The sequence below is a fragment of the Hyphomonas pacifica genome (genome assembly GCF_000682675.1).
Classification (GTDB): Bacteria; Pseudomonadota; Alphaproteobacteria; order Caulobacterales; family Hyphomonadaceae; genus Hyphomonas; species Hyphomonas pacifica.
The window spans coordinates 1-55,891 of the sequence record NZ_AWFA01000014.1; the positions used below are offsets into that span (position 1 = coordinate 1).

Genomic DNA, 55,891 nt, shown 5'->3' on the forward strand with positions numbered 1-55,891 from the left:
AACGGAGTGGATTGCGCCCGCCACATTGGTAAGAATGGCTTCGCAGATATTTCGCTCCATCAGGGGCACATGTTTCAGTGCGGCGGCATGGATGACGACATCGGGCTGGGCGCGGCTGAAGACATCGCGGACGCGGTATATATCCCGTACATCACCCAGGCGGGCGTGATGGCGTCCCTTGGGCAGCATGTCGGACAGTTCCATGTCGATGGAGTAGAGATTGTATTCCGACGCATCGAATACGGTCAGCGAGGCGGGGGAGAGACGGGCGATCTGACGTGTCAGTTCAGCGCCAATCGTGCCGCCACCGCCAGTGACCAGGACATTGGCATTTTCGACCAGATTGCGCACAGGCTCGATGGAAAGGTGACGCTCCGGGCGCGACAGAAGGTCTGCCGGACGTACTGGTTCCAGCACCTGCGCGGCCTCATCCCGGTTCAGCGCCATGATCTCAGCACCATGGTCGGATGCCGTCTCCAGCACTTTCAGCATGGTCGCGCGGTTGCGGGCTGCGCCGGTAACCGCGACCCAGGGAACCTGTTTGTAGCGTACGGCGATGACTTCGATAATGTCGCCGAGTTCCTCAAGAGAACCCATTATCGGAATGCCGCGAATCGCCCGTCCGGGTTCAGTGGCCTGTGTTTCGACCAGGCCAAGCAGACGAACCTTGCTGCTTTGCGGGGAAGACTGAATGCGGCGGATGACATGAAAACAGCTCTGCGAGTCGCCCACAAGTAGGACGGGCTGGCCATTCTTGGCGACAGGGCTGAAAATCTGGAACGGTTCATGCGTAGAGCGTGACAGGGCATACATGCGGCCCGCAAACAAGCCGAGGGTCCATAGCACCAACGCCACCATGAGGCTGGCCAGCGGGGTCTCCAGCAGGCCATTCAGCAACAGCATAACGGGCAGGTAGATCAAGGCGGCCAGACAGATGGCCTGAAAGATGCGTACGGCGTCTGGCCAGCCCATATGGCGCCACACCTGCTTCTGGATGCCCATGACTATAAAGGCCGCCAAAACAGATGTGCCGAAGAAGACTGTGCTCAGGCCCAGCGAGAGCAGGGGAAAGGCACCCCGTGGTTCAGAGGACCAGACAAGTACCACTGAGATAGCCATGGCAACCAAGGCCATTGTAATGTCAAATCCGAGCGTCAGCATCATGGCGCGGCGCGCAGCATGTTTGGGGGTCATGATGCTTCTTCCTTCAGAAAGGCCCACCGGATACAATTCGGCGGCTGTTGTCCATCTCCATTAGGATCGGCATAACCAGCCATAACGATTTGCTCTGGTCTTTCAACCACACCGCGACCTAAATATACGGTTCGTTCCAGACGTGCACCCTCATGGCTGGTCTTGAAACGCCAGACGGTCCCGTCATCGCAGACCAGACGAATCGCATCGCGACCCATCATCGCTGTAACCGTCGGGTGTAAGTGAAAACGTATCTCAAACCCAATGAACATACGGTCATCTGACGGGCGTTGAGAGATCGGGCGGACCAGAGAATCCTCTCCGGCGAGACGCTTTCCGTCTCCGGACATGAACAGCCGGCGACGATGCAAAAGACCGCAGGGAGACTTGTAGCCGCCATGCTGCGCATCGAGCCAGATTTCGTCAGCTTCTTCCAGGCGCTTGGCCGAAATGCCGTCCGGACCGCTTGCGGCCAGCAGGCGTGATTCTTCATTCAGGGAAAAATGCGACGAATCACGTCCTGCCAGAACAAGGGTTGAATGGGCGCCGGTGCGGCGGACGGCGGCCTGCCAGTCCACATTCACTTCTGCGCTGTAGGCGCAGGAGGTTACCAAGCGGGACGGGCCATCGGAGAGTTCAAAGCCAAGGGCGCCTGCATGGGCGAAATCCCCGAACGGCCGTGCAGGGGCTTCACCGCAATCCAGCACAAGACGCAGGCCATTCTTTTCCAGCTTCTGAAATCCTGATTTGGGCGCAAAGGTGAAGCGACGTGGCGGACTTGGTAGCAGGGCCAAGGCGGCATCCACCACTTCCGGACGGCCCTCATCCCCATCATTGAACGGGTTTAGACCGCCATCGCCGGACTGGAAGAAGGCCACCATGGCACCGACGCGTGGAATCCATTTTCCGAAAAAGTCCGGTTCCGGATGTCCGGCACGGCGGAACAGGTCCTGAAGTGTCAGCAAATGCACAAGAACATGCAGGGCGCGCGACGGACTGCGGCTGACATGGCCTCCGTCGGGCAGGATTTGCGCGGTGCATTCCGCGTCCAGCCGGGCCAGCGCATTGTCCATGCTCATGGCGCGGTCAATGCAAAGGGCACCGGCTACAATGGCGACCGAGCTGTTCCAGCGGGCTTTCGGGTCTGTTGCGGCATCTACCTGGTCTGCCAGATAGCGCAGTTGACGCACAAGGCATTCAAGCCGCGCCTGGCGGATCTCCTGCGGCCCGCTTTCAAACAGCTCCGGCCCGCACAGCATCCAGTTCCAGCAGCGCACGCTGGTGGGCCCAAGACGCCAGGAGAAGCCATTGAAGCCGCCATGGTCTTCAATCCAGTTATCTACAAAGCGCAGAGCACGGTCCGCGCCCAGTTCACCCTGAGCCAGAAGGTCTGGCAGCCAGGAAAACCGGTGCAGCCGGTCTGCAAAATGTTTGGAAGGCAGAGGGACAGACCAAGGGGGCTGGCCGGGGGCCAGGGTAAGGCGCTCCATGCCGATACGCCAGGTATCGCGCATCAGGGCCTCAGTCCGGCGGTCATCGGCCGGAACGAGACGCTTCAGATGGTGAGAAAATCTTTCCGGAATCGGCCCGGATAGTTTCAATCTCTGCAGGACACCGACCTTGGCGTCATCGCCAGCCACGCCTCTGAAACGGCGCCACAAGGCAGCGTCATCAGCGCCTGATCTGGTACGATCAGCCAGAATTTCGCTGTCTGCGCCTCCCACGTCCACCGTCCATTCTGTTGTAAACTATACTTTTATGCCGGGCCTGAGTGCCCGAATATTCTTAGCATATGCTGATGCGCCGCCCTTGAAAACGGCAGACCCCGCTACAATTGCATTAACTCCTGCAGCAATGGCCTTTGGAGCTGTTTCTGAATTCAGGCCGCCATCAATCTCCAGAATGATGTTCCGGCCTGTCTGATCGATCATTGCCCGCAATTGTTCCACTTTGCGTAGCTGGCTGTCGATAAAGGCCTGCCCGCCAAAGCCTGGATTCACGGACATGACAAGGATCAGGTCGATATCATCAAGTACAGGTTCAATAATACTGGCGGGAGTTGCCGGGTTCAGGGCAACCCCCGGGCGCATGCCTGCTGCGCGAATTGCCTGAAGTGTGCGGTGCAGGTGCGGGCCAGCTTCCGGGTGAACAGTCAGGATATTTGCGCCTGCCTTGGCAAAGGCCGCTATGAACGGGTCTACCGGGGCAATCATCAGGTGCACGTCAAATGGCTTGTCCGTGCAGGGCCGCAATTTTTCGATGATAGGCGGGCCGAATGTCAGATTCGGCACGAAGTGACCGTCCATGACGTCGATGTGAATCATGTCGGCGCCGGCTTGATCAATGGCGGTAATTTCCTCGCCCAGACGGGCGAAGTCAGCGGAGAGAATCGAAGGGGAAATAAGCACGTCTTGCATGGTGCTTCCCTATGCTGGAACAGCCGACCGCACAAGGCGGCCGACCGTCCGTTTTCAGCCATTGTCGAGTTTTAGTAGCCTGCGGGTACCAGCTTCCAGCCATCGGCGCCGGCAATGATATCAACTGGCGTACCAGGGGCGATGTAAACATCGGCGCCCTGGATGATTTCCTTCACTTCGCCATTGGAAAAGCGAACAATGTAAGCATAGCCCTGTTTTTTGCCGACAGCCTTGCCGGCTTCGTTACCGGCGATGCCGCCGATCACAGCACCACCAATGGCACCAGCGGTCTGGGCCTTGTCGCCGCCGCCAAGCTCGGAACCTGCAAGGCCGCCAAGAACAGCGCCTGTTGCGGTACCGATCAGCGAACGGTCCGACTGGATGGTCACCTGACGAACGGAGGTCACGGTACCATGATAAACGCTGGATGCTTGGCCGACGGCAGCGGGGCTTGCCGAGCTGGTGCCATAATTATTGGCACAGCCTGCAAGTGCGAGGGTCAGCGCGGCAAAGCTGCCTGCGGCGATCTTGCTGGGGGAAAAGGTCTTGGTCATATTGAAGTGCTCCCTGCACATTTGATGCAGGTTATTTGCACGGTTTTGCCTGAATAGCAGATGAATTCTTGGAGACCTTTTGATGGCGAAGCTGTTCATTGCGCAGTAACCAAAGGAAAATTTGGACGTCAGAGGCGTTTTAGGCGCGCAATGTAAAAGGCGTCATGACCGGCGCCAGGGGCAGGGAGGGTCAGAAGATCCCCTTCCGGCGTCAGGCAGGCTTCAAAGCCGGGAATTTCGGCTTCCGTAATGGCAAAACGCTCATACAGGCCGTCTAAGATGGCTCGTGCGACAATATCAAAGCCCTCTGCCTTCAGCGGTGTGCAGACACAATAGATGACCGTGCCGCCGGGCGAGACCATGTCTGCTGCCGAGACAAGCAGGCGGGCTTGCGCGGTGGGGAAGCGGTCAATCTCGGCTTCGCGCTTGATCCAGGCCCCTTCAGGGTGGCGGCGCAGTGTGCCGAGGGCAGAGCAGGGCGCATCAAGCAGAAGTTTCGAAGCACGCTCCTGTGGACGCCATTCATCTGCATTTGCGGCGATGATGTCTGCGGTGAGGCCCGTGCGCTGCAGATTTTCCCGCAGCCGCTCAAGGCGGGGTCTGGACCGGTCGACCGCCGAGACGCGGGCACCGGTTGCTGCAAGCTGCAGCGTCTTGCCGCCGGGCGCGGCGCAGAGGTCTATCACTGCGTCTCCGCTCCCGGCATTTAGCAGCTGTGCTGGCAGGGCAGCTGCAGCATCCTGTACCCACCAGTATCCGTCTTCATAGCCGGGCAGCGCTTCAATCATGGCACTTTCCAGCCGGACGGAGCCGCTGTCTGTTACCTCGCCACCGGTGGCGATAGCCACGTCTTCAGCGGAGGTTTTGGCGGAGAGGAAAATGGGGGGCTCGTTCAGCTGGTGGGCGGCAAAGGCGCGGGTGGCGTTTGCACCCAAATCTGCTTCAAATCGCGCGGCGAGCCAGTCTGGCCAGATCTCGCTTGCGGGCAGATCGTCCAGCGGTGCCGACATGTCCGCCGCACGGCGCAGAACCGCGTTCAGGAATCCGCCCCCGGAGCGGGCGTCTGGCCAGTCCTTGGCGGCCTCCACCGTTTCGGACACAGCGGCATGGGCGTGTGTTTCCAAACGCCAGAGCTGAATGGCCCCGACACGCAGCAAAGCGCGAATGGCGGGGCTGGTCGCTTCCAGCGGGCGGGAAAGAAGAGGGCTAAGGGCTGCATCAATACGGCCAAGCTCGCGCAGGGTAGCGCTGGCCATGACGCGGGCAAAGCCGCGGTCAGACCCTTCCAGCGCATTGAAGCTTTCCGACCGCACCATGGCTTCATCCAGCGTGCGCCGACTGTCCAAAGTCAGCATGAGGAGTTCGGCGGCTGCGCGCCGAGAGAGGGCTCCACTCATAAAATCAGGTACCTGTTAGCCCCACGGGCCGGCCCGTTGGCCCGGCGTGTCAGCGGTTTCGGAGGAGACGCCCATCTCTGCCGCCATACGGCGCAGGGCTTCAATCCGGTTGGCGGTGGCCGGGTGGGTCGAGAACAGATTGTCTGCGCCGCGGCCGTTAAGCGGATTGGCGATATACATGTGCGCCATGGCGGGGTTGCGCTCGGCATTCACATTGATGGAAGCGCGGGCACCGCGTTCGATCTTTTGCAGGGCAGAGGCCAGCCAGAGCGGGTTTCCGCAGATTTCGGCGCCGCGCTTGTCGGCTTCATACTCGCGCGAGCGGCTGATCGCCATCTGCACCAGCGCCGCCGCCATGGGCGCGAAGATCATGATGGCGAGCGAGCCGATCAGTCCGGCGCGCTCGCGGCCGAAGAACAGTGCGAAGTTCGCCAGCATGCCTATGGCTCCGGCAATCGTGGCGGTGACCGTCATGGTCAGCGTGTCGCGGTTTTGCACATGCGCCAGTTCATGCGCCATGACGCCGGCGACTTCCTCCCGCGAGAGGCTGCCGAGCAGGCCGGTCGTGGCGGCCACGGCAGCATTGTCTGGGTTGCGGCCTGTGGCAAACGCATTGGGCTGCGGTGTCTCAATCACATAGACGCGCGGGGCAGGCAGGCCTGCCCGTTCCGCGAGGCGTGCGACATCATTCGCGAAGGTGCGCATCATGGGGGAGGCGTGATCCGGCGTGACTTCCTTGGCGCCCTGCATGCGCAGCACGATCTTGTCAGCATTCCACCATGAGAAGATGTTCATGCCCGCGGCGACAACAAAGGCAATCGTCATGCCCAAAACGCCGCCGATCAGATAGCCGACAGCCATGAACAGCGCTGTCAGCGCCGCCAGGAGCATAAAGGTCTTTGCGGTACCCATGGGTTACTCGTCTCCAACAGTCACAGGTATGAGGATGAAATTATTTCCATAGAAGCTATATGGGGATTGTTAACGAATTGGGGAGTGCAGATGAGCACAGCCGACTTTCCTGACGAAGCCGAGATCGAGCGTCGCAAATCGCTGTCACCCGAGGCCCGCCGCGCGCTGGAAGAAGCTGATGCGCGTCGTGCGAAAGAGTTAGAAAATGCTGGAGATTTACCGGAAGACGAGCATGGCGGCCCCCGCAAGATCGAGCCCACGCGCTATGGCGACTGGGAACGCAAGGGCATCGCCTACGATTTCTGAGATTACGCATTTTTAAAGGTCCAGCACCTTCTTTGCGATGATGTTGCGCTGGATTTCGTTTGTTCCGCCATAGATGGATTGCGCGCGCCCGCCGAAATAGGCCGCGACATCCGGAGCGGCGTATGGCGGGATATCTGACGACAAGCTGCTGCCCTTGCCAAAGGCCTGAGCGTAAAAGGCCGTCATCTCCAGCATCAGTTCCGTGATCTGCTGATGCGTTGTCGTCGCCAGGATCTTCACCGTGGAGGCCGCATCACCCGGTGATCCGCCTGAGGACAGGGCAGAGAGGATACGGAAGACCGTCATTTCAAGACCATCCACGGCCATCTCTGCCTCGGTGAGTTTCCGTGCAAAGCTAGGCTCATCAATCAGGTGATGATTGCCGCCATCCGGCGCAGCGCGTGCAACGTCGCGAACATGGCGCAGCATGGCGCGCTTGCCCCCAATCCGGGCATAGGAGGTGCGTTCAAAGCCCAGAAGGTATTGCGAATAGGTCCAGCCTTTTCCTTCTTCGCCAATGCGATTGCCTTCCGGCACTTCGACATTCTCGAATAGGACTTCATTCAATACATGCTTGCCATCAATCGTGATGATCGCGCGCACGGTGACGCCGGGCGCGTCCATCGGACAGCAGATGAAACTGATGCCTTGTTGCTTTTTTTCTCCGCGCGAGGTGCGGGCCAGCAGGAAAATCCAGTCCGCATGCTGTGCAGCAGAGGTCCAGATCTTGTGACCGTTCAGAATATAGGTGCCGTCTTTCAGTTCCGCGCTGAACTGAAGGGAGGCGAGGTCTGAGCCCGCGCCCGGCTCTGAATAGCCCTGCGCCCAGCCGATGGAACCGTTACGGATTCCGGGGAGCCATCTTTTCTTCTGTTCGTCAGAGGCAAAAGTATAGATTACCGGGCCGACATAGACGACGCCCATCGGTGTGACCGTCGGCACACCCGCGCGTTCCAGTTCCTCATCGAACACATATTGCTCTTCAATGGACCAGCCGGGGCCGCCATATTCTTCCGGCCAGGCAGAGGCGAGCCAGCCCTTTGAGCCAAGCGCCATTTCCGACCTTCGGACATCTTCCGTGGTCAGAGCCTGTCCAGCACGGTTTTTCGCAATGATGTCTTGTGGAAAATCGGTTTCGAAAAACTCTCTGACCTTCAGGCGAAAGGCTTCCGTTTCCGGACTGAAATCGAGATTCATCGCGTTTTCTCCCTGCCCGAAAGCCTAGGGCAGGGAGGACCTATGACAAGCCCTGACCTAAGGTCGCTTCAGTCTTGCCGGGGAAGCGTCAAGCCTTCCGCCGTGGCGGTGACGGGCTGGATGGTGCCATCCTCATTGAAATAGAGATGTTCGGCGCGAACCGAGCGTCGGCCGATGGCGCCGTCCTCTCCGTCAATGTTGAGGGCTGCATTGTGATAGAACAGATACCAGTCGCCTTTGAACTCTACGATGCCGGGATGGATGGTGAAGCTGTTCTCGCCGGGCCCCATGAGCTTGCCGCGATAGGTCCACGGGCCGGTCACGGTGGGGGCGGTGGAGTAATAGAGCTGCTCGTTTTCATTCTCCGCTTCGTCGATCCCGGCATAGGCCATGTAGTAAAGGCTGTCACGTTTGAAGAGCCACGGGCCTTCCTCGAAATTTGTCAGGTCCACCTTCTGAATTGGCGCTGCGAAGCTTGTCATGTCCGGCGCAAGGGGCGCGTAATAGAGATTGGCATTGCCCCAATAGAGCCAGAAGGTGCCGTCATCATCTTCGAACACGGTCGGGTCGATATCATCCCATACATGCGGACCGTCCGTATTTGAATTGGCCACAAGCGCGTGGCCGAGCGCGTCGTGGAAGGGGCCTGTCGGGCTGTCTGATACGGCGACGCCGATGGCCTTGCCGACATCTGTATCATCATGCTCGACGGCAGTGTAGAGCCAGAATTTGCCGTCTCTTTCGATTGGTTCGGACGCCCAGGCGTCGCGAATGGCCCATTTGAAGTCTTTCGGTTTCATGATGGGGCCGTGATCGGTCCAGGTCTGCATGTCATCTGTCGAATAGACGCGCCATTCGGTTATGTTGAACATCTGGTCGCCAGTTGCCTCGTCATGGCCGACATAGAGATAGAGTCTCCCGTCATGCACGATGGGAGCGGGGTCTGCGGTGAAGATGTTGGTGATGATGGGATTGCTGGTTTGTGTGGTCGCAGGCGGAGGCGTGCTGGTGCAGCCGGCGAGTGCTATGATGGCAATGAGGGCGGCCAATGATCTCTGCATGATATGGTTTCTCCCCGATGATTGTTTTGTTTTGCGAAACTCTCCGGTTGGGAAGACGTGAAGTCAAGATAGCGCTAACAATATTGTGAGGGCGCGCAGAAAAAAGCCCTCCCCCGGCAGGGGGAGGGCTAATTTGTTCGTGTCAGCTTATGGCCTTAGGAGGCTTTCACTTCCTCGATCCACTGGTCGACGCGGCGTTCGAGAACCTGCAGCGGTAGCGCGCCGCCACCTAGAACGGTGTCGTGGAAGGCGCGGATGTCGAACTTGTCCCCCAACTCGCCCTCGGCTTTCTGGCGCAGTTTCTGGATCTTCATCATGCCGATCTTGTAGCTGGTCGCCTGACCCGGCATCACGATGTAACGCTGGATTTCAGAGCGGGCCTGGGTCTCTGTGATGGCGGCATTGTCCAGGAAGTATTGAACCGCTTCTTCCTCGGTCCAGCCCTTGGAGTGGATGCCGGTATCGACTACGAGGCGGATCGCACGCCAGATTTCAGAGCCAAGGCGGCCGAAATTGGAATATGGATCCTGGTAGGTGTCCGGGAATTCCTGAGCCAGCCATTCGGAATAGAGCGCCCAACCTTCGACATAGGCGGTAAAGCCCGCCTGCGTGCGGAACTGCGGCACGCCGGTCAGTTCCTGCGCGATCGAGATCTGCATGTGGTGACCCGGAATGCCCTCATGATAGGCGATAACTTCCAACTCGCGCTTCGGCATGGCGGTCATGTCGGAGAGGTGCGCGTAATAGATACCTGGGCGGGAACCATCCGGCGTGCCCGGATAATAGTGCTGGGCAGCGCCGTCCTGTTCGCGGAAGGGCTCAACGCGTTTCACAGTCAGGTCTGCCTTCGGCAGGATGCCAAAGAATTCCGGCAGGTGCACCTTGATATTGTCGATCACAGCGGTCGCGTCATCAATATAGGCCTGACGCCCCTCATCCGTATTCGGATAGTAGAAACGCTCGTCATCCTTGGAGTCACGCAGCATTTTGAAGAAGTCCTGCAGCGATCCTTCAAAACCGACCTGATCCTTGATGGATTCCATTTCGGCATGGATGCGCTCCACTTCTTCCAGACCGATTTGGTGGATCTGATCTGCCGTCATGTCGGTCGTGGTCTGCGTGCTGAGCAGGTGGTTGTAATAGGCTTCGCCATTGGGCTGCGTATTCGCGCCGACCGGGCTGTCCGGATCTGGGGAATTCGCCATGTCGTCTTCCGCAAAGGCGATAATGTTCTCATAGGCTGGCTTGAAATCGTCCAGAAGGGCGGTTTCCACGTCCTCTAGCATGGCTTCGCCGTCTTCTTCAGAGACTTCTCCGGTCTCGACCAGCGCGGCGATCTTGCCTTTTGCGTCGGCATAGATGGCGCTGTCTTCGCCTTCAGTGAAAGGTGCACCGGTGATGACCTTCTGAGACTGATCAATCACGCCTTCATAGGCAAATTTTGGCGCGTGAACACCGCGGCTGGCGGATTCCTTTGCGATGTCTATGGCCTGGTTCATGGCGCGACCAATTCCCTTGAGACGCGAGATATAGGCCTGCATGTCTTCCGCTGTGTCGACGCGATGGAAGTTTATCATGAAGGTCGGCATAAAGCCCTGAGGTCCGTTCATCTGATCAAAGACGTAGCCGTTATAGACGAACTCCTTGCCGGCAACGGCCTGGTCCGTCTGATACTTCCAGATATCATAAGAAATCTTGTCGGCCGGGGAGAGGGCGTCATAGTCGAACATCTCTTCCATCTCTTTCGTGGCCGCGACACGCCAGTCGAGCTGTTCCTGCATGCACTCGATGGTGAAGCAGTCGATCTCGTCATACTTGTCCTTACGGCCCAGAAAGGTCAGGCCCATTGGGCTGAACTGCAGGGATTCTTCGTACTTCTCGTCGAACCAGGCATTGATGCGTTCACTATTGGCGGCAATCTGCTCTGCAGTGACTGCGGGTTGTTCTATCTCAGCGGCGGTCGGGGCCTGATTGTTCTGGCCACAGGCGGTCAAGACGAACGCAAGCGCGATCGCTGATGCGGTGTGTTTGATCATGGGGATCTCCGAAGGGTATTTCTCGAATAACGATAAGTGACGCTATCTCTTGGCGCGGCGCTCTGTCAATTGGCAAAGGGCGTTTCGGGCGCTAGGGGAGGAAGATGACTGATCCACGTATATCCTCTGACGATACCCACCCTCAGGACCAGCGCAGCTTGCGCATCGGGACACGGGGCTCACCCCTTGCTCTTGTGCAGGCACGGCAGGTCGCGGCCGCCCTGGAAATCCATTCTGGCGGCGCGCTGCGCGGAGAGATTGTGACCTTCACGACCTCCGGTGACCAACTGACGACAGAGCGTCTGATAAATTCCGGCGGGAAGGGGTTGTTTACACGCGAACTGGACGCCGCGCTCAGCCGGGGTGAGGTGGATGTCACTGTGCACAGTCTGAAGGACGTCCCGTCTGTGCTGCCAGACGGACAGCACTTTGTGGCATTCCCGGAGCGTGAGGATGCGCGTGAGGGCTTCCTGTCATCTAAATATTCGTCTCTGGCAGAGCTGCCCGAAGGTGCGAAAGTCGGCACCGCATCCCTGCGGCGCGAAGCGCAGACACTGGCGCGCCGACCGGATCTTGAGATCGTCACTTTCCGGGGCAATGTCGCCACGCGCATGCGCAAACTGGAAGAGGGGTTGGCGGACGCAACCTATCTGGCCATGGCGGGACTGACGCGGCTTGGCATGTCGCATGTCGCAAATCCCATTTCGTTTGAAGAGATGCTGCCTGCCGCCGCGCAAGGCATTGTCGGCGTCGTCGCGCGCGATGATCTGCCGGAAGATGCTGCAGTGGCCTTTGACAAGATGAACTACAAGCAAAGCGAAGCGGCCGCCTACATGGAGCGCGCTTTCCTGGCTGCGCTGGATGGCAGTTGCCGCACACCGATCGCTGCGCACACATTCGACCGGGGCGAAGAATGGTTACTGTCCGGAGAAGTTCTGGCGCTGGACGGGAAAGAAAAATGGTCTGCCAGCGGATCATGTCTGAAGTCTGCGACGCATGAGCAGATGGCTGCCCTAGGCGCTGACCTTGCTGCGCAGATCCGCGAGGCCGCGGGCGGGCGCCTGCCAGCCTTTGGAGAGACATGGTAACGCCTCCCGTCATCGTGACCCGGGCCGAGCCTGGGGCATCCGAAACCGCTGAGCGGCTCGCCCGGCTGGGCTTTCAGGCAATCCTCTCCCCCATGCTGGTGCTGAAGGAGCTGGAGGGATCAGTTCCGGAGCTCTCGGATGTCAGCAATCTGATCTTTACCAGCGCCAATGGCGTGCGCTTCTTCATGCAGGCCGTTGGCGGCATGACGCCGCAAGTCGCGGGGCTGACCGCGTGGGGCGTCGGGCCCGCCACGAATGCCGCCATTCAGGAGGCGGGGTTCGGCCTGCACGTCGAAGGGGATGGCAATGCCGAAGACCTGGCGGCAATGATCCTGAAATCTGACCCGGACAGTGGCGGATTTCTTCATGTGGCGAATTCAGCTGCCGGCGGGGATCTTGTCCGCCGCCTGATGGAAGGGGGGCGCACAGCCCGGTTCCAGGCATTGTATGAAACGGCGCCGATAGGGCAGCTGGCTGTGAAAGCGCGGCAAGCCATTCTGGCTCCCGATGATTGCATGGTGCTGATCCATTCGGCGAAGGGTGCGGCGGCCTTTCTTTCCGCCGTGGACAAAATTTCACTCGAAACCAGTACTCTGGTCGCCATCTCTGAAGCGGCAGCCACGCCTCTGACAGACGCTGGGGCAAAGCGTCTGCTGCATGCCGCGCGGCCAAATGAAGATGCATTGATGGATGCGCTCGAGAAGGCGCGCCAAGAGCTTTGATTGGCGTAGAACTATGTGCCACTGTGAAGAAAATCCCGCCTGAGGGGAAAGTGTGAGTCATGACTGACGATATGTCACCGGAAGAACCGGTCGGCTCTGTCGAGCCGATTGATGCCGATTTTGAGCCAGCTCCGAAAGAGGACAGCAAGACCAGCCGTGCGCAAGGCGGTGGGCCCGGCTGGCTGGGCGCCATTGTGCTCAGCCTGTTTGCCGCGGGTCTTGGCGGCCTGATGGGCATAGCCGGTGTTCGCTATCTGCCGCCGCAATGGGATGCAGCCAATGACATGACCGGGCGTCTCGAAACGCTGGAACGTCGGCAGGGTGACAACAGTGTGGAACTGTCAAAGCTGAGCCGCGATCAGGCCCGCATGGCGACGGATCTTAAGAATGAGATGAAAGCGCTTGGCACGGGCGGTGTCCCGAATGGGCAGATCAAAAGGCTCGCTGAGGATCTCGACTTGCTTTCAGAGCGTCTTGATGAGGTTGGGGCATCCGGCGCCGGTGAAGCGGTCCGGGCGCTGGAGAAGCGCATTACCGCCTTGGAAGAGGTCGACACATCCGGCGCGGTTAGCCCGCAGGATCTGACGCGTGCCGTCGCGGGTCTGGAAACGCGGCTGGATGAAATGGAACAGGCGCTTGAAGCGCTTGACGAGCGGCCACAGGGGGTAGACCCTTCACGCTTGGCCACGGTTGAGGCCTACATGAAGGCCCTCCGGTCAGATCTGGAGGCAGCAAAGCTGGCAGGCAATCAGGATGTCGAAAAACTGACAGGGCTGGTGGAGGATATGCGGCGCGGTGAGCAGGCTGCGCGAAGCGAGGCTGAAGCGGCCAGCGAGACCGCCCGGATCGCCCGGTCCCTGTCTGCAATTGAAGCGGCGTCGCGTCGGGGCGGGGCGTTCGAATCTGAATACCGTGCCTTGCGCAGCCTGAGGCCATCTGATCCGGCCGTGCGCCAATTGGACGACATCGCGTCCATGGGGGCCCCCACCGTCTCTGCCCTGCAAGACAGCTTTGCACCGGCCCGCGCCGCGGCCCTCAAGGCCATTCCGGATGAGACCGGCGACCGCCTGTCCTGGCTGAACCGCGCATTTGGGGATGCGGTCAAAGTACGCAAGCTGGACGGCGATGATCGCGACCCTGCTGCTATTCTGGACCGCGCCGATACGGCTGTGCGTGCAGGAGATATTGATAAGGCCGCCATGCTGATTGCGGGGCTCAAGGGCCCTACGGCAGACGCGATGGCTGACTGGACCGAACAGGCAAACCGGCGCATCACTTTGGAAGCCGCGCTCGAGGCCTTGCAGACGCGCCTCATTGAAGGGGATAAGTAAGAATTCATGAACCGGATTGTCCTGTTTATCCTGATCCTGTTGCTGTTTACAGCATCGGCCGCCTTTGTCTGGTGGGCGCTGACGCTGCCGGGAGCGGTGACTGTCCCCTTCGGCGAACGTGAGATTTCCATCCAGTCAGGGCTTGCGGCTTTCCTGATGTTACTGTTTGGCGGCGTGATCGCCTTTATCTGGTGGCTGGTCAGTGGCCTGTTCATTCTGCCGGGCAAGATTGGCAAGTCGCGTCAGGCGTCGCGCACACGCAAAGCCAATTCTGCGCTGACCGAAGGTCTGCTTGCCGCGGAGGCAGGTGATCCTAATGCCGCGCTAAAGCTTGCCAAAAAAGCGGCCAGGCATGCCGAGGACGAGCGGCTGAAACTGCTGCTGGAAGCGCGCGCGGCAGAAGCCAATGATGACTGGGCGGGGGCAGAGCGTGCTTGGGGGCAGCTGAGCCGCCTGCCGGGCGGGCAATTGGCTGGCCTGCGTGGTAGTGCCGCCGCCGCCGCTGAGCGAGGCGATCAATTGACCGCAGAGGCCCGGGCGCGGGAAGCGTTGGGCATCAAGTCCTCTGCCGACTGGCCCTTCAACAATCTCTTCGACCTACAGGTTTCGAAAGGGGAGTGGACCAAGGCGCTTGAAACGCTCTCCATCGGGGAGAAGCGCGGGCTTGTCGCCGGCGACAGTCTGCGCCGCCGCCGGGCTGTGCTGCACACGGCGCGGGCTGTCGGCCTGCCGCATGAGAGCAAGCTGGAAGCACAAAAAGAACTGGCCGAGGCGATCCGGTCTGCACCGGCATTTCCACCTGCTGCCTGGCATGGCGCACGGCATCTTATGACGGATGGTAAAGCCAAGGCCGCCCAAGGCGTGTTGGAGCTTGGCTGGAAGGCCAGGCCACATCCAGCGCTGGCGCAACTCTCCCGCCGCTTGGTGCCGCAGGATACCGAAGCCAACATTGCAGGACGCCTCAAAGGCCTGATCGACATGAATCCTGGCCATCGGGAGAGCAAGATTCTCTCGGCAGAGCTCGCCATGGACAAGGCGGACTGGACCGACGCGATCAAGACACTGGCGCTACTGGTAGAAGAGAACCCGACCGCACGCCTCTGCCTGCTGATGGAGCGCGCTCTGAGAGGCTATGGTGACAAGAAGGAAGCGGACCGCTGGGGGCGTATGGCGGTCTCAGCTTCTCGGGAGCCAGACTGGTCTGACCTTGATCCGAAGGGTACTGCGTTCGACTATTCGGTGCGCGACTGGAGCCGCCTGGTCTATGCCTTTGGCGATGTCGGCGATCTGGTGCATCCGCGCTATGAATCCTTCGGGCGCGAACTGGAGGCCGGGCGTGTGATGGCTCTGCCAGCACCTGAGGACGACAAGGTCACTCCGCCCAAGGCGCCGGACGGCCCTGTAGTTCCACCGCTGGACTATGTTGCCGATGAGGATTGAGGCTGGCCTGCTGCAATGCGCAGGCGGAAAGCGACAAAAGCGTCTTGCGAAATATGGTCTCTGCCGGTATTAGGCTGGGCTCGAAACTGGATATGCCGCTATAGCTCAGCTGGTAGAGCATCGCATTCGTAATGCGGGGGTCAGGTGTTCAAGTCACCTTAGCGGCACCATTTCTCTCCCTTTATTGTGTAATTCCTACAGCAGGTCCAGCGACTTGGGATTTTACTTGTCAGTTGCGTGCTGAAGCCCCTAAAGTCTCACCCTCCAAAGATACACACCCCCCTGTGGAGAGAGGCATTTGATGATCAGGCGAGACGCAACACGCACTTCGTGGCTTTCAGTTGGGCGGCGGATCGGCATGTTCGCCAGTGCTGCGGTTATCTTGACTGGCATGGCAACAGGTGCGTGGGCGGACACGTCACGAGATAATGAAAGCGCCACCCTACCGCCGGAACTGGCCGAGCGCATTGATGCGCGTTTCCTGGCATATCAGGCCGAAGAGCATGTGCCTGGGATTGTATGGGGCATCGTCAAGGATGGGAAACTTGTCCATTTCAGGGCGTCCGGCACGGCGGATCTTGAAACAAAGGCACCGGTGACAGAAGATTCCGTGTTCTCCATCGCCTCCATGAGCAAGGCGTTCACGGCGCTGGCCATCCTGAAGCTTCGCGATGAGGGAAAGCTCAGGCTTGATGCTCTGGCAGAGGACTATGTGCCGGAGTTGCGGGATTGGACCTATCCGACGACAGACTCTCCGCGCATTCGCGTGCGCGACCTACTGGCGCATGCGGGCGGATTGGTCACCGACAATCCCTGGGGTGACCGCCAGCAGGACATGCCGGAAGAGGTCTTCACCGAAGTTCTGAAACAAGGTGTCCCATTCAACACAGTGCCGCAGACGGGCTATGAATATTCGAACTTTGGCTATGCCCTCCTTGGGCGGATCGTCACCAATGCTTCTGGCATGCCGTATGAAGAATATATCCGTACAGAGATCTTGCTGCCGCTGGGGATGGTTTCTACTGGTTATGATGCCTTCGCGCTGGATCAGAACCGCCGCGCGCTAGGGTATCGCTGGCAAGATGAAGTCTTCACTGAGCAGCCTGCGATGGAGCCTGGTGTTTTTGGTGCCATGGGCGGGATGATAAGCAATGCAAGTGACTATGAGAAATGGGTCGCCTTCCTGCTGGATGCCTGGCCGGCCCGGGATGGGGAAGAAAGCGGCCCTGTAAAACGCTCAACCGTGCGGGAAATGGCTCAGGGGCTGAACTTTGCGCGTGTCCTCACATTTAAAGGTCTGGAAGAGGGGGATGAGTGCGATGTGGCCATTACCTATGGAATGGGCTTTAATGTAAGTACCGAGTGCGAACTGGGCACAGCCTTGGCGCATTCCGGCGGGTATCCTGGATATGGATCTTATGTGATGCTGATGCCGGATGCTGGCGTGGGTATCTTCACATTTGCCAACCGGACATATGCCGCGGCGTGGCAGACCGTGCGTGAGGCGGCACTGGAGATGAAGAAGGACGGGTGGATCGAAGAGCGGGCCGTGCCGGTCAGCGATGTGCTGGCGCAGGCCTATGCTCTGGCAGGGGAGATCTATACCGAGGGGAAGCTCAGTCCGGCAGAGGGACAGCTGGCCATGAACTTCCTGCTGGATGGGTCTGTCGCTGTGCGGGAGCGCGCATTGGCGGAGCTGAAGGAGCAGGTCGGGGCCTGCGATACGGATGCGCCTATCAAGGCGAGTGGCCGACTGAGCGGCACAATCTCATGGACCTGCGAAAAGGGGGATGTGGAGGGGTTGTTGTTGCTGTCTCCGACCAATCCGCCCAAGTTCCAAGAGTTGCGACTGCGCGTTGCGCCCGCGTCCTGAGGCGAATGACAGGCATCTGATATATACAGGATAACGCGCTTATTGAAGCACGTAGTCGGCCTCGGCCACATAGCGGCTGGGGCCCTTACCCGCATGGCTTGAATAGAGGTGGAAGCCCTCTGCCCAGAACACGCCGCTGCGATAGGCATGGTGGGCTTCCACCCAGCGCCGTGTGTCTTCAAGGGCCGTGCCATGCAGATAGGCGAGCGTAACGTGTGGTGTGAACGGCCTGCGGTCTGGTTCCAGCCCCATTCGCCGGGCGATCCGTTCACACTGGGCTGACAGGGCACGCAGTTCGTCGCTCTCGCGCACACGGGCCCAGACGGCAGACGGTTCTCGCCGGCCAAACCAGCCCACACCTTCAAGAGAGAGTTCAAAGGGGCGGCAGCGAATGCTAGCCAGCAAGTCATCTAGATCTCGCGCGGTTGTATGAGTAACCTCACCAAAGAAGCGAAGCGTGATGTGAAAGTTTTCCTCGGGCCGCCAACTCGCCCCGTCCAGACCTCCCTGAAGGTCTGTCAGGCCGTCATGCAGTTCCTGCGGAATGGGTAGGGCGGCGAATAATCTGTACATGCTGAATGCGGGAAGAGCTGCCGAAAAGAAGAAACCCGGCACCAGGGCCGGGTTTCAGAACTTTCATGAATGCAGGGCCGGATCAACCGGCCAGAGCTTCAAGTTTACCGAAATGTTCAGCCAGCAGGTAATAGAAGGTGACACGGGATTTCGTTCCCCCTTCGGCGCTCATCTTTTCACAGACAGCTTTCATGGCTGCGTCGAGTTCAGATTGTGTGTGAGCCAGGCCCAGCTTGCCCCGGCACCACTTTTCCCGGATACGGTCCAGCTCACCGGAATCCGAGCAGGCCACGAGAGAGCTGTCGCGATTGCGCAGGGCGATCCCGAGATGTCCTACGATTTTCTCCGCAGCGGCTTGATTGTAACCGTTTGCATATTTCTTGATATTGTCCGCATATTGTGATGCGTCTGCCATTGTCATCCCCTTCATTGTTTGGTGCGCCCACTGTTGGAAGTTCACCAGATTTCAAAAATTAACTCCGGGTAGGTGCGAGTCAATCCTAAACTCCACCCCACTTGACCACCAAAAGTAGTATTCCGGCGCATATTTCATCTTCTTTCCTGCCCGGGAGAGGAAGTTTATTGCGTATGGCCAGTTTTATCCACAGGCTGGTCTCTCTCAGGCTGTTCGCCTGATGGGCGATAATCGCCAGCCTAGTGCGGCATCCTGCAGTCCGGTTTTTCTTGCGGAGGCGGCCTGAAATGACCATATTCCACATCAATACGGCAGACCAAGAAAAGCTGCCTTCAAGACAGAAAGGGTTCTGAACCTATGAACGACTTTAATCGTGCCTATTCGCAGCCTGTTCATGCTGGCGCAATGGACACATCCGTCAATGTCGGCCTGCGGGCCTTTATGTTGGGCGTTTATCAAAAACTTGCCCTTGGCATTGCGTTGGCCGGTGCGCTAGCTTTTGTGGTGGGAACCAATATGGTGCCTGCCTTGACGCAGCTCGTGCTGGCGTCTCCCTTCTTTTATGTCGTCCAGTTCGGTCCAATCGCCCTGATCTTGATCTCGGCGTTTGCGATGCGCAATCCGTCCCCATTGGGAACGGCCATCCTCTACTGGACAATCGTCACCCTGCTGGGCCTCAGCCTGTCCGTCTGGTTCTATATGGCCTCCGGCAGCATTGAAGGCGCAACCCGCGCAGGGGCCAGCATGAGCCCGACCTTCGTCACCATTGCCAAAGCCTTCTTCCTGACGGCGTCTGCCTTTGGTGCCTTGTCGCTCTACGGCTATACGACAAAGCGTGACCTGCGCCCGATCGGCGTGGTCGCTGTGTTCGCGCTGTGGGGCATTGTTGGCGTCTCCCTGCTAAGCTTCCTGTTCCCGCCATCCGGCTTCATGGAAGTTGCCATCACTGTCGGTGTCCTGGCGATCTCTGGCGTTCTGGTGGCCTATGACACGCAGAACCTGAAGCGCTCCTATTTTGCGATGGAAGGGGATGCCCGCAGCCTGGCTGTGATGACGAATTGGGGGGCCCTCAACTTCTTCATCCTCTTCTACAATATCTTCACGACGCTCCTGTCGCTGCTGTCCCGCGATTAGCAGCCATATCGGATATGAAGACCAAAGCCCTGCCCTTGTGGCGGGGCTTTACTTTTTGGCGCATTGCACAAAACCTTGCGCTCGGCTAACCCTCCGCCCAGTTTCTGGACCTTACCCAAAGCAAGGAGTTTAGACGGATGGCCCGCAAGAAAATTGCCCTGATCGGTTCCGGTATGATTGGTGGCACACTCGCCCATGTTGCAGCACGCGAAGAGCTGGGTGATGTCGTCCTGTTCGACATTGCTGAAGGCCTGCCGCAGGGCAAGGCGCTCGACCTCGCAGAGTCGACCCCGGTCTACAATTCCTCGGTCAGCCTGAAAGGCGCAAATGCCTATGCAGACATCGCTGGCGCAGATGTCTGCATTGTGACCGCAGGTGTACCGCGCAAGCCCGGCATGAGCCGCGATGACCTTCTGGGCATCAACCTTAAAGTCATGAAAGCCGTTGGCGAAGGCATCAAAGCGCACGCACCGAACGCCTTCGTAATCTGTATCACCAACCCGCTCGACGCCATGGTTTGGGCGCTGCAGCAATTCTCCGGCCTGCCGGCGAACAAGGTGGTCGGCATGGCTGGTGTGCTGGACAGCTCCCGCTTTGCCTACTTCCTCTCCGAAAAAACCGGCGTGTCCGTTGCCGACATTCACGCCTGGACGTTGGCTGGCCATGGCGATTCCATGGTGCCGATGGTGCGTCACTCCACGGTTGGCGGTCTGCCGCTGCCGCAGCTGGTCAAGCAAGGTTGGATGACTCAGGAAGAACTGGACGCCATTGTGGACCGTACCCGTAAAGGCGGCGGCGAGATCGTGGCCCTGCTGAAAACTGGTTCTGCCTATTACGCGCCAGCCGAGTCCGCCATCGCCATGGCGAAATCCTATCTGAAAGACCAGAAGCGCGTGCTGCCGTCCGCAGCATTCTGTCAGGGCGAGTATGGCGTGGACGGCCTGTATGTGGGCGTGCCGACCCTGATCGGGTCTGAGGGCGCAGAGAAAATCGTTGAGTTCGATTTCAACGACGACGAACAAGAGATGTTTAACACGTCTGTTGAAGCCGTTCGCGGCCTGGTCGATGCCTGTAAGGACATCGACCCCTCCCTGAAATAGGAAAGGCCATCTTGGCTATCGGTCCGACAATCGAGACGGAACGTCTGATCCTCCGCCCACCCCGGGCGGAGGATTTTGACTCATGGGTGGCTTTTCACGCCGATGAAGAGGTGATGAGGCATCTCGGCGGCACGCAAGGCCGAGAACTGACCTGGCGCTCCATGTGTACTCTGACCGGTGCCTGGACGATTGGCAGATTTTCGATGTTCTCTGTCATTGAAAAGGCATCCGGCCAGTGGATCGGACGGCTTGGGCCCTGGTGCCCGCATGGCTGGCCTGGCACCGAAGTCGGCTGGGGGCTTGTCCGCAATGCCTGGGGCAAGGGCTATGCGACCGAGGGAGCCGCTGCGACGATGGATTATGCCGTCGACATTCTAGGGTGGAGTCAAATCATTCACACCATCCTTCCTGAAAACGAGGCGTCTACACGTGTTGCAAAGCGGCTCGGCAGCCAGTTCATAAAGAAAATGGATACGCCCCCACCCTTTGAAGGCCTGACTTGGGATGTCTACGGCCAGACCGCTGATGAATGGCGCGCTCGGCGCGGCTGATCTGCCCGCCTTGGCGGCTGCGCTGCGGCCGACTGCAGAACTTTCCTCACCGGGGCTGTTCATCCGGGGCAAGTGCTGATTATCTGCCGCCAGATTGGCTGAAGGAGATACGGCATGAAACGCAACGGATTGAGAATAGGTGGCCTGGTAGCGCTGGCGGCCATGTTGACCGCGCCTGCGTTAGCCGAGACAGGCACCTCGCTGCCGCAAGACATTTCCGAGACAGCTGGAAGGCTGATGGCTGCCGCCGCATCTGATACTGTTGGCCTGAAATTCGTTGAAGATTTGACTACTGAGATCGGCCCGCGTCTTGCTGGGTCTCCTGCCGAGGCGCGTGCTCGGGTCTGGGCGGTGAACGAGTTGAAGCAGCTGGGCTTTCAGAATGTCCGCGTAGAGGATTTCTCCATTCCCTACTGGTCGCGCACTCATGAGACCGCTGAAGTGGTTGGCTCGAATGCGCAGCCCCTTGTGATCACGGCACTTGGCGGCAGCAAGGCGACACCTGAAGGCGGACTTGAGGCAGACATTGTGCGCTTTGATTCCCTCAGCGATCTGCAAGCCGCGCCTGTCGGCAGCTTGACCGGCAAAATCGCGTATATTGATGAACTGATGTACAAGACGCAGGATGGTACCGGTTACGGCCTGGCCGTTCGCAAGCGCAGTGGCTGCGCCAATGCCGCAGCAGAGAAGGGGGCCGTGGCATGCCTGATCCGATCTGTTGGCACGCAGTCGCACCGTATCCCACACACGGGCATCATGTCTCGTGACGGGGCGCTTGGCGCGCTGCCTGCTGCCGCCCTGTCCGCGCCGGATGCCGACCAGTTGACCCGTCTTCTTGAGCGTGGCGATGTTCGCGTGAAACTAGACATTGGTGTGCAGTCTGCTGAAGCGGCACCGTCCGGCAATGTGATTGGCGAGATTGAAGGGAGTGACCTGAAGGATGAGATCGTCCTGATTGGGTGCCATCTCGACAGCTGGGATCTCGGCACGGGTGCCATTGATGATGGCGCAGGCTGCGGCATCGTTGTGGGCGCCGCCAAGCTGATCGATGCGCTGCCGGGTAAACCGCGCCGTACGATCCGTGTTGTTCTGTTCGGATCTGAGGAAGTTGGTCTGCTGGGCGGTCAAGCCTATGCCCGTCAGCATGGGGATGAGCTGGACAAGCATGTCCTAGCTGCCGAGAGCGATTTCGGTGCGGGCCGGATCTGGCAATTCCAGACACGCTTTGGCGAAGGGGCAAAGCCTTATGGAGATACCATCAAGGCTATGTTGACGAAAATCGGCGTTGCGGAAGGCAATAATGAAGCCGGTGGTGGACCGGATGTCGGGCCACTGCGCCGGGGCGGTGTGCCGGTCGTGACGCCCAGCCAGGATGGTCGCGACTACTTCGATTATCACCACACGCCGGATGATACGTTCGACAAGATCGACCCGGAGGAATTTCGCCAGAACATAGCAGTGTACGCAGCGTTCAGCTACATAGCGGCCGAGACAGGCTGGGATTTCCGCAAAGCTGCAGACGCCGAAAGCGCGCAAGGGGCTGACTGATTCTGTCGGCGCAGGACAGGATACGTCCCGCCCTTCTGACGAGTCTGGAAGGGCTGAAGCTGGCGCGCCGTGAGGTGATGTTTGCCGATGAAGATCCTGAGCGCTGGCGTTGGATTGCTGTCGGGCTGGTGGCGGCGCTGAAGGCGTCGGCCATCGCAGCCTTATCCTCCTTTGAAACGGCCGCACCGGAAGATGTGCTGGACCTTGCCAATGCGGGGAGGATGGCACCTTTGGCCATGTTGCTGCGTCGGGCAAGGTCCGAGAGATATCTCGCGCCACCGGAGCGTCTGGATGTGCCGCTGTCGCATTTGGATGTTGTGCTGAGGCTGGTGGCTTACCGTAATGAGGCCGTGCATGGTGCAGATGCGCAGCGCCCGGCGACATTGCGCGCCGATAGTCACACGGCTCTCGACATGATTACGCACTTTCTTGTCACTGCACCGGCTTTTTCGGTGGCAGAGCATGGCGTCGTTTGCGCTCTGGCAAGAGATGAAATTATAGCGCTTGAGCAGCAGCTGGAGGCGCTTGGTTAATCTTGAGGTCATGACCGGTTGGCATAAGAGCGGAATGCCCTGGAAGTATCGGTCCCTCTTTGTGTCTGTTGCGGCCTTCGCCCTGACGGCGGCGGCGCCGGATACATTCTCGCGGGAAGAGCTGGACGCGCTTGAGGCAGAGCGCCGCGCTGCCGAGCAGAAACTCGCCGCGCTGGAAGCCGCAGGCGAAGAGACCCGCGTGGACCTCAAGAATATCGACTCCCAGCTCATTTCCGCGGCAATGGAATCCCAGCGCCGGGAAGAGCAGGCCTCCGAGGCGGAAAAGCAGCTGATTGATCTCGGCACACGCCGGGTTGCCGCACAGATGAGCTTGCTTGAGGATCGCCAGGCGCTGGAAGACCTGCTGGGGGCGCTCACCGCGTCAAACCGGCGCAAGCCACCTGCACTGATCGTCTCTCCCGGTAAGGCCAATACGGCGATTCGCCGGGCCATCCTGATGAGCGAGACAACGCCCCGACTCGCGACGCGCACAGAAACCCTCTCAGCAGAGATTGATCGCCTGAATGATCTGGAGCGCCGTATCCGGGGCGAGAAAGCCAAGCTGGAAGCGGCTGAAGCCACACTTGCGCTGAAACAGGTCGAGATCGAGAAACTCGCAGCTGCCAAGCGGGGCAATTTTGAAGACCTGTCCGGCGACATTGCCACCCTGAAGGCGCGGAGTGCCGAGCTGGGTGCCGAGGCTCGTACGCTAAGGGAGTTGTTGGACGCTCTTGAGTCGAGTGCCCCCTCGGCGCCGGGAACGAAACCTGCGACGCGTCCGCGCCAAGTGGCAGCTTCACCCAAGACCAATCCCTCGTCAAAGCCTGCTGTGGCGCGAATCTCTGTCGCGCGCCCCCTCGGCAAGGCTGTCCTTGGCGCGTTGAAGCCTCCGGTCGCGGGCAATTTGCTGCGCTCTTTCGGTGAAAAACTTCCAACCGGGGGCAAGGCGGAATGGGTGACCTTCACGACTCGCGCTAACGCCCAGGTGACCGCCCCTGTTGGCGGAACCGTGGAATATGCCCGGCCCTTCCGGACGTATGGATCAATGTTAATTTTGCGGACGAGTGACGGCTACCATGTTATTCTTACCGGAATGAGCCGGATCTATGTCACTGAAGGCCAAAGTGTTTCTCCGGGAGAACCGGTTGGCCGGATGCCGGATCGTACGGCTCCCGAGCCTGAATTAAATATGGAATTAAGGCTTGGCGACAAGGTGATGAATCCGGCAGACTGGCTGCCGGGCCATAGCTAAGGCCGTATGCATGACGGAGGATTGGAATATGCGTTCACTTCTGACGGGGGCTGCCCTTGGAATTGTCTTGGGTGGCGCAGCAGTCGGGGTGTCGGCCTTTGCCGCACCGGACGAAAAGCCTGAAGATCCCCGCATGGTGACCTATCAGCAGCTTGATTTGTTTGCTGAAATTTTGGCCCGGGCGCGTCAGGACTATGTCACCGAGATTGACGAGAAAGCCGCGATGAAGGCAGCCATCAATGGCATGCTGACCTCACTGGATCCACATTCCGGCTATCTCGACCCCGACGACTTCCGCTCCATGCAGGTGCAGACCAGCGGCGAATATGGTGGTCTCGGTATTGAGGTGACCATGGAAGATGGCTTTGTGAAAGTCATTTCTCCCATGGACGAAACACCTGCCAGCCGCGCCGGAATTGAGCCCGGCGATCTGATCACTGCAATTGATGGCAAGCCAATAATCGGCCTGACTCTAAACGAAGCCGTTAAGGAAATGCGCGGCGAAAAGGGCACCGACATCAACATCACCATCCTGCGGGAAGGGGAGGACCCCTTCGATGTCACGCTGACCCGCGAAGTCATCCAGCAGAAATCTGTTACCTGGAAAATGCAGGAAAACGATATCGGCTATATCCGTATCTCCACCTTCAATGACCGTACAACACTTCTTCTGGAAGAGGCGGTTGAGGGTATTGCCAAGGCGACTGGCTCGCGTCCGCGTGGTCTTATTGTTGATTTGCGCAATAATGGCGGGGGCCTGCTGGATCAGGCTGTGTCTGTGTCGGACATGTTCCTGTCTGGGGGCGAAGTTGTCTCTACTCAGGGGCGCCGCATCTCTGATATGGAGCGCTACAATGCGCACTCCGGTGAAGTATTCAAGGGCGTACCAATGGTCGTCCTGATCAATGGCGGTTCTGCTTCTGCATCTGAGATTGTTGCCGGAGCATTGCAGGATCGTCACCGCGCTACGGTGATCGGCACGACCAGTTTCGGCAAAGGCTCTGTCCAGACCGTAATTCCGCTGGGTGCCGATCGCGGCGCCGTTCGCCTAACGACGGCCCGCTATTACACTCCGGCGGGTCGGTCTATTCAGGCGCTGGGGATCGAGCCTGATATTGAGATCACCAATGCCCGCTTGACAGAAGAAGAACTCGCCAAGATCAAGCGTTGGTCTGAGGCCGATCTTCCGCATGCTTTGGCCAATGAAGATGGCGAAAAGCGTCACGAGATGACCATGCCGGATGAACAGCCCCCGGAAGACTGGGATGGCGATGACTATCAGCTGAAGCGGGCCATCGACATGCTCAACGAAGGCACTGTCACGGCAAGTGCATTGAGGCGCGCTGGTTAACGGTTTCTTTGCTACCTATTAACCATTTGGATGCAATTCTGATCGTTCAGAATTCTTCAATTTGCCTGAATGAGGTCTATCAATGGCTCACCGGAGGGATGCCGATCCGTCTCCCTTGCGCACGGGAATCGCGCATGCAGGGCTGAGCCTGCTTGTGTTTGGGGCTCTGGCTGCAAGTTTGGGAGTGGGGATTCATTTTTCCGGTAATCCGGCAGAGGCTGGCCCTCGCCAGCATTTGGCCCTGTTCGAAACAGGTCCTGAGGAAACGCCCGCCCTGAAAGCCCGGCTGAAAGGCGAAGCACCAACTCTGATGACCGCCGGAACCGTGGTCGTGGCTGATGCGGGTGAGGATGTAAGCGGTGATGAACCGAGCCTTGGCGTCGAATATGCTGACCTCTCCGCGCCTGACACGGCGGCGCAGTCTACCACACCAGCCCCCCAGCCTGATGATGGCGGTGTACGGATCAATGGCAAAATGGTGCGTCCGGGCGAGTCCTATGGGGAGGTTTCCAAAGTTGTTTCCCTGGATACTGCACCTGTTCAGGGTCTGACCGAGCGGGTGAATGGCTTGAGCCTTCCCCGTATATCGGAAAGCGGCGAAACGCCGTCAGATGTTTATGCGCGCCCTTTCAGCAATCCGGAAAGCAAACCGGTGATCGCCATCGTCGTGGGCGGGTTGGGCATCAATGCAACGCATACTCGGTCTGCGATCGAGGAGCTACCGCCCGAGGTGACGCTCTCCTTTGCTCCGGATGCGAACAATATTCAATATTGGATCAACAAGGCGCGCGACAGCGGACACGAAGTTCTGATGGAGCTTCCGATGGAAGCCTATGATTATGGCCGCATGAAAATGCACCCGCAAACCCTGCTGGCGGGCGACACAGGCGCTCGCAACTTGCCGCGCATTGAGCGCCTTCTGGCCAAGGGGCGCGGCTATTTCGGCGTGATCAATTATCAGGGGGCCAAATTCGCGGATGATCCAGGGGCTGTCGGCCCGATGATGAAAGTCATTCGTGACCGGGGGCTGGCACTGGTGGAAGATGCAAGCTTTCAGGAAAGCGAATTCGACAAGGTCGCCGCACGCAACCAGATGAAATATGTACGCGCCAATTCCACGATTGACGCCAAGTTGACCGCTGCCGAGATCGGTTCCGAACTGATGGCGCTGGAAACCCAGTCCAAGGAGCATGGCGCGGCCATGGGTGCGGGTTATGCCTTCCCGGTCACCATCCAGACGGTCAAGGAATGGACGGAAGACCTGAACAGCCGCGGCATCGTGCTGGCACCGGTTTCCGCGCTCACCTCTGTAATTCCTGCAGAAATTACCGAAGGAAAGCGCCTTCAGACTGGAAGCCTCACCCAGGCTGCGGTAAACCCTGAAGGGTGACGATCAACACCCCGGACCCTGAGCTTTATCGCCCCAATGTCGGTCTCGCCCTCTTTTCGAAGGCGGGACACGTCTTCATTGGTCGCCGCATCAATGGCCGCGGAGCCTTCCAGTGGCAGATGCCGCAAGGCGGTATCGACAAGGGCGAGACACCTTTGGTCGGCGCCCTGCGAGAGCTGGAGGAAGAAGTCGGTGTACCGGAAAAGCTGGTTGATGTTCTCGAAGAGACGTCCGACTGGCTCTATTATGATTTTCCACCAGACCTGAAGAAGCGCATGGGCGGCCCCTATATAGGCCAGCGCCAGAAATGGTTTGCCTTCCGGTTCAAGGGCTCTGACAGCGATGTCAGGCTGGACCGGCACACACCGGAATTCGACGCCTGGCGCTGGGCGAAGCTGGAAGAGGTACCCGCGCTGGTCGTGCCTTTTAAGCGCATGGTCTATTCCGACGTGGTGCAGAGATTTGAGCCATGGACCGAGCCTGTCACAGGGTACAAGGCTGCGCAGGGATAAGGTCAGGTTACAGGGGAACTGGCATGACAAAATCGCTCCTGATGATCCACGGCATTGGCTGTGATGGAAATGTCTGGGACCGGATGCGATCCGGGTTTGAAGCTTCCGGATGGCAGTGCGAAGCGCCGACCCTGTTTCCGGACAAGCGCGTCAGAGAGACCCCGCCTGCGGACCTGCCGGACTTGGGACTGGATGATTACATCGCCGCCATGGCCAAGGAGGCTGCGCGTATGACAGCTGAAACCGGCAGCGCGCCAGCGGTCATCGGCCACTCCATGGGCGGTCTGATCGCCCAATGCCTTGCCGAGAAGGGGCTGGTCAGCCAGGCCGTGTTCTTGACACCAGCCCAGCCAAAGGACTGCGCAGCTGTAACCCTGTCTGTGGCCTACACATTCCTGAACATCCTGATCGGGCGTGACCGGAGCAAGGCCTACAAGGTCTGGCGGTCCGGTTTCCGGTTCGGCGTGCTGAATAAGGTGCCGCGTCGTCGGCACGAAGAGATCTATGCCCAGGCAGTCTATGATTCCGGCAAGGTCTATGGAGACATTACAGATGGGATCGAGATTGATGAAACCCGTATCAAGTGTCCGACCCTGACAATCGCGGCCACAGCAGACCGGGCGACGCCAGCCAAGGGAGTACGCAAGGTTGGCGCGAAATATGCCAAAAGCCGGGTTGCCGGAGACTTTCTGGAATACAGGGACAATGCCCACTGGATTGTCGACGAGCCCGGTACGGACAAGGTAACAGCCGACATTCTCGATTGGCTCGAGCGCACCCGGCCCGCCGCCAAGGCAGACGACTGAGCCATTAAAAAACCCCGGCCGCCAAGACCGGGGTTTCTTTTAATCGCGGTCCGCTCTGGATCAACCGTGACCGGCCATACGCAGGAAGCGGTTGCGCAGGTCAGCATCGGATTTGAATACGCCGGTGAACTGGGTCGTGATCGTGCTGACATCCTTGTGGTGGACGCCGCGTGTGGACATGCACTCATGCACGGCATCAATCAGCACGGCCGTACCCATGGGCGCCAGGCTTTCCGTGATGGCATCACAGATCTGGGCGGTCATGGTTTCCTGTGTCTGTAGGCGCTTGGAGAAAATCTCTACAACGCGGGCCAGTTTGGAAATGCCAACAACGGCTTCAGACGGCATATAGGCGACATAGGCCTTGCCGAGGAAGGGTGCCATATGGTGTTCACAATGGCTCTCAACCTCAATATTGCGCAGCATGACGATGTCGTCATAGCCCTGCACATCTTCAAAGGTGCGGGAGAGATACTTTACCGGATCTTCCTCATAACCGGAAAACCATTCCTTGTAAGCATTCACGACACGTTTGGGCGTATCGAGCAGGCCTTCGCGGCGCGGATCGTCGCCAGCCCATGCAATAAGGGTCCGTACGGCCTCTTCGGCCTCTTCAACAGACGGACGTTTAACAGGGTCGGCGCGCGACATATCTTTTTTTGGAGTGATGGCATCCATGGCCATAATAGAAGTTTCCTTCGACTGAGGGACGGGGGTCGAGCCGAGGCTTGGTCTGGGAAAGCATCTGCTCCCCTGCCCGGACTTAACGCCCGCCCGGAGTTGATACCCTCAGGGCGATGAGCGGAACATAATGGCCGTAAAGCCCCGTTTCCAGCGATTTCTACGGTGACGCGGCGTGAATGGATCCCAATAAACTTGGCGTGATGACTGCGGAATGCTATCGAAAGGCCATGCTTGATCTGCGTTATGCCCTCTGTCCTGCCTGTTGCTGTTGCCGTTAGAGCCTCAACCGGCCATTAGGGCTGGCTATATATATGTGTGTGTAGCCAGCGATATCGCAGACTTCGAAAAACCGAGCGACCATCAGATGACAATCCGACTTTATGACACCGCTGGGCGCGAAAAGCGCGTCTTTGAACCGCAAGACCCAAAGCGGGTGACGATGTATGTCTGCGGCCCGACGGTTTATAATTATGCCCATATCGGCAATGCCCGCCCGCCTATCACATTTGATGTGCTGCGCCGCGTTTTGTCCCATGCCTATGGCAAGGACGCGGTCGTCTATGCGCGCAATATTACCGACATTGAAGACAAGATCATCAAGGCGAGTCAGGAAAGCGGCGAGCCGATTTCTGCGATCACGAAAAAGTTTGCCGATATCTATAATGCGGATGTGGCAGCCCTCAATGTGATGCCGCCCAGCATTGAGCCTTGGGCAACAGGCCATGTCGGCGAGATGATTGAAATCATCGGGAAGCTGGTCCGCAAGGGCTATGCCTATGTTGGCAAGGAAGGCGTCTGGTTCGCGGTCAAGCAGATGCCGGACTATGGCAAGCTGTCTGGGCGCAAGCTTGAAGATAATGAAGCCGGTGCCCGTGTCGCTGTGGATGAAGACAAGCGCGACCCGGCTGATTTCGCGCTCTGGAAATTCGCCAAGCCTGGTGAGCCGGAAGACGCGATCTGGGACAGCCCATGGGGCAGGGGCCGTCCTGGCTGGCATATAGAATGCTCCGCCATGGCCGCGAAACATCTCGGCAAGACGATCGACATTCATGGTGGTGGCATAGACTTGCAATTCCCGCATCATGAGAATGAGATCGCGCAATCGGAATGCGCGCATGGCCAACAGATGGCCCGCTACTGGATGCATAATGGCTTTCTCGACATGGGCGGGGAGAAGATGTCGAAATCACTCGGTAATGTCGTACTGGTGCATGAGCTGCTTGAGGCATGGCCCGGCGAAGTCTTGCGCTTTGCCATGCTGAGTGGGCATTACCGCGCGCCGCTGGACTGGACAGAAGATCTTCTGAAACAGGCCAAGACAACGCTGGACCGTATCTATGGTGCCCTGCGCCGGGTATGGGAGGCGGAAGGCGGCAAGGCCCGTGACAAGGGCGTGCTGCGCGCCCTGCAGGATGATCTCAACACGCCGGTGGCACTGGCGGAGCTTTCCCGTCTGGCAGGTGAGGCGAACACAGCTGCAGATCAGAAGGATGACGCCGCGATGGCCGAGGCCCGCGCGGACCTGCTGGCAGCCGGCGAGCTGCTGGGCCTGCTGACATTGATGCCGAAAGCCTGGGAGCAGGGCGGCGATGATGATGGCAATGCGCGAATCGATGCGCTGGTTCAGGCGCGGATTGATGCCCGTGCTGCAAAAAACTGGGCAGAAGCAGACCGCATTCGTGATGAGCTGGCAGCCGAAGGCATTGAAATCATGGACGGCGCGGGTAGATCGACTTGGCGGCGCATGTAATTCCACTGCACTTGGGCGATGACGAAAACTTCAATTGACCTTAACAGGCCGCTCCTGTGTGTTCGGGCCAAGGCCTGAGCGCCCCGTTTTCAATGCATGACAAACCTTTAGCCGCTTGCTCCGCGAGCCCCGTGGAACAAGCGGCTTTTTTTGTCGCTCTCCTGCAGTCTTGCGCGCGGCCCGACCTGACGCCATGTTTCCGGCCATGAGCGAATTGTATCACAACCGCATTCTTGAGCTGGCGGCAGGGATTCCGAATACGGGAGACCTTGATGGTGCTGAAGGCTCTGTCCTGAAGGTCTCGCGTGTATGCGGGTCAACTGTGAAGGTAGACCTGACGCTGGACGCGGCCGGCGAGAAGATCGCGGCGATTGCGGTTGATCCGAAGGCCTGCGCCTTGGGGCAGGCGGCAACGTCCATTCTGGCAGAGCATGCCGTTGGCGCGAGAGTGGAAGAGGTGATCGCCGCGCGCGACGCGCTGAAAGCCATGCTGAAAGAGGGCGGGCCGCCACCGGAAGGCCGCTTCTGGGAATTGCGACACCTGGAACCGGTTGCCGACTATCCCCCACGCCAAACCTCCACTCTGCTGGCCTTCGAAGCCGCTGTCGCTGCAATTGAAGAAGTGCTCGCAAAGCGCCGTGAAAAGCAAGAGGCGGCTGGCTGACATGGCCAGTGTGCGCCGCCGGGCCGCCTATGCATTGCTTTGGGTCTACAAGCGTGGGCCTAGCCAGATTTTCTATGCCTTTGGGGCGCGGTGCCAGCATACTCCAACCTGCAGCGAATATGGCGCGGAATGCGTCGCGAGGCATGGCTGGTGGCCGGGTTTCTGGATGACGCTCGCAAGGTTCATACGCTGCCGTCCTGGTGGCAGTCATGGCCGTGATCCGGCGCCGGAAACCCTACCGGATGTGCCTTTCTGGCAGCCTTGGCGATATGGCGAGTGGTCTGCCCGCAAGGTGATTGCCCGAATTGATCAATCCGGAAAGACGTGACATAAGCCCGCGCATGAACGCTTTTCGTTGTCTTCCGGGCCCGGCTGGGCTGACCACACGAACTCGCCGGGGTGCCTGACGCGCTGTCTGGCTGCGCTTTTGCGCGCCCGCTTCAAGCACCCATAAACAGCCCCGATAAAGTCCCGGAACAGCTCCGAAATGCCCTAACTGCATCCTCAAAGCATATGGGGTGGGAAATCTGGTGAAGTCGCGTTAAGCAATCGCCGGAATAAGGGCCTGACCGGATCCGATATTGCCGCGTCCTGAAGGCGCACCCTGCACGAAAAGATTAGACCATGATCAAAGTATCCCTGCCTGATGGCTCCGTCCGAGAATATGAAGAGGGCGCGTCGCCCTTCGATGTCGCCAAATCCATTTCCAACTCTCTCGCCAAGAAGGCGCTGGCCGCCCGTGTCGATGGGGAGCTGAGAGACCTGATGCGTCCGCTGGAGGGCGATGCGAAGGTTGAGATTGTCACGGCGAATGATGATGACGGCCTGGAACTGATCCGACACGATGCTGCCCACGTGCTGGCACAGGCGGTTCAGGATCTGTATCCCGACACGCAGGTCACGATCGGTCCGGTGATTGATGACGGCTTCTATTACGACTTCGCCCGTGAGGAGCCCTTCTCCACGGAAGATTTCGAGAAGATCGAGAAGAAAATGGCCGAGATTGTGGATGCCGACTATCCGATCGTCCGCGAGGTCTGGGACAAGGACGAGGCCATAGAGACGTTCAAGAAGATCGGCGAGGACTACAAGGCGCAGATCATCGACGACATCATCCCGCCGGGCGAGGCCATCACGGTTTATCGTCAGGGCGACTGGTTTGACCTCTGCCGCGGACCGCACCTGCCCTCGACGGGCAAGCTGCCGAAAGCGTTCAAGCTGATGAAGCTGGCCGGCGCGTATTGGCGCGGCGACTCGAAGAACGAGATGCTGCAGCGCATGTACGGCACGGCCTGGGCGAATGAGAAAGATCTGAAGGCCCATCTGACGCGCCTGGAAGAAGCCGAGAAGCGCGACCACCGGAAACTGGGCGCGCAGCTGGACCTGTTCCACCTGCAGCCTGAAGCGCAGGGATCCGTCTTCTGGCACCCGAAAGGCTTCATGATCTGGCGCCAGCTGGAAGCCTATATCCGCCGGGCGCAGGACGAGGACGGCTATGTGGAGGTGAAGACGCCGCAGCTGCTCGATTCAGTGTTCTGGGAAAAATCCGGCCACTGGGACAAGTTCCGCGAGAACATGTTCGTAGTGCCTGACTTTATCCCGAACACGGATGAGGAAGAGGTGAAGATCCCGGCCGAGACGAGCCTCATGGCGTTGAAGCCGATGAACTGCCCGGCCCACGTCCAGATCTTCAAGAACGCCCAGCGCTCCTATCGTGATCTGCCGATCCGGATGGCGGAATTTGGCTGCTGTCATCGCAATGAGGCGCATGGCGCGCTGCACGGGCTGATGCGCGTGCGCCAGATGACGCAGGATGATGCGCATATCTTCTGCCGCGAAGATCAGATCGGCGAGGAAACGCTGCGCTTTCTGAAGCTGTTCTCGCGCGTCTATGGCGACTTTGGCCTATCGGACATTTCCTACAAGTTGGCGACGCGGCCCGAAGTACGCGGTGGCACAGACGAGAACTGGGACCGCGCCGAGAAGGCTCTGGCCGATGCGCTGGACGCTGCCGGCCTGCCCTTCGACATCGCCGAAGGGGAGGGCGCGTTCTACGGTCCGAAACTGGAATTTCACCTGACAGACGCCATCGGGCGGACGTGGCAGTGCGGCACTTTCCAGCTGGACTATGTGCTGCCGGAGCGTCTCGATGCAGAATATACAGGCTCCGATGGCGCCAAGCACCGGCCGGTCATGCTGCACCGCGCCGTGTTCGGCACGTTCGAGCGCTTCATGGGTATCCTGATCGAGAACTATGCCGGCACCTTCCCGATGTGGCTTTCGCCGGTTCAGGTCGTGGTAGCCGCCATTACGGACGCTGCGAATGACTATGCCGAGGAAGCCGCTGCTGCCCTGCGCAAGGCTGGCCTGCGTGTGGAAACGGATCTTCGGAACGAGAAGATCAACTACAAGGTCCGCGAGCACTCCGTGCAGAAAGTTCCGATTATTGCGGTCGTCGGTGGCCGTGAGGCGGAAGAGCGCACGCTGGCCCTGCGTCGTCTGGGCAGCAATGCGCAACAGATGATTTCCCTTGACGATGCCTGCGTAGAGCTAGCGCAGGAAGCACTGGCGCCAGACCTGAAGCGCGACTGACACAGGAATCATCTGGTGACAGAGGCCGCAGAATACCGAAAGATGCGTGGCATGAGTTACGCACCCTTCCTTGCTGCGGCCTATCTTCTTTGGCCGGTCATGGGGCTGCTGGGCGGGCAGGGCTATGCGCCGCTGCTCGTCCTGGCGGCCATTCCCGCTCTCTTTATTACTCGGCTAGGTACCAAGCCGGCCATGTACCTGCTGGCGGCCATGGCCTTTGTGGTCTGGGCGATTCTCAGTGAGATATGGTCACCGGCCTCGCGTGGGTTTGCCTCCGGTAATCTTCTGGAAGGGGACTTTGCTGTTCGATCCGCCGGTCTGCGGGTCGCTCTGACGCTGGCTTTCAGTACAATCCTGGTTGCCGGTGCCCTCAAGATTGCACAAGGCCGCGCGCAACTGTCCAGCCGTCTGACCCTTGGCGCGTTTGCCGTGCAGGGACTTCTGGTGTTTTTGAGCGTTTTGCTCGGCAATGAGGTTCTGCCACTCATTTACGGTGATAGTCCCCTGCGGCTTGGGGAGGGCATGCAAAATATCGGGCGCAACGCGAATGCGTTGGCGCTGGTTCTACCAGTTTTGGTGGCTTATCTGATGGTGCGCCCAACCTTGGCATGGAAGGGGCTGGCGCTTTTTATCACGCTGGCGAGTGTCATTGCCTTTGCGAGCATCGAAGCCTCAGCTGCCATGATTGGGGCTGTGTTGATGCTGGCGGCATTCGCCATTGTTCGCTTCTTCCCTTGCCACGGACTGCGCGCGCTGTTTCTGGCCGTTGCGGGATATGTGGCCTTTGCACCTTTTCTGATTGGCGGCCTTATTTACGCGCTGGCCAAGGCAGGCATATCCTTGCCGGGGTCGTTCCAGTCCCGTGCGTGGTCTTGGGAGGTGGTTATCGGCAAGATCCAGCAGGCACCGCTCTTCGGCCATGGCATCGAAGCCTCAAAGACATGGCGTGAGACCTATGCCGATCATCCGGACTGGCTGGCCCTGTTGCCGGACTTCTGGGCCCAATATCCGGTCGTTCCAGGCCATCCCCATAATATGGCGCTGCAGATATGGGGCGAGACAGGGGCGGTCGGCGCGGCCTTTGCCGCCCTGACCATCGGCCTCATCGGCTGGCGTCTGCCACCCGCCACAGAGCTGCGCGGGGACATAGGCTATGCGATTGCGGGCATGCTGGCCGTTGCGACATGCCAGTTCAGCTTTTCCTACAGCGTGTGGAATGAAGCCTTCTGGGCAAGCCTTGTACTGGCCGTAGGCAGTATCATCCTGCTCGCCCGCCGAGAGAGGGAAGCCTTGTGATCATTGTGCCGACGATTACGGCAATTGTGGTGAGCTATCATACAGGTCCACGCCTGCATGAGTGCCTTTATGCTCTGAAGTCTGATCCGTCGATTGCGGAAGTGATCATCGTCGATAATGGCAATCCACCCGAGGATGAGGCTTGGCTCGACAGTTTTTCCTGTGACGTGGACAAGGTTCACATCATTCGTGATGGAACAAATCCGGGGTTTGGCGCTGCCGTAAACAAGGGTGCGGCCGGGGCACTGGGCGAATTGCTGCTGATCATCAATCCGGATGCCGTACTGCGGCGCGGTTCTTTGCCTGTCATGTATGAAGCCATGAAGGATCGTCCGCAGCCTGTTCTGGTGGGCGGCAAGATCTTTGACATTCATGGCCGGGAAGAGCGGGGCGGCCGGCGCAAGACGTTGACCTTGATGCGGGCCATCGGTATCGGCAAATGGACTTTGGAAAATGATCCGCCACCGGAAGATGCCATTGAGGTTGGCGCGGTATCGGGTGCCTTTTTCATGATGGACCGCAAGGCCTTCCGCGGCATGGGCGGTTTTGACGAAGGCTATTTCCTGCACGTCGAAGATGTAGACCTGTGTCGCCGTGTGCTTCAGCAGGGAGGTTCTGTTGTGTATGAGCCGCGCGCGGGCGTGCTGCACTATGGCTCAACATCCGATGTGCCTTCCGAGACAGTGCTGGCGCACAAGGCTGACAGTCTGACGCGTTACTTTCGCAAGTTTGCCTCAGGGCCTCTGGAGAGAGCAATGGTTGCGCTCGTTTCGCCGCTTTTCATCCGTATACTCAAGGCGCGCAGTTAGACGTTTGGTCGCCAGTCTGGCGGGGCCATTTCAAATCAGCTGAAGTCAAAGCCGGGCACCACGACGCAACTGATCAGCGTCCATGCGCCGAGGGTCTCCGCCGTTTGCCTATGATGGGCAGGCACCACCCCTTGCGGCTGCTGCCCTGCACGCAGGTCAGGGCCCAAGGTTATTTGACGCACCCTTGCCATCAGGCGCGCTCAGTGTCAGCGACAAGGCCCGCCTGCATGCCATAGCCAGATCTCGTCTGCGTCGACGCGGTGCCAGGCACATAGCTCGTCGCCTGGCAGCAGATAGTAGATCAGCGTGGCAGCCGGGCGTTCATCCTCCAGGGTGGCGGACCCGAACGTCTGCCCATAATGCCCGCCCTCCGGATGGGGCGTCAGGTTCAGGAGGCGAATGATTTCATTGGGGCCAAGGTCCCCTGAAATCGCCGGCATCAGAACTTGTCCTTGCGGCCGCGGATCTCAGCGAAGGTGGCGACGGCGTCGCCCGGATGGCCCATGGCGGCCTGGAGTTCCGGCATGTCGGCGCGCAGGAAGGGGTTCGTGGCGAGCTCCCGGTCGAGGTATGTCGGCACGGTGGGCAGACCCTTGTCGCGGCGTTCGTCGATCTGCTTTACATAATCGGCCAGCTCTGCATTGCCGGACTCTATCGTCTCGGCGAAGCGAGCGTTTGCCTGCGTGTATTCATGGGCGCAGTATATCCGCGTTTCAGGCGGCAGGGCCTTCAGCCTGGAGAGGCTCTCCCACATCATCTCCATCGTGCCCTCGAAGACGCGACCACAGCCGAGCGCAAACAGCGCGTCGCCGACAAATGCCTTGTGCTGCTCCGCGAAATGATAGGCGATATGGCCGAGCGTATGGCCCGGCACGTCCAGCACGCGGGCGGTGGCGCGGCCGAATTCCACCGTCTCGCCGCCGCACAGGCGCACATCAATGCCGGGGATCTTTTCTGCCTCGCCGGCCGGGCCGTAGATGGTGCAGCCCGTCGTTTCTTTGATCTTCAAATTACCGCCTGCATGGTCCGGGTGCCAGTGTGTGTTCAGGATGTGGGTGATGTGCCAGCCCATCCGCTTCGCCTCAGCGAGGTACTTGTCGGCGTCGGGCGTATCGATGGCCGCCGTCTCGCCAGAATAATGTTCGTGAACGAGATAGCCGTAATTATCGTTCAGACAGGGAAATTGATGTATGTCGAGGATAATCTGCGTCATCTGGGTCTCCTTGAGACTGAACTAGCATAGAGAGGGCCATGCGTCAGGATGCCGTCACCTTGCAGCGTTTTTATTCTGCTCCGCTGGGGCAGGCTGCCGCGCGTATTCTGTCTGGCAAGCTGACGGATCTGTGGGGCGATGCAAGGGGCTTGTCGCTTCTGGGGCTTGGTTATGCAGTGCCTGTGCTGGATGCCTTCGGAAAAGCACCCGCGCGCACGGTGGCGGCTGTGCCGCATGAACATGGCCAGGTCAGCTGGGACCCCTCCGGAAGGGGCAATGCGGCCGTTTCTGTCGGCGATGTGCGTTTGCCCTTTCCAGACGGCCTGTTTGACCGCGTTATCGTCCTGCACGGTCTGGAAGAAACGGGCGACCCGCGTGCCTATCTGCGTGAGATCTGGCGCATCACCGCGCCTGAGGGCCGCATCGTGCTGGCAGCCTCCAACCGGTCCGGTCTCTGGTCGCGGGCTACGCGCACGCCCTTCGGTCAGGGGCGGCCCTGGACGCGCTCGCAATTGATGAACCTTCTGTCGATCGGCCTGTTTCAGGTGACAGCGTCGGCCAGCGCACTCTATATGCCGCCTGTGGGCAATCCGGTTGTCACCTCCGCCGCAGAAGGCTGGGAGGTGATGGGGCGATTCCTCGCGCCAGGCCTTGGCGGAGTGGTGCTTGTTGAGGCAGTTAAGCGACTTTATGCCTCTCCAGGAGGCGGTGCCCCGGCGCCTGTGACTGAAAAGGTACGCATTACGCGTCCTGTGACCACCAATGGGCGTGAAAGCCATTGACGCCCTACGCTGCCCGATTACTTTTGTAGTTCTAATTTAAGATCAAAGGATTATGCGCCATGAAACTCGTGACCGCAATTTTCAAGCCGAGCCGTCTGGATGCGGTCATTGATGCGCTGTCCGAAGCAGGCGCTACTGGCCTGACCGTTTCCGAAGTTCGCGGCTATGGCCGCCAATTGGGCAAGACGGAAGTCTATCGCGGGGCCGAATATGAGGTCCGCCTGTTGCCAAAGGTAAAGGTTGAGGTCGCCTGCGCTTCCAATGCCGCCGAACGCTATGCCGAGGCAATCAGCCAGGCTGCCAATACGGGCACGATCGGCGACGGCAAGATCTTCATCTATGATCTCGACAGCATTATCCGCATCCGCACGGGTGAGCGTGACGAGCAGGCTGTCTCGGGCTAGGAAGTTGGCGGGCTCAGGACTCGCCGTTTTTCTCAAAACTTGCTTCCACCGCATCATGGTGCAGCTGAAGGTTCAGCAGCACACCCTTTGCTACGGGCAGCAGCCATAGCGAGAGACCAATCACTGTGCCGCATAGTGCCACAAAGGCCAGAACTTTTGGTATCAAGGGCAGCGGGCTCATCGGCAGGAGGAAGAGGAAGGGTGCAAGTAAAAGCAGGACGCCAAAACCGACAAAGAAAGCCGGGCCATCAGCCGTATCGGCCTTGGACATGTCGCGGCCGCAAACCGGGCAGGACTCGTTCAGTTTCAGATATGAGCTGTACAGCTTGCCTTCGCCGCACTTGCCGCACCGCTGGCGGATACCGGAGAGAATGGGGGATGCGTTGCTCATTTCTAGTCCCTTTCTGTTCGGACCTTGTGTGACTGACCCGCGCTTCAGCGTGGCTGGTGCAATCACATGTCCGGAGTGTGCCAGTTTAGTCCTGTCAGAGCTCTGACATGGTGGCGTTTTCTATTTCGCCAAGACTATATCGCCAGCGCCCTGTGTCATCTGCGGTAGATGGCTGCAGGCGGCTTGTAAGTCGCAGGCCGATGCAGGACGCGGGGCCAATTCCAGCTGCTGGCTCTTGACCTTCGCGCCTGCTTTGCCCACCAGATCGGGCGGTATTTTACAGCAGGACCATCATGACCGAACCAGTCTTCGAACAGATCGCCATCATTGGTGCAGGCCTTATCGGCGCCTCCATTGCGCGGGCAGCCATCGAGTATGGTGTCGCCGGGTCTGTCAGCCTGTATGATGCCGATGCGGATGTGCGCCGCCGGGCTGCGGCAATCGGTCTGGGGGATGTGGCGGATACGCTGAAGACTGCGGTCGAGACATCGGATTGTGTCTTTCTGTGTGTGCCGGTTGGTGCATTGTCCGCTGTAGCGGCAAACGCTGTGCCTGCCATGAAGTCCGGCGCGATCCTGACGGATGTCGGCTCCGTGAAGGGGCAGGCTTCCAGTGCGCTGGCCGCGGCGGCTGATGGAAGGGTACATATCATTCCCGGTCACCCGATTGCCGGGACGGAGCAGTCCGGACCGGAGGCCGGCTTTGCCTCTCTCTTTCGCAATGCGTGGCACATCCTGACCCCGCTGGAAGGGGGCGATGAGGCCTATGCCGCGGCTGTATCTCAGCTTGAAGCCTTCTGGTGCGGGCTTGGCGCGAAGGTGGAGACGATGGACGCCGCGCGGCATGACCGGGTTCTGGCGATTACGTCTCACCTGCCGCACCTGATCGCGTTCAACATCGTCTCCACCGCGTTCGATATGGAAACGGTGGAAGAGGGGGAGGTGGTAAAATACTCCGCTGGGGGATTCCGGGATTTCACCCGGATTGCGGCGTCTGACCCTGTGATGTGGCGCGATGTGTTCCTTACCAACAAGGATGCCGTGCTGGAATGTCTGGGGCGCTTTTCGGAAGACCTTGCGGCTCTGCAGCGGGCCATTCGCTGGGGCGATGGCGAAACCCTGTTCAAGGAGTTCAGCCGTGCGCGGTCCATCCGCAAGGCCATTATTGATGCGGGCCAGGATTCTGGCACCGTGAACTTTGGCCGGAACCAGCCCGAAGAGTCGCCGGAGGGAGATGGAGATGAAGCCGATTGATCTGTCGGATGAGCGACGTGAAGCGCTCAGGAGCCATCTGCAAACCCTGTTTGCGACAGAATTTGATGAAACCCTCAGCGAGTTTCGTGCCGACGAGATTGTAGCCCTGATGCTGAAGACACTCGGGCCGACAGTTTACAATCAGGCCGTCGCGGATGTGCGGGCCCATCTGCAGACAAAGCTGGATGATCTGGATGGTGAAGTCTGGGCTGAGGAAGACCGGTAAGATCTGCTCACGCGCTTGTGTGTAGCGCGAGAGAACCAGAGCGCTATGTTTTGCGTATGACTGGTATGAAACATCTTCTTTCAAGACGCGCGCTTCTTCTATCCGGCGGGGCTGCTTTGGGTCTTGCGGCCTGTTCCGGCAATACGGCCTCCAGTGCGGCCGAGACCGATAATGCAGGCAACGCAGACAAATATGCTGACAGCAAATGGCGCAATCTGACAAACGCTGAGTGGCGCGACCAGCTCAGCGAGCCTGCTTTCAATGTGCTGCGTCGTGAAGACACCGAGCGTGCTTTCACCTCTCCCCTGAACAAGGAGAACGGGGAAGGCACTTACCATTGTGCGGGCTGTGACCTGGCATTGTTCTCATCCGGCACGAAATTCGATTCCGGGACCGGCTGGCCAAGTTTCTGGGATGCTTTACCAGGCGCTCTTGGCACGCGGCCAGACCGCAAGCTGATATATGTGCGTACGGAATATCACTGCGCCCGATGCCTTGGGCATCAGGGGCATGTTTTTGAAGATGGCCCAGCGCCCACGGGGCTGCGCTATTGCAATAATGGTGTGGCGCTGACCTTCAAGCTGGCCTGAGGCTCAAGCCCGTCGCTTATTCGATGATTTCCATGCCTTCCGGGATGACGAAGGGCGTACTGGCGACCCCGATGCTGGGCGCTTCAATCGCTTCGCCGGGGCCGTTCTCACGGCGCTCATAGGCTTTGACGAGAGACAGATAGGGTGGAACGTGGACCCATTGGCCATTGCCGCCATTCTGCGTGATCTCAAAATGCAGATGAAATGTGGTTGGTGTGCCGCCGAAATCATTTGATACATAGCCGATATGGTCTCCGGCGTTCACCGCGTCGCCCGCTTTCACCTCCAGCTTGTTCATGTTCATGTGCATGTATTTGTAGATGCGTCCCCCCGCGCGCAAATTCACGCTATAGCTACCGACATGCGAAATGATGCCGTCTTCCACGGCGACCACTTTCTGAAATGCCCGGTCAGCGGCTGGGGTTCTGCGTATTGTATTGCAGCTTTCGGCAGACCCGACGCGAATGTCCTGCCCCTGATGAACCTTGTTCTGCGGGCAATAAGGAGAATTGCGATTAGCGCTTCTGACTTCGCAGAAATTGTCGCGCCAGGGATAGGCATAGTTCCGCGCGTCGCACTGGTCGCCGCCCGCAACGCCGCCGCCAAAGCTGAAGACTTGTGATTGCAGATAGGCAGGCGCGTCGGCAATCGGAAAGACCATGTCCGGTGCATAGACGGTCTGATCCGGTGCGCCCTGGCCAGAGCCGGGCAGCAGCGCGCCTGCTTCATAATAGCTGAAGGTCGGTTCTGCTGTATCTGTATCAGAAACGGGTTCGGGCTGGGTGGGTGTTTCCGTGTCAAGCCCAGTCTCGCCCGTGTCTTCAGGCTCAGCGTCCGGCTCTTCGCTTGTCGGAGTATCTGTTGCGTCCTCGGGCGTTTCACCGGTTCCCGTGTCTGGAACCTCCGGCGACTCTGTCTCATCCGGTGCATGTGTATCGGGCATGACGTCGTCGACAGGGTCTGCGTCGAGGTCTGTAGCAGGGTCTTCAACATCGTCTGCATCCGTCCCGTCAGAAACGGGATCAGGCGTGTCTGTATCCTCTGAAGGCGGAGCAGGCAGATCCGTATCATCCGGGGTTTCAGCGTCACCACCCAGACCGTATGGGTCTTCCACAGGTGCTGCCGGAGGCGGTGGTCCTGGCGCTCCGGGGGGTACGGCGGGGCCGGGTTCTGGTGTTTCCGGCGGCGGGCCGCCATCACCCGGAAAACGGATGAAATCACATGCCGACAGAGCGAGCAGGGCGGCACCCGAAGCGATCAGTAGTCTGGCAGATCTCATTAGCGTGTCCCCGCAATGACCAGTTTTCGGGTGACTTCGAGCGCCTCGTTTTCCGAAATGCAATCCGCCTCGCCACCTTCGATGGATTTGCACTCAAACTCGACCAGATAGTCAGCGCCATAGCGGGAGAAGGAGACTTGCGCGCCCGTCATGGTCGGTGTGTAGGTGAGGGCGGTGTCCTCGGCAGGGGGGCTGTCGCCCGGAATCTCCAGCACCTCATTCGTTCCGTTCACGATGATATCGTAGTCTATGCCCGGATAGGTGGCGAAATATCCGTCGGACATGGGCTGGAAGCGCACGCCGGACTCTGCGCCCTGCGGCACGACAATGCCGGTGGGCAGAAGAACCGGCACAGGTGGCGCGGCCGCTTCTGCCTCAACCTGAAATCCGGTCGTCTCCCGGCTGCTGCTGGGTGTAGAGGCCATGTCGCGGCGGGCCGCCTCCCAGTCGATATTTGCCGTGCTGGCGACCACGACAGACGCGTCGTCCGCGGCGGGCTGGATGCCTGCTACATCCTCTGTGGGCGGCGCGACCGTTTCGGTTTTGGCATTTGCGTCCGTGTCATCCGACTTGCGGGCAATCAGGAAGTCACAGGCGCCAAGCGCAAGGCAGCAGACGCTCGCCAAAACAAGAGTGCGGGGGGCGGTCATGAATGTCAGTCCTCTCCGGGATGGGCCACATAGTCTGGATCAGCATAGGCAACGCCCTCGATTGCCATGATCTTGTCCTTGATCGCGTTGATCGCGCCGCGGGTCGGCTCCACGCCGGGTGCCAGTCTATAGGCCAGTTTGAGTTCGCCTGAATAGCTGGCACCAACCAGTTGGAATTCCTTCAGACCTGGTAGGCGCTCTGACAATTCAGTATAGGCCTTTTCGGCGATCTCGTGGTCGCGTTTGTAATTGCGGGAAATCGTGTCGACTTCCTTATGTCCCTTGATGCGGACAATGAATGTCACCTCTGCACCCGTGATGGAGGTTGGCACAGTGACCGGCCCGGCGGGCTCAGACGCAGGGCGCGCTATGGGATCATAAGGCGCGTCCAGGTCAGCACCCGGCTGGATTGTCTGCTCCGGGGAGGGGCGAATTGCATCCGGTTCCTGCAGGTCCGGGCCAGCCGTCGGCAAAGTCTCCTTTGTCTCCACAGCGGGGCGTTCGCGGTCATCGCCTGCGACCACAACCAGACCCGCAGCGCCAGCCAGCATGGTCAGGCCAGCCAAGCCCAGCGGGCCCCCGACATGGAAGGGAATAGAGCGGCGTCCTGCCATTATTGTCCACCGCCGCCTGTTGCACGTTCCGGCACTTTGGCCAGATTTAGCAGGCCCTGACCACAGGGCCGCAGGCACATGTCCGGGCTGCCTTCGATAGGCGTTGTGCCAGGATACAGTGCGCAAGAGCCAGCACATTGCTGAGGCTCGCGCGGGTCGACAGCGGCCAGTAGCGTAGAGATCAGCGTATCGGCATTCGCGTCCGGGTCCCGTGCCTTCAGCAGGGCAAGGGCCGCTGATACATGCGGTGCCGCCATGGAGGTGCCTTGCTCATAGGCGTAGAAGCAGTTTTCAACGCCTTCGCCAGTGACGGGATCATAGCAATTGGTGGAGGCCTTGGTAGACAGCACGCCGTCCGGACGGCCATCGCCATTGTCGTCGCGTGTCAGATCTCCGCCCGGCGCGAGGATGTCGACTTCCGGGCCAAAGTTCGAATATGGTGCAATCTGGCCACGCGCGTCACCCGCTGCCACGCTGATCACATTGGCACAGCCGCCGGGCGCGTAGAATTGCGTGGCGACCCGGGCATTGCCGGCAGCTGAGACGACGATCACACCACGCTCCGTGACGGAATCAATCGCATCCTGAAGAGAGGCCGGGCAGTATTCGAACAGGCCGATGGACAGGTTGATGATGTCCGCCGGATTGTCATTCCACACCTCATTGCCTTCCTTGTCTTCCGCCGGGATCAGGCCTCCGGCCCAGCGAATGGCGTCATTGATATCCGACAGCCGACCACCGCATTTACCGAGGGCGCGCACCGGAACGATCTTCACATTCCATGCGCCGCCGGCAACGCCTGCGCCATTGTTTGTTGCGGCGGCGCCAATTGTGCCGGCCACATGGGTGCCGTGGAATGTATCCGCGGCATAAGGCACGGAAGGATCGCACAAATCACCCGGATCGTTCGGGTCACTATCGCGTCCATCGCCATCATTGCCCATACGAGGGTCTGAGACCATGTCCCAGCCGGGCGCGATGTTCGGAGAGTCCTTGATGTCCGGATGGTTCATCTGCAGGCCGGTGTCGACCACAGCCACAACAATGTCGGGCGAGCCTTCCGTTCCCTGACGGGTCCAAAAGTCCTGAAATCCTGCGCCACCGCTGGATTCACCTTCGCCGGTGCCATTGTTCTGGAAGTGCCATTGCAGCGACCAGAGCGGATCATTCGGGGTGATGTCTGTTTCAGTGATCGTGCCGCCGGTGACATCAGGGCTGGTGCCCGGCGTATCGGGGCGAGGTTTGCGGGCGAACTGGTTTTCGAAAATATAGTCCTTTTCGACATATTCGAACTGACCGGAGGCGCGCAGATCCTTAACGATGCACTCCGTTGCCATCACCGGATTGGACTGAACGGTCACCATGTCCGGATCATCCGGGCATTCAATCTTCTGGTCGATGGCGAGGAAATTTTGAAAGGCGCTCTTGGGGCCACTCTGCGTATCGAAGCGCGTCGGGCTGCCGCCATCCTCGCCAATCTGTATCACCATCTGACCTTCACGCGACATGGCGACTTCTCCGCCCACGCCATATTTTGACAGTGTGTCAAGCATGACGGAATTGGCATCGCGCTGTGCGCGGATCGCATCCTTGCTGATGACAGAGCGACGGGCGAGTTTTCTTGCCGCTTCCTTTTCCTGAACCGGGGCCGCTTCAAGTGACCGGGGAGACAGGGAGCGTGTTTTTGTTGGGGGCTCCGGTTCCAACTCGGCTGTCCGTTCGAGTTCTTCCGTGGCTTTCTCGATTTCACTGAGGCTCTTGCTGCGCGCATTGGGGTCCAGCTTCACCTTGGGCATGACACGAGCCGGCTCTACAATGGTCAGGCTGCGGCTCGTGCTCGGGGTGGGAGCAGCGACGGGCGGAGAGTCCGCACTTTCTTCTGCGGTTTCGGCCAGTGCCTCAGGATCAGCCAGGAAGACCTCATCTTCTGTCTCAACCGCCATCGTTTCTGCTGGTGGGATGTCTTTCGGCTTCGCAATGATTGAGCCAATGGCAAACATTGGCCGCTCGCTCTCGGTATCGAATGGCATGTCATTGCGCAGCGTACCGGCAATGGCGCGATCCATGACATCTGCAGTTTCCAGAGCAGGCGTTCCGTCTTGCTCCACAATCGTGCGGCCGCTGAGTTGATCCAAGGTGGCGTCTGCCAGGTCACGGGCCCGTTCGAGGCGTGTATCCTGCTGATCACAAGCGGCCAGAACCAGCAAGCTGGCCACCGCCGTCCCCACAACCAGCCGGGCTGGTTTCGATGTCAGTTTCCGCAGCATGTGAGATATCCCCGTATTTCTGCCAAGGTACTCCCAGCTCCTTAGGTTAACCCTTTAGCAAGATTATGACGAGGGTTAGGCCATTGTCCAACTTAAAGACAATTCCTGGAGGCTGGTTCTCTCATCGGTCTCGCCTAATGGGCAAGTCGACTCACGGCGGAAATCTTCTTGCTGGACATTCCGCCGGACGCAGTTGAAGACATTGTGCATGAATTCGGGAGGCTCCACACCGCCAGACATGTCGCGTCCGGATCGCCGGGGGGCATTCTTTCTCCTGTTCTTTTCCCTGATGGCCATTGGTTCCGGCAATACGATGCTGATTGCCGCTGTGTTGCCGCCCCTGACGCGGGAGATCGGCCTGCCGGACTGGATGGCGGGCGCAATCTTCGGGCTCTCGGCTTTGTGCTGGTCTCTGACCTCGCCTTTCTGGGGGGGGCGTTCCAATCGCTGGGGCCGACGGCCTGTTGCCGCGTTGGGGCTTGCGGGTTTTGGAACCTCGATGCTGCTGCTCTTTATCATGGGATGGCTCAGCCTGAACCGGGTGATGACAGGCACGATTCTCGTCTTCACCTGTCTCGCGCTCTCGCGGTGTATCTTCGGCCTGATCGGCTCCGGCACCAACCCGGCGGCGCAGGCCTATGTCGCAGACCGGACAAGCCAGGCTGAACGCCAGTCGGAAATCGCGTTCATTACATCCGGCTTCAGTGTTGGCACCGTTATCGGCCCAGCTTTCGCGGCCGCTCTTGTGGCAACGCTCGGCCTGCTCAGTCCACTTTTGTTAACGGCGCTGATTGCCTACACGATGGCCGCCATGATCTGGTTCCGTCTGCCGGAAAAACGTGAACCGGTTACAGACGCAAAACTTATCGAAGAGATTCCCGGCGCGCGAGGCTTATGGCGCTCTGGCAATGTCTTGCCCTTCCTGATCTTCGCCGTGTCCCTCTCGTTGACGACAGGTGTGCTGACGCAGGTGTTCGTCTTCTCTGTGATGGACAAGCTGAATGTCGCCGGAAAGGAAGCCGCGCAATATACGGGTCCGGCCTTCACCGTCGGGGCGCTCGCTGTACTGTTGGCGCAGCTGGTGCTTATCCCGCGCATGAAGTTGAAGAACAAGACGCTGATGTGGGGCGGATGCCTGCCCTTACTGGCGGGCGCATTGCTGATGGTCTTTGCTGCGGACTATGCGACCTTGATCCTGGCGCAATTCTGTATCGGCATCGGGCAGGGGCTTGCGCGGCCAGGCTTCTCCAGCGGCGCCTCGCTTGCTGTTTCACCTCAATTGCAGGGCAATGTGGCGGGACTGGTCATTTCGGCAAATGGGATGGGATTTATCATCACGCCCTTTTTCGGGCTGTTCATATATGAATATGTGAACCCGCATTTGCCTTTCATCTTCTGCTCAGGCCTATTGGTCTGCATGGCTCTGTTCGCCCGGTTCGTGCTCAAGGATGGCCTTGGCGAGCCGGACGAAGATGAAATTGATGTGTTCTGATCAGTTTGTGCCGGGGCTGACAGCGACACCGACAGATCCGCTTCCGGTCACCATGGCCAGCGCTTCGCGGGTCGGGTAGCCGTCTGCGACCAGCCCCTGAGACTTCTGGAAGGCCTGCAGGGCGCCTTTGGTCTTGCGACCGGGAATGCCGTCTACCACGCCCGCATCAAAGCCCTTGGCGTTCAGGGCCGCCTGTAGCGTCTTGATCTCACTGACAGTCAACGGATGCAGATGGGTTGGCCAGGCGGCCACGGGCCCCATGCGCCCGCCCATGGCATCTCCTGACAGGCCGACGGCGAAGGCGTAGGAGTCGGCATTGTTATAGGTCTTGAAAACCTTGAAATTGTTGAACAGCAGATATTTTGGGCCTTCCGCGCCCGCAGGCAGCCATAGCTCGGCGTAATTGGCACCATTGGTGTTGAAAGCGCCGCCAGCGGCAGGCACCAGGCCAGCCTGCATCCAGCTTTCCATGCGGCGCTCATTGCCATCGGCCAGGCTGTAATCGAACCCGGTAGGGGCCAGCACTTCGATGCCCCATGGCTGATGCAGGGCGTAGCCGGAGCTGGACAGGTAATTGGCGGCAGAGGCGAGGGCGTCGGCTTCGCTGTTCCAGATATCCTTCAGGCCATCGCCGTCAAAATCCTGCGCGAAGGCAATATAGGTGGAGGGCATGAACTGGGTGTGTCCCATGGCCCCGGCCCAGCCAGCCTTTAAATCATCGCGCTGGGCATCGCCCTTTTCAAGAATCTTCATCAGGGAGAGCAGTTCGCTCTCGGCCAGTCCTTTCCGGCGGCCTTCCACGGCCATATTGGCTAGCACGTTCGGGCCATCATAATTGCCCTTGATGGCCCCAAAGCTGGTTTCCATGCCCCAGATCGCGACAATAGCTTCCCGGTCGACATTGTAGGCGGCCTCCAGCGCATCAAACAGCGCAGGATTCTCCGCCAGACGCGCCTGACCTGTCGAGATTCGGCTATTGCTCATCGGAACGCGCAGATAATCCCAGATCGGTTTGGCAAACTCGGCCTGATCCTCGATTCCAGTCTGGGCGGGCTGGAACGTGCTTCCCAGCCACAGCTCCAGCGGAGAAATGCCCGTCAGTACAGATTTCACAACAGCGCGGTCATGCCCCGCGGCCAGTGCCCGAGCCGAAAAGTCTTTCCGCCAGGCATCTATGTCGGCATGGCCTGAGGATTCGTAGCTAATGGGGCCAGTTTCCGGGGAAGGGGATGTCACGGGAGGCTGAGACGGAGCAGGCGGCTGCGGGCTGTGCGCACATGAAGCCAAAAGAGCTGTCAGGCTGGCCGCAGCAATGATATGAGACCGCCGAAGCGCGAACTGTGCCATCTTTTCTGCTCCTGAAACTGCATGCTCATAACAGCATGCAACCTTGACTCTCTTCACCGGATTCATTACGCGCTCCGCTTTCCATTTCCTTATGATCCACAGGCTAGGCCCATGAAAGTCCGCTCGTCTCTCAAATCCCTCAAGTCGCGTCACCGCGATTGCAAGATCGTGCGCCGCAAGGGCCGCGTTTACGTCATCAACAAGACTGACCCTCGCTTCAAAGCAAAACAGGGCTGACGTGAACATGAACAGGCAATGAGGCGGCACTATGGCTGTCCGGATTGTCCTGTTTGATCTTGGCGGTGTGGTTCTCGATTGGGATCCCGCACGACTGTATTCGAAGATATTAGAAACGCCGCAGGAACGCGACATGTTCCTTGCGGACGTCTGTACTATGGCCTGGCATAACAGGCATGATGCCGGCGAAAGCTTTGCGGGTAATGCAAAGCCTTTGATCGCCGAATACCCACATTACGAAGACCATATTCTCGCCTGGGGGCAGCGCTGGTTCGAGATGTTCGATGGCTATGTAGACGGCACGCCGGATTTGATCGCCCGGCTGCAGGCACGACACGTGCCACTCTATGCGCTCTCCAACATGCCGGCAGACCCCTGGGAAGAGATGCTGGACGTTTTTCCTTTGCTGCGCGTTTTCCGGCACGCCGTCATCTCGGGCGAGATCGGCATGGTGAAGCCAGCCCCGGTTATCTATCACCACGCATTGGCCAAAATGGATGATCCCGATCCGGCAGAGGTTTTGTTTGTTGATGACAGGCTGGAGAATATCGAGGCCGCGGACGCATTGGGTTTTCTGACGCATCACTTTACGACGGCAGATGGCCTTGAAGCCACGCTTCGCTCTGAAGGTCTGATCTGATGGTAAGATAAGGTTGCCGCGGACCAGTTGCGCCGTAATATCCAGATAATGATACGCGTTTTTCTTCTCGCATGCCTGTTTCTGGTAGGGGTGGCTCATGCCGAACCCTCTGACGAGATGTTCGAAAAGCTGCGCAATGCCCCCAGCGATAGTGAGGCGCATGACGTCGCACTGGATATCTGGGCATCGTGGATGGAGTCTGGCTCAGCGACCGTGGATGTTATCATGCAGCGCGGCGTGGATGCGCAGACTGCTGGCGACATCGAAACGGCGCGCGCCCTGTATGACCGCGCAATTCTGATCAAGCCGGACTATTCGGAGGCGTGGAACCGCCGCGCTTCGATCTTCCTGATGGAAGAGAACTATCCCGAAGCCCTGCGAGACCTCAATGAGGTGCTACGCCTTGAACCGCGCCATTTCGGGGCCTGGTCCGGACTGGGCATGATGTTTGAAGGCATGGAAGCCCCACATCAGGCGCTGGAGGCCTATCGTGAGGCGCTCGTGATCTATCCCCGCATGCAGCAGGCTCTGGCAGCCGAGAAGCGCCTCGCCAAGCTGACTGAGGGGCAGGGCCTTTGAAGCGCATGCTGACCGCTGCTGCCCTTGGAGTTTCCGTGATCGGTACAGGCGCATGCGTCTCCAGTGCGGCCTACACCGCCCGTGTGGAAGCGACCAACCCGGCCATTGGTGAGATGGTAGAGGTGAATGGCAACAAGGTGCATGTGATCCAGCAGGGCGGGACAGGCGTGCCAGTTCTGATGATCCATGGCGCCAGCGCCAATGCACGGGAATTTACCTGGACGCTCGGTCCGCGCCTTGAGGATGAATATCGCCTCATGATGGCCGACCGGCCCGGACATGGCTATTCCGAACGCCCGGCCGATGCGGCTGAGCTTGGCGTGCAGGCCGCGCAGATGGCGGGCGTTCTGGACGCGCTGGCGCCGGGCGAGAAAGCTGTACTTGTTGGCCACTCCTTTGGCGGAGCGGTTGCCTTGCGCGTTGCGCTGGATCGGCCAGACCTTGTGAAAGGGCTCGTCCTGCTCGCCCCAGTCACGCATGACTGGGGCGGCGGCGGACAGGCTTGGTATAACAGCTTTGCTTCGCAGCCTGTGATCGGCCCAGTCTTTAGTCAGCTGGTGCCGATTGTCGGGCCGCAACAGGTAGCCAGCGGCATCAATGGTGTGTTCGACCCGGCCCCCGTTCCTGAAAATTATTTTGAGAAGTCGGCGATCGGTCTTTTGTTTCGCCCGCCGAACTTTCGTGCCAATGCGCGCGATGTTCAGGCGTTGGAAGCGGAGCTGGCCAAACAGTCGGAGCGCTATGGCGAACTCACTGTGCCCATTGTGGTTTTTTCCGGCAGTGGCGACACGGTGATCACGCCTAAGGTGCATGTCGGCCGCCTGAAGAAGCAGGTGCCGGTGGATCTGGTTATTCTGCAGGCGGAAGGTCACATGCCGCATCATGCGGAGGGTGAAGCTGTTGCCGATGCCATACGCCGTCTGGCCAGCGGTGAAATCTCCGGCTAAGACGCGCGCTCGATTTTTAATTCCTCCCCGATTCTTTCAGACAAGGAGCCTCTCATGGACGACGCCTCGATCCAGCATCTCACTGAAGCGACCCGCGAGAAACTCCGCCAGACCGTCTCAAAAATAGAGCGTCTGGAAGAAGAGAAGAAAGAGGTCGCCGAGCAGATCAAGGAAATCTACGCCGAAGCTAAGGCGTTTGGGTTTGATACCAAGGCGCTGCGCCAGGTTATAAAGCTCCGCAAGCAGGACCGCGCCGAGCGCGAAGAAGCTGAGATGGTGCTTGAAACCTATCTGATCGCGTTGGGCGAAGCCTAAGCGCGGTTTGCCTCTGACGCCGGATGCGCCATAATATTTTCCATGGGCAGGGATGTCGACGAACGCAAGAAACGGGCTGCGCTGCGCAAATTGCGTAGGGCTGCGCAGCTGGCCGAGCAGGGGCTTGGGCCCCCCCTCTCTGATTGGGAGCGCCAGTTTCTCGAAGAAGTCGAAGAGCGGATCGAGACTTATGGCTCCGCCTTTGCCGACCCGCTGAAAGGCGATGAGGGAGAGCCGCTCTCAGTATTGCAGCAGGTCAAGCTCAAGGAAATCGACAAGAAGGCGCGCGGCAAGGCGCGCAAGGGATTCGGCCAGAAGAAGGGCGGGTTCAATAAGCGTCCTGTCCCTCGTGTGCGCCAGTTGGGTGACGACATAGAGCCTGAGGAGGAGGCGCCGCAGACTTCCCCGCCCATGCCCCGCGAGCTGCCGAAACTGGTTCGCGCAGCAGACCTCAAGACAGATGAAAAACCAGAGCAGCCCGAATGCAAAGCGCCGCAAGGGCGTCCGGTTTTCCGTGTCATCAACGGCGGAAAGACAGATTAGCGAGACCCGACCAGAGCTTTCGCGCGTATAAAAAGCAGACCATCCTGACAGATAAGGATCACCGCATGAAGACCGTACTTGTAACCGGAGCCTCTACCGGAATTGGCGCCGCCGCCGCGCGACATTTGGCTAAACAGGGTTGGTGCGTTTATGCGGGAGTGCGCAAGCAAAACGACGCCGATACATTGCATGCCAATACGCCGGGAGACCTGCACCCGATTATTCTGGACGTTACAAAGCCAGATCAGATTGAAGCAGCTGTTGCGACGATTTCAGAAGGCCTGAAAGGTGCAAAGCTCAATGGACTCGTCAATAATGCCGGCATCGCAAATATGGGCCCGCTGGCTTTGCAGCCGATGGATACTTTCGAAGCACATTTTCAGGTGAATGTGATTGGCCTGATGCGTGTGTCCCAGGCTTTCATCCCCTTGCTGGGATCTGATGAAACCCGCACCGGAGATCCAGGCCGCATTGTCAATATTACCAGCGTGGGCGGGCGGCTCTCTGCGCCGTTCCTCGGCGCCTATGCGGCCACCAAACACGCGGTGGAGGCGCTGACGGATGCCCTTCGCCGAGAACTTGTCATCTATGGCATTGATGCCATTGCGATTGGTCCTGGCTCTGTGAAGACGCCAATTTGGGACAAGGCGGAAGAGGCCAATAGTGATGATCCCTATGCTTCCAGCGACTGGGCAGACTCTCTGGAGACGTTTGAGCAGGTAATGCTGAAAGGCGGCCGCACAGGCCTGCCGCCGGAGAAGATCGCCGAAGTGATCGAGACGGCGCTTGATGACCCGACGCCCAGGGCGCGATATGCTCCGGTGCCGGACAAGCTGACCAATTGGTACATCCCGACCCATTTGCCTAAACGGATGCTGGACAAGATATTCTGGAAACGCTTTGGCCTGAAATAGGTTCGCAGAGCATGGCCTTTATCTTTTCCGCGACCACTTGACGAACCACGCGGAAAGCAGGCGCATTCTTTCCCAAACGAGGGAGGAATACATCCATGGCAGATCTGTCAGGCAAGGTTGCAATAATCACCGGCGCGGCAAGTGGCATTGGCCTGGCGGGGGTCGAGACATTTGTCGCTGCAGGCGCAAGGGTCGTTGCGGGTGACATCCAGGATGAAAAGGGAAAGGCCCTGCAGCAACGCTTCGGGGATGACAAAGTCCTTTTCGTGCATTGCGATGTGACACAGATGGATCAACTGGAGGCGCTGATGGGCAGGGCCGCCGGTCATTTCGGGCAGCTGGATGTTCTGTGGAATAATGCAGGCCATGGCGGCACACCGGATGGTGTGGAAGAGCTGGATCTGGATGCCTATGATCAGACCATGACGCTGCTTCTGAAACAGGTCTTTGCCGCCACGAAATTCGCCATTCCGCATATGAAGGAAAAAGGTGGCTCGATCATCAACACGTCATCCATCAGCGCGATTACAGCGGGCTATGCGCCCTTGACCTATTCTGTTGCTAAAAAAGGCGTGGCGCATTTTTCAAAGATGGCAGCGGCGGAACTCGCCAAATACAAGATTCGCGTAAATGCCGTACTGCCGGGCTTTATCGCGACCTCGATCTTTGGCGCTTCGCTTGGCTTGCCGCGGGAGCAGGCCGATCAGATGGCCGCGATGCTGGTTGAGGCAGGGGCCTCGATGCAGCCGATTGGCCGGACAGGCAAAAGCGAGGACATTGCTGAAATGGTGGCATTCCTTGCTTCGGATGCGGCGAGCTTCATCACGGGTGGGGAGTTCGTTGTCGATGGCGGCATGACGGTCGGGCCGCGACATTCCTGGGATGAAGCTGCAGGCGGGCCACTTCTGGATGCGCTGGGCATTACGCCGGAGCAAGCGGAACAGATGCGAGCCCAGATGCAGGCAGGCTAGGGTGCCGCGCCTAATCCTGAGACAGCGCTTCCAGGCCGGGAATCAGTTCCACCTTCTTGAGGAGTGCTTTCAGGCTTCTTGCGTGGACGACAGGTCTGCCTCTTTCGTCGGCGATGCTATAGCCTAACCCTGTCTTGCTGAGGGGAAAACGGCGCCAGTGTGCTCGTGTCCGGAAAATCCAGACTTGTTGCGGTTCTCGCCCGGAGGCCGCCCATCCCGTCCACATATGATCTGCCGGCAGCTCACGCCAGAGACGGTCGATTTCGTCAATTTCGGAAGGCGTAAAATTGCCCATTCATACAAATCCTGACCACACGGAGCCTATAGACCTACTGACCCCGGAGGCACCGCGCAACATTGAGGGTGCGATATGGATGATCACTTCGGGGGCTGTTTTTACGGTATTTCTGACGCTGTCAAAGGTCCAGTCAGCCACATTTGACCCTGGTTTCCTGGCGTTCTGGCGTTCGGCCGTGGCGATGATCGTGACTCTGCCGGTCATTTTCCAGCAGGGTGTCAGCATTCTGAAAATACATCAGCCCGGCATGATCTTCCTCAGAAGTGCCTTTGGCACATTGGGTTTCATTCTGGGGTTCTATGCCGTCTCTGATGCGGTGGGTATGCCGCTGTCGGAATTCAATTCGATCAGCTTTTCCCGAGCCATGTTCATTACCGTGCTGGCGGCTTTTGTTCTTAGGGAGAAGGTGGGTGTGCACCGTTGGGGCGCGACCTTTCTCGGCTTTCTGGGTGTCATGATCATGCTGCAGCCCCAGATGGGCATCAGCCTGGGCATGATGCTGGCCTTGGCGGCAGCGTTCTGCATGGCCGGGGCGATCACGCTCGTAAAGTCCCTGACGCGTCTTCACAGACCGATGACATTGCTGATCTGGGCCAACTTCCTGTCATCAGTACTGCTCTTGCCCTTAGCCATCTGGAAATGGCCGGAGGTCGAGCCGTCCCTCATGGATTGGGGGCTGATCGTTCTGATGGGGCTATGCGGCGTGATGGGACAGTATTGCTATATCCGCGGCATGAGTATCGGAGATGTCTCTTTCCTATCACCCATGGATTATCTGCGTCTTCCCATGGCGGCGCTGGTTGATTTGAGCCTATTCCATATCCTGCCGGGCTTTTGGACGTGGGTGGGCACGGCCATCATTATCGCCGCGACGCTCTACATCACATTGCGCGAACAACGCCTCAAGAAGCGGCGCATGGGGGCGCTGGATCAGCCCGGCTGATCGGACGCCGCCCCGCGAAAGGTTGCGCCCGCCGCAACCAGGCTGAGGATCGCCATGACAGCAGAGATCACGCCATTCCAGCCCGCCATGGACAGGCCCATGATGTAGAAGGGCGCATCGGTACAGGACGGCACATGCATTGGCTCATTAAAGTCCTGGAATGCCATCGGGTCGATCGGCCCCTCTCCTGCACACCCCGTCGGCGGTGGAAAAATGCTCCACTCCACACCGGCATGGTAGAAGGCTACGACGACGCCAACGCCGAAGACCAGGCCGACCATAACGTTCAGCGCGACGAGAAAGCGCCGTTTGGGAACAATCTTCCAAAGGGCCAGTCCGGTCAGGGTCATGGCGATAAGGGCCCAATAGACATCCCGCTGCCGTAGGCAAAGCGGGCAGGGTGCCAGGCCGCCAAAAGCTTCAAAAGCGTGGGCTGCCGCCAGCATGAAGACAGACAGGCCGACCGCTATGCAGGGCCATTTCCAGTCTTTCAGCAGGGATACGAAAA

58 protein-coding genes, 1 tRNA gene and 1 pseudogene (1 of these 60 cut by a window edge) are annotated in these 55,891 nt (G+C 59.1%); 38 read left to right on the forward strand and 22 right to left on the reverse strand.

The window, feature by feature from the left end:
• The 6 genes from HY2_RS06115 to htpX all read right to left on the reverse strand — a co-directional run.
• A partial coding sequence (locus HY2_RS06115) for a polysaccharide biosynthesis protein (RefSeq protein ID WP_034825759.1) occupies nt 1–1,194 on the reverse strand: 1,194 nt, incomplete at its 3' end.
• Nucleotides 1,191–2,918, reverse strand: coding sequence for a heparinase II/III family protein (locus HY2_RS06120; RefSeq protein WP_051594788.1), 1,728 nt, complete (start codon nt 2,916–2,918; stop codon nt 1,191–1,193). The genes HY2_RS06115 and HY2_RS06120, both read right to left, overlap by 4 nt.
• Nucleotides 2,919–2,942: 24 nt before the next feature.
• On the reverse strand, nt 2,943–3,611 hold the full coding sequence (rpe, locus tag HY2_RS06125) for a ribulose-phosphate 3-epimerase (RefSeq protein WP_034825760.1): 669 nt from the start codon (nt 3,609–3,611) through the stop codon (nt 2,943–2,945).
• Between the two features lie 71 nt (nt 3,612–3,682).
• Nucleotides 3,683–4,165 carry an outer membrane lipoprotein gene (locus tag HY2_RS06130; RefSeq protein ID WP_051594779.1) on the reverse strand — a complete coding sequence of 161 codons (483 nt, stop codon included), beginning with the start codon at nt 4,163–4,165 and terminating at the stop codon, nt 3,683–3,685.
• 128 nt (nt 4,166–4,293) lie between these two features.
• Entirely contained in the window at nt 4,294–5,562 is a 1,269-nt protein-coding gene (locus HY2_RS06135; protein WP_034825762.1) for an RsmB/NOP family class I SAM-dependent RNA methyltransferase, read from the reverse strand.
• 15 nt (nt 5,563–5,577) lie between these two features.
• The gene (htpX, locus tag HY2_RS06140; RefSeq protein WP_034825764.1) at nt 5,578–6,474 is read right to left on the reverse strand and encodes a zinc metalloprotease HtpX; all 897 of its coding nucleotides are present in this window, start codon (nt 6,472–6,474) and stop codon (nt 5,578–5,580) included.
• 90 nt (nt 6,475–6,564) lie between these two features.
• Here htpX and HY2_RS06145 point away from each other — a divergent pair, with 90 nt between their 5' ends.
• Nucleotides 6,565–6,780 carry a DUF1674 domain-containing protein gene (locus HY2_RS06145; RefSeq protein WP_034825766.1) on the forward strand — a complete coding sequence of 72 codons (216 nt, stop codon included), beginning with the start codon at nt 6,565–6,567 and terminating at the stop codon, nt 6,778–6,780.
• Nucleotides 6,781–6,792: 12 nt separating this feature from the next.
• On the opposite strand, the gene HY2_RS06150 is transcribed toward HY2_RS06145, so the two are convergent.
• The 3 genes from HY2_RS06150 to HY2_RS06160 form a co-directional block, all read right to left on the reverse strand.
• A complete protein-coding gene (locus tag HY2_RS06150) occupies nt 6,793–7,977 on the reverse strand; it encodes an acyl-CoA dehydrogenase family protein (RefSeq protein WP_034825768.1) in 1,185 nt (394 codons plus the stop codon).
• A gap of 68 nt (nt 7,978–8,045) precedes the next feature.
• Nucleotides 8,046–9,038, reverse strand: a complete 993-nt coding sequence (locus HY2_RS06155) for a glycoside hydrolase family 43 protein (protein WP_034825769.1) — start codon at nt 9,036–9,038, stop codon at nt 8,046–8,048.
• A 155-nt stretch (nt 9,039–9,193) separates the two neighbouring features.
• A complete protein-coding gene (locus HY2_RS06160) occupies nt 9,194–11,074 on the reverse strand; it encodes a DUF885 domain-containing protein (protein ID WP_034825772.1) in 1,881 nt (626 codons plus the stop codon).
• Nucleotides 11,075–11,178: 104 nt separating this feature from the next.
• Between HY2_RS06160 and hemC the strand changes: the two genes are divergently transcribed.
• The 6 genes from hemC to HY2_RS06190 all read left to right on the forward strand — a co-directional run bounded on the left by hemC (nt 11,179) and on the right by HY2_RS06190 (nt 17,528).
• The gene (hemC, locus tag HY2_RS06165) at nt 11,179–12,162 is read left to right on the forward strand and encodes a hydroxymethylbilane synthase (protein WP_051594780.1); all 984 of its coding nucleotides are present in this window, start codon (nt 11,179–11,181) and stop codon (nt 12,160–12,162) included.
• Nucleotides 12,156–12,884: a uroporphyrinogen-III synthase gene (locus HY2_RS16685; RefSeq protein WP_051594781.1), complete on the forward strand. Its 729-nt coding sequence runs from the start codon at nt 12,156–12,158 to the stop codon at nt 12,882–12,884. Before hemC ends, HY2_RS16685 begins: the two co-directional genes overlap by 7 nt.
• Nucleotides 12,885–12,943: 59 nt before the next feature.
• Nucleotides 12,944–14,215, forward strand: a complete 1,272-nt coding sequence (locus HY2_RS06175; RefSeq protein WP_034825776.1) for a COG4223 family protein — start codon at nt 12,944–12,946, stop codon at nt 14,213–14,215.
• Nucleotides 14,216–14,221: 6 nt separating this feature from the next.
• Nucleotides 14,222–15,655 carry a heme biosynthesis protein HemY gene (locus HY2_RS06180; RefSeq protein WP_034825778.1) on the forward strand — a complete coding sequence of 478 codons (1,434 nt, stop codon included), beginning with the start codon at nt 14,222–14,224 and terminating at the stop codon, nt 15,653–15,655.
• A gap of 94 nt (nt 15,656–15,749) precedes the next feature.
• Nucleotides 15,750–15,825: transfer RNA gene (locus HY2_RS06185), tRNA-Thr, on the forward strand.
• Nucleotides 15,826–15,956: 131 nt separating this feature from the next.
• Nucleotides 15,957–17,528: a serine hydrolase domain-containing protein gene (locus HY2_RS06190; protein WP_112063277.1), complete on the forward strand. Its 1,572-nt coding sequence runs from the start codon at nt 15,957–15,959 to the stop codon at nt 17,526–17,528.
• Nucleotides 17,529–17,567: 39 nt separating this feature from the next.
• Here HY2_RS06190 and thpR read toward each other — a convergent pair whose 3' ends face one another.
• Nucleotides 17,568–18,101, reverse strand: a complete 534-nt coding sequence (gene thpR / locus HY2_RS06195; protein WP_034825782.1) for an RNA 2',3'-cyclic phosphodiesterase — start codon at nt 18,099–18,101, stop codon at nt 17,568–17,570.
• A gap of 82 nt (nt 18,102–18,183) precedes the next feature.
• Entirely contained in the window at nt 18,184–18,516 is a 333-nt protein-coding gene (locus HY2_RS06200) for a DUF2853 family protein (protein WP_034825784.1), read from the reverse strand.
• A 357-nt stretch (nt 18,517–18,873) separates the two neighbouring features.
• Here HY2_RS06200 and HY2_RS06210 point away from each other — a divergent pair, with 357 nt between their 5' ends.
• From HY2_RS06210 to HY2_RS06255, 10 genes are all read left to right on the forward strand, one after another.
• Nucleotides 18,874–19,650 carry a Bax inhibitor-1/YccA family protein gene (locus tag HY2_RS06210; RefSeq protein WP_034825788.1) on the forward strand — a complete coding sequence of 259 codons (777 nt, stop codon included), beginning with the start codon at nt 18,874–18,876 and terminating at the stop codon, nt 19,648–19,650.
• A 137-nt stretch (nt 19,651–19,787) separates the two neighbouring features.
• Nucleotides 19,788–20,750, forward strand: a complete 963-nt coding sequence (gene mdh, locus HY2_RS06215; protein ID WP_034825790.1) for a malate dehydrogenase — start codon at nt 19,788–19,790, stop codon at nt 20,748–20,750.
• A gap of 11 nt (nt 20,751–20,761) precedes the next feature.
• On the forward strand, nt 20,762–21,301 hold the full coding sequence (locus HY2_RS06220) for a GNAT family N-acetyltransferase (protein WP_081814957.1): 540 nt from the start codon (nt 20,762–20,764) through the stop codon (nt 21,299–21,301).
• Between the two features lie 114 nt (nt 21,302–21,415).
• The gene (locus tag HY2_RS06225; RefSeq protein ID WP_034825794.1) at nt 21,416–22,849 is read left to right on the forward strand and encodes a M28 family peptidase; all 1,434 of its coding nucleotides are present in this window, start codon (nt 21,416–21,418) and stop codon (nt 22,847–22,849) included.
• Between the two features lie 77 nt (nt 22,850–22,926).
• Nucleotides 22,927–23,382: a hypothetical protein gene (locus HY2_RS06230; RefSeq protein WP_034825797.1), complete on the forward strand. Its 456-nt coding sequence runs from the start codon at nt 22,927–22,929 to the stop codon at nt 23,380–23,382.
• Between the two features lie 10 nt (nt 23,383–23,392).
• Nucleotides 23,393–24,634 carry a murein hydrolase activator EnvC family protein gene (locus tag HY2_RS06235; protein ID WP_081814958.1) on the forward strand — a complete coding sequence of 414 codons (1,242 nt, stop codon included), beginning with the start codon at nt 23,393–23,395 and terminating at the stop codon, nt 24,632–24,634.
• Between the two features lie 28 nt (nt 24,635–24,662).
• Nucleotides 24,663–25,985: a S41 family peptidase gene (locus HY2_RS06240; RefSeq protein ID WP_034825862.1), complete on the forward strand. Its 1,323-nt coding sequence runs from the start codon at nt 24,663–24,665 to the stop codon at nt 25,983–25,985.
• 82 nt (nt 25,986–26,067) lie between these two features.
• Nucleotides 26,068–27,375 (forward strand): divergent polysaccharide deacetylase family protein, encoded by a 1,308-nt coding sequence (locus HY2_RS16690; protein WP_081814959.1) that lies wholly within the window; start codon nt 26,068–26,070, stop codon nt 27,373–27,375.
• 2 nt (nt 27,376–27,377) lie between these two features.
• Nucleotides 27,378–27,887 (forward strand): RNA pyrophosphohydrolase, encoded by a 510-nt coding sequence (locus HY2_RS06250; RefSeq protein ID WP_112061622.1) that lies wholly within the window; start codon nt 27,378–27,380, stop codon nt 27,885–27,887.
• A gap of 23 nt (nt 27,888–27,910) precedes the next feature.
• On the forward strand, nt 27,911–28,693 hold the full coding sequence (locus HY2_RS06255) for an alpha/beta hydrolase (RefSeq protein WP_034825808.1): 783 nt from the start codon (nt 27,911–27,913) through the stop codon (nt 28,691–28,693).
• 60 nt (nt 28,694–28,753) lie between these two features.
• Here the strand turns inward: HY2_RS06255 and folE are convergent, their stop codons facing one another.
• Nucleotides 28,754–29,371 carry a GTP cyclohydrolase I FolE gene (gene folE, locus HY2_RS06260; protein WP_034825865.1) on the reverse strand — a complete coding sequence of 206 codons (618 nt, stop codon included), beginning with the start codon at nt 29,369–29,371 and terminating at the stop codon, nt 28,754–28,756.
• A 370-nt stretch (nt 29,372–29,741) separates the two neighbouring features.
• Between folE and cysS the strand changes: the two genes are divergently transcribed.
• The 6 genes from cysS (at nt 29,742) to HY2_RS06290 (ending at nt 36,488) form a co-directional block, all read left to right on the forward strand.
• On the forward strand, nt 29,742–31,127 hold the full coding sequence (gene cysS / locus HY2_RS06265) for a cysteine--tRNA ligase (protein ID WP_034825810.1): 1,386 nt from the start codon (nt 29,742–29,744) through the stop codon (nt 31,125–31,127).
• A gap of 205 nt (nt 31,128–31,332) precedes the next feature.
• Nucleotides 31,333–31,791, forward strand: coding sequence for an iron-sulfur cluster assembly scaffold protein (locus HY2_RS06270; protein ID WP_034825867.1), 459 nt, complete (start codon nt 31,333–31,335; stop codon nt 31,789–31,791).
• A complete protein-coding gene (yidD, locus tag HY2_RS06275; protein ID WP_233346183.1) occupies nt 31,766–32,119 on the forward strand; it encodes a membrane protein insertion efficiency factor YidD in 354 nt (117 codons plus the stop codon). The genes HY2_RS06270 and yidD overlap by 26 nt, the downstream gene beginning before the upstream one ends.
• Nucleotides 32,120–32,415: 296 nt before the next feature.
• Nucleotides 32,416–34,383, forward strand: coding sequence for a threonine--tRNA ligase (gene thrS / locus HY2_RS06280; protein WP_034825814.1), 1,968 nt, complete (start codon nt 32,416–32,418; stop codon nt 34,381–34,383).
• Between the two features lie 51 nt (nt 34,384–34,434).
• Complete coding sequence (locus HY2_RS06285; protein ID WP_158533977.1) at nt 34,435–35,679, forward strand: O-antigen ligase family protein; 1,245 nt, start codon at nt 34,435–34,437, stop codon at nt 35,677–35,679.
• Nucleotides 35,676–36,488, forward strand: a complete 813-nt coding sequence (locus tag HY2_RS06290) for a glycosyltransferase family 2 protein (protein WP_051594783.1) — start codon at nt 35,676–35,678, stop codon at nt 36,486–36,488. Before HY2_RS06285 ends, HY2_RS06290 begins: the two co-directional genes overlap by 4 nt.
• 35 nt (nt 36,489–36,523) lie before the next feature.
• Here the strand turns inward: HY2_RS06290 and HY2_RS06295 are convergent.
• Both HY2_RS06295 and gloB read right to left on the reverse strand, forming a co-directional pair.
• Nucleotides 36,524–36,928: pseudogene (locus HY2_RS06295) on the reverse strand (cupin domain-containing protein).
• Nucleotides 36,928–37,689 carry a hydroxyacylglutathione hydrolase gene (gene gloB, locus HY2_RS06300; RefSeq protein ID WP_034825871.1) on the reverse strand — a complete coding sequence of 254 codons (762 nt, stop codon included), beginning with the start codon at nt 37,687–37,689 and terminating at the stop codon, nt 36,928–36,930. The pseudogene HY2_RS06295 and the gene gloB overlap by 1 nt, the downstream one beginning before the upstream one ends.
• 50 nt (nt 37,690–37,739) lie before the next feature.
• On the opposite strand from gloB, the gene HY2_RS06305 reads away from it, so the two are divergent.
• On the forward strand, nt 37,740–38,483 hold the full coding sequence (locus HY2_RS06305; RefSeq protein WP_034825818.1) for a class I SAM-dependent methyltransferase: 744 nt from the start codon (nt 37,740–37,742) through the stop codon (nt 38,481–38,483).
• A gap of 59 nt (nt 38,484–38,542) precedes the next feature.
• Nucleotides 38,543–38,887: a P-II family nitrogen regulator gene (locus HY2_RS06310; protein WP_034825820.1), complete on the forward strand. Its 345-nt coding sequence runs from the start codon at nt 38,543–38,545 to the stop codon at nt 38,885–38,887.
• 13 nt (nt 38,888–38,900) lie between these two features.
• Here HY2_RS06310 and HY2_RS06315 read toward each other — a convergent pair whose 3' ends face one another.
• The gene (locus HY2_RS06315; RefSeq protein WP_034825822.1) at nt 38,901–39,278 is read right to left on the reverse strand and encodes a DUF983 domain-containing protein; all 378 of its coding nucleotides are present in this window, start codon (nt 39,276–39,278) and stop codon (nt 38,901–38,903) included.
• A gap of 293 nt (nt 39,279–39,571) precedes the next feature.
• On the opposite strand from HY2_RS06315, the gene HY2_RS06320 reads away from it, so the two are divergent.
• The 3 genes from HY2_RS06320 (at nt 39,572) to msrB (ending at nt 41,347) form a co-directional block, all read left to right on the forward strand.
• Nucleotides 39,572–40,531, forward strand: coding sequence for a prephenate/arogenate dehydrogenase family protein (locus tag HY2_RS06320; protein ID WP_034825824.1), 960 nt, complete (start codon nt 39,572–39,574; stop codon nt 40,529–40,531).
• Nucleotides 40,518–40,757 (forward strand): DUF2164 domain-containing protein, encoded by a 240-nt coding sequence (locus HY2_RS06325; protein ID WP_034825873.1) that lies wholly within the window; start codon nt 40,518–40,520, stop codon nt 40,755–40,757. Before HY2_RS06320 ends, HY2_RS06325 begins: the two co-directional genes overlap by 14 nt.
• Nucleotides 40,758–40,822: 65 nt before the next feature.
• On the forward strand, nt 40,823–41,347 hold the full coding sequence (gene msrB / locus HY2_RS06330) for a peptide-methionine (R)-S-oxide reductase MsrB (RefSeq protein ID WP_206741000.1): 525 nt from the start codon (nt 40,823–40,825) through the stop codon (nt 41,345–41,347).
• A gap of 16 nt (nt 41,348–41,363) precedes the next feature.
• On the opposite strand, the gene HY2_RS16695 is transcribed toward msrB, so the two are convergent.
• The 4 genes from HY2_RS16695 to HY2_RS06350 are packed head-to-tail and all read right to left on the reverse strand — an operon-like array spanning nt 41,364 to nt 46,157.
• Nucleotides 41,364–42,626 (reverse strand): peptidoglycan DD-metalloendopeptidase family protein, encoded by a 1,263-nt coding sequence (locus tag HY2_RS16695; RefSeq protein WP_051594784.1) that lies wholly within the window; start codon nt 42,624–42,626, stop codon nt 41,364–41,366.
• Nucleotides 42,626–43,276 carry a hypothetical protein gene (locus tag HY2_RS16700; RefSeq protein ID WP_051594785.1) on the reverse strand — a complete coding sequence of 217 codons (651 nt, stop codon included), beginning with the start codon at nt 43,274–43,276 and terminating at the stop codon, nt 42,626–42,628. Before HY2_RS16700 ends, HY2_RS16695 begins: the two co-directional genes overlap by 1 nt.
• Nucleotides 43,277–43,281: 5 nt before the next feature.
• Complete coding sequence (locus tag HY2_RS06345; protein ID WP_034825827.1) at nt 43,282–43,890, reverse strand: hypothetical protein; 609 nt, start codon at nt 43,888–43,890, stop codon at nt 43,282–43,284.
• Nucleotides 43,890–46,157 carry a S8 family serine peptidase gene (locus tag HY2_RS06350; protein ID WP_051594786.1) on the reverse strand — a complete coding sequence of 756 codons (2,268 nt, stop codon included), beginning with the start codon at nt 46,155–46,157 and terminating at the stop codon, nt 43,890–43,892. Before HY2_RS06350 ends, HY2_RS06345 begins: the two co-directional genes overlap by 1 nt.
• Before the next feature lie 208 nt (nt 46,158–46,365).
• On the opposite strand from HY2_RS06350, the gene HY2_RS06355 reads away from it, so the two are divergent.
• Entirely contained in the window at nt 46,366–47,649 is a 1,284-nt protein-coding gene (locus HY2_RS06355; RefSeq protein ID WP_051594787.1) for an MFS transporter, read from the forward strand.
• Here the strand turns inward: HY2_RS06355 and HY2_RS06360 are convergent, their stop codons facing one another.
• Nucleotides 47,650–48,885 carry a lytic murein transglycosylase gene (locus HY2_RS06360; RefSeq protein ID WP_233346680.1) on the reverse strand — a complete coding sequence of 412 codons (1,236 nt, stop codon included), beginning with the start codon at nt 48,883–48,885 and terminating at the stop codon, nt 47,650–47,652. It abuts the gene before it with no gap.
• Between the two features lie 222 nt (nt 48,886–49,107).
• Here HY2_RS06360 and ykgO point away from each other — a divergent pair, with 222 nt between their 5' ends.
• The 8 genes from ykgO to HY2_RS06400 all read left to right on the forward strand — a co-directional run bounded on the left by ykgO (nt 49,108) and on the right by HY2_RS06400 (nt 54,142).
• Nucleotides 49,108–49,233: a type B 50S ribosomal protein L36 gene (ykgO, locus tag HY2_RS06365; protein ID WP_011648318.1), complete on the forward strand. Its 126-nt coding sequence runs from the start codon at nt 49,108–49,110 to the stop codon at nt 49,231–49,233.
• A gap of 31 nt (nt 49,234–49,264) precedes the next feature.
• Nucleotides 49,265–49,873: an HAD family hydrolase gene (locus tag HY2_RS06370; protein ID WP_034825831.1), complete on the forward strand. Its 609-nt coding sequence runs from the start codon at nt 49,265–49,267 to the stop codon at nt 49,871–49,873.
• A 48-nt stretch (nt 49,874–49,921) separates the two neighbouring features.
• Entirely contained in the window at nt 49,922–50,452 is a 531-nt protein-coding gene (locus HY2_RS06375) for a tetratricopeptide repeat protein (RefSeq protein ID WP_034825833.1), read from the forward strand.
• A gap of 5 nt (nt 50,453–50,457) precedes the next feature.
• Nucleotides 50,458–51,399 (forward strand): alpha/beta fold hydrolase, encoded by a 942-nt coding sequence (locus tag HY2_RS06380; protein WP_034825835.1) that lies wholly within the window; start codon nt 50,458–50,460, stop codon nt 51,397–51,399.
• Between the two features lie 54 nt (nt 51,400–51,453).
• Nucleotides 51,454–51,714, forward strand: coding sequence for a DUF2312 domain-containing protein (locus HY2_RS06385; RefSeq protein ID WP_034825837.1), 261 nt, complete (start codon nt 51,454–51,456; stop codon nt 51,712–51,714).
• Between the two features lie 42 nt (nt 51,715–51,756).
• On the forward strand, nt 51,757–52,257 hold the full coding sequence (locus HY2_RS17545) for a hypothetical protein (RefSeq protein ID WP_064773885.1): 501 nt from the start codon (nt 51,757–51,759) through the stop codon (nt 52,255–52,257).
• A gap of 65 nt (nt 52,258–52,322) precedes the next feature.
• Nucleotides 52,323–53,171, forward strand: a complete 849-nt coding sequence (locus HY2_RS06395) for an SDR family oxidoreductase (protein WP_034825841.1) — start codon at nt 52,323–52,325, stop codon at nt 53,169–53,171.
• Between the two features lie 95 nt (nt 53,172–53,266).
• Nucleotides 53,267–54,142, forward strand: coding sequence for an SDR family NAD(P)-dependent oxidoreductase (locus HY2_RS06400; protein WP_034825844.1), 876 nt, complete (start codon nt 53,267–53,269; stop codon nt 54,140–54,142).
• A gap of 10 nt (nt 54,143–54,152) precedes the next feature.
• On the opposite strand, the gene HY2_RS06405 is transcribed toward HY2_RS06400, so the two are convergent.
• Nucleotides 54,153–54,437, reverse strand: a complete 285-nt coding sequence (locus HY2_RS06405; protein ID WP_034825846.1) for a hypothetical protein — start codon at nt 54,435–54,437, stop codon at nt 54,153–54,155.
• On the opposite strand from HY2_RS06405, the gene HY2_RS06410 reads away from it, so the two are divergent.
• Nucleotides 54,430–55,383 carry a DMT family transporter gene (locus HY2_RS06410; protein ID WP_158535298.1) on the forward strand — a complete coding sequence of 318 codons (954 nt, stop codon included), beginning with the start codon at nt 54,430–54,432 and terminating at the stop codon, nt 55,381–55,383. The two genes, HY2_RS06405 and HY2_RS06410, sit on opposite strands and share 8 nt — an antisense overlap.
• On the opposite strand, the gene HY2_RS06415 is transcribed toward HY2_RS06410, so the two are convergent.
• On the reverse strand, nt 55,371–55,891 hold the 3' portion of the coding sequence (locus HY2_RS06415; RefSeq protein ID WP_034825850.1) for a disulfide bond formation protein B. Its footprint extends 7 nt past the window's final position; only the last 521 of its 528 coding nucleotides appear in the window; its start codon lies beyond the right edge, outside the window; its stop codon occupies nt 55,371–55,373. The genes HY2_RS06410 and HY2_RS06415 overlap by 13 nt on opposite strands.

Bases quoted from the DNA above. Each gene is read 5' to 3' on its own strand.
- HY2_RS06285 (WP_158533977.1), top strand. From the start codon at position 34,435: ATGAGTTACGCACCCTTCCTTGCTGCGGCCTATCTTCTTTGGCCGGTC.
- HY2_RS06180 (WP_034825778.1), top strand. From the start codon at position 14,222: ATGAACCGGATTGTCCTGTTTATCCTGATCCTGTTGCTGTTTACAGCA.
- thpR (WP_034825782.1), bottom strand. From the start codon at position 18,101: ATGTACAGATTATTCGCCGCCCTACCCATTCCGCAGGAACTGCATGAC.
- HY2_RS06150 (WP_034825768.1), bottom strand. From the start codon at position 7,977: ATGAATCTCGATTTCAGTCCGGAAACGGAAGCCTTTCGCCTGAAGGTC.
- HY2_RS06375 (WP_034825833.1), top strand. From the start codon at position 49,922: ATGATACGCGTTTTTCTTCTCGCATGCCTGTTTCTGGTAGGGGTGGCT.
- HY2_RS06240 (WP_034825862.1), top strand. From the start codon at position 24,663: ATGCGTTCACTTCTGACGGGGGCTGCCCTTGGAATTGTCTTGGGTGGC.
- HY2_RS16690 (WP_081814959.1), top strand. From the start codon at position 26,068: ATGGCTCACCGGAGGGATGCCGATCCGTCTCCCTTGCGCACGGGAATC.
- HY2_RS06270 (WP_034825867.1), top strand. From the start codon at position 31,333: ATGAGCGAATTGTATCACAACCGCATTCTTGAGCTGGCGGCAGGGATT.
- HY2_RS06315 (WP_034825822.1), bottom strand. From the start codon at position 39,278: ATGAGCAACGCATCCCCCATTCTCTCCGGTATCCGCCAGCGGTGCGGC.
- HY2_RS06210 (WP_034825788.1), top strand. From the start codon at position 18,874: ATGAACGACTTTAATCGTGCCTATTCGCAGCCTGTTCATGCTGGCGCA.
- folE (WP_034825865.1), bottom strand. From the start codon at position 29,371: ATGGATGCCATCACTCCAAAAAAAGATATGTCGCGCGCCGACCCTGTT.
- mdh (WP_034825790.1), top strand. From the start codon at position 19,788: ATGGCCCGCAAGAAAATTGCCCTGATCGGTTCCGGTATGATTGGTGGC.
- HY2_RS06320 (WP_034825824.1), top strand. From the start codon at position 39,572: ATGACCGAACCAGTCTTCGAACAGATCGCCATCATTGGTGCAGGCCTT.
- hemC (WP_051594780.1), top strand. From the start codon at position 11,179: ATGACTGATCCACGTATATCCTCTGACGATACCCACCCTCAGGACCAG.
- htpX (WP_034825764.1), bottom strand. From the start codon at position 6,474: ATGGGTACCGCAAAGACCTTTATGCTCCTGGCGGCGCTGACAGCGCTG.
- HY2_RS16700 (WP_051594785.1), bottom strand. From the start codon at position 43,276: ATGACCGCCCCCCGCACTCTTGTTTTGGCGAGCGTCTGCTGCCTTGCG.
- HY2_RS16685 (WP_051594781.1), top strand. From the start codon at position 12,156: ATGGTAACGCCTCCCGTCATCGTGACCCGGGCCGAGCCTGGGGCATCC.
- HY2_RS06230 (WP_034825797.1), top strand. From the start codon at position 22,927: ATGTTTGCCGATGAAGATCCTGAGCGCTGGCGTTGGATTGCTGTCGGG.
- HY2_RS06135 (WP_034825762.1), bottom strand. From the start codon at position 5,562: ATGAGTGGAGCCCTCTCTCGGCGCGCAGCCGCCGAACTCCTCATGCTG.
- HY2_RS06190 (WP_112063277.1), top strand. From the start codon at position 15,957: ATGATCAGGCGAGACGCAACACGCACTTCGTGGCTTTCAGTTGGGCGG.
- thrS (WP_034825814.1), top strand. From the start codon at position 32,416: ATGATCAAAGTATCCCTGCCTGATGGCTCCGTCCGAGAATATGAAGAG.
- HY2_RS06370 (WP_034825831.1), top strand. From the start codon at position 49,265: ATGGCTGTCCGGATTGTCCTGTTTGATCTTGGCGGTGTGGTTCTCGAT.
- HY2_RS06155 (WP_034825769.1), bottom strand. From the start codon at position 9,038: ATGCAGAGATCATTGGCCGCCCTCATTGCCATCATAGCACTCGCCGGC.
- HY2_RS06145 (WP_034825766.1), top strand. From the start codon at position 6,565: ATGAGCACAGCCGACTTTCCTGACGAAGCCGAGATCGAGCGTCGCAAA.
- HY2_RS06400 (WP_034825844.1), top strand. From the start codon at position 53,267: ATGGCAGATCTGTCAGGCAAGGTTGCAATAATCACCGGCGCGGCAAGT.
- HY2_RS06310 (WP_034825820.1), top strand. From the start codon at position 38,543: ATGAAACTCGTGACCGCAATTTTCAAGCCGAGCCGTCTGGATGCGGTC.
- HY2_RS06405 (WP_034825846.1), bottom strand. From the start codon at position 54,437: ATGGGCAATTTTACGCCTTCCGAAATTGACGAAATCGACCGTCTCTGG.
- ykgO (WP_011648318.1), top strand. From the start codon at position 49,108: ATGAAAGTCCGCTCGTCTCTCAAATCCCTCAAGTCGCGTCACCGCGAT.
- cysS (WP_034825810.1), top strand. From the start codon at position 29,742: ATGACAATCCGACTTTATGACACCGCTGGGCGCGAAAAGCGCGTCTTT.
- HY2_RS06255 (WP_034825808.1), top strand. From the start codon at position 27,911: ATGACAAAATCGCTCCTGATGATCCACGGCATTGGCTGTGATGGAAAT.
- HY2_RS06175 (WP_034825776.1), top strand. From the start codon at position 12,944: ATGACTGACGATATGTCACCGGAAGAACCGGTCGGCTCTGTCGAGCCG.
- HY2_RS06385 (WP_034825837.1), top strand. From the start codon at position 51,454: ATGGACGACGCCTCGATCCAGCATCTCACTGAAGCGACCCGCGAGAAA.
- HY2_RS06395 (WP_034825841.1), top strand. From the start codon at position 52,323: ATGAAGACCGTACTTGTAACCGGAGCCTCTACCGGAATTGGCGCCGCC.
- HY2_RS06160 (WP_034825772.1), bottom strand. From the start codon at position 11,074: ATGATCAAACACACCGCATCAGCGATCGCGCTTGCGTTCGTCTTGACC.
- rpe (WP_034825760.1), bottom strand. From the start codon at position 3,611: ATGCAAGACGTGCTTATTTCCCCTTCGATTCTCTCCGCTGACTTCGCC.
- HY2_RS06305 (WP_034825818.1), top strand. From the start codon at position 37,740: ATGCGTCAGGATGCCGTCACCTTGCAGCGTTTTTATTCTGCTCCGCTG.
- HY2_RS06350 (WP_051594786.1), bottom strand. From the start codon at position 46,157: ATGCTGCGGAAACTGACATCGAAACCAGCCCGGCTGGTTGTGGGGACG.
- HY2_RS16695 (WP_051594784.1), bottom strand. From the start codon at position 42,626: ATGAGATCTGCCAGACTACTGATCGCTTCGGGTGCCGCCCTGCTCGCT.
- HY2_RS17545 (WP_064773885.1), top strand. From the start codon at position 51,757: ATGGGCAGGGATGTCGACGAACGCAAGAAACGGGCTGCGCTGCGCAAA.
- HY2_RS06345 (WP_034825827.1), bottom strand. From the start codon at position 43,890: ATGGCAGGACGCCGCTCTATTCCCTTCCATGTCGGGGGCCCGCTGGGC.
- HY2_RS06325 (WP_034825873.1), top strand. From the start codon at position 40,518: ATGAAGCCGATTGATCTGTCGGATGAGCGACGTGAAGCGCTCAGGAGC.
- msrB (WP_206741000.1), top strand. From the start codon at position 40,823: ATGAAACATCTTCTTTCAAGACGCGCGCTTCTTCTATCCGGCGGGGCT.
- HY2_RS06235 (WP_081814958.1), top strand. From the start codon at position 23,393: ATGACCGGTTGGCATAAGAGCGGAATGCCCTGGAAGTATCGGTCCCTC.
- HY2_RS06355 (WP_051594787.1), top strand. From the start codon at position 46,366: ATGAATTCGGGAGGCTCCACACCGCCAGACATGTCGCGTCCGGATCGC.
- HY2_RS06200 (WP_034825784.1), bottom strand. From the start codon at position 18,516: ATGGCAGACGCATCACAATATGCGGACAATATCAAGAAATATGCAAAC.
- HY2_RS06225 (WP_034825794.1), top strand. From the start codon at position 21,416: ATGAAACGCAACGGATTGAGAATAGGTGGCCTGGTAGCGCTGGCGGCC.
- HY2_RS06130 (WP_051594779.1), bottom strand. From the start codon at position 4,165: ATGACCAAGACCTTTTCCCCCAGCAAGATCGCCGCAGGCAGCTTTGCC.
- HY2_RS06380 (WP_034825835.1), top strand. From the start codon at position 50,458: ATGCTGACCGCTGCTGCCCTTGGAGTTTCCGTGATCGGTACAGGCGCA.